The following is a 56,074-nucleotide window of genomic DNA, read 5'->3' on the forward strand; positions in this document are numbered from 1 at the left end:
CGGAGTCTTCCACCTCGAAGGCGGGCACGTCCGTGTGGCCGCCGGTATTGGCGTGCAGCGTCTTGTCCTTCGCACCGAACGCATCGAAGAGGGCCAACGCCCGGTCGCGCGGGATCAGTTCGTCGTCCCACTGGACGAGGAACCCGATCGGGACGGTGATCCGCATCGCCGCCTCCATCAGACTCGTGTGCCCGGCGAGGCCGAACACAGCCGCGCCGATCCGCGGTTCGGCGGCGACGAGCGGGATGCCGATCGCGCTGCCCATGGACAGGCCCCAGTACCCGACCGGGCCGGCAGCGCCGACATGCTCCGAGTCCCGGAGGGCATCCAGGACGGCGCGCCACTCGGGTACCGCCCGGGCGGCCAACCCACCGCTGTACTCGGCCAGTTCGGAACCCAACGGGCGGCCGGTCGCGAGCCGCCGGCGCACGCCGGCGGCGAACTCCTCGTCCCGACGCGTCCTGGGCCGCTCGCCGTGCCCGGGGGCGTCGACGGCCGCCACCGCGAATCCGTGGGCGGTCGCGAACCGGCGGGCCCGCGCGGCCAGGCCCGGGGTTCGCGCATGCATGCCGCCGCCGTGACCGAGCAGTACCAGTGGACATGTGTCGGGAGCCTCGGCGGGCGTCCACAGCACACCCGGGATGTCGCCGAGGCCGAAGGCTCGTTCCGAGACGCCGGCCGAGGTCGTCTCCGACGTGAAACGCATGCGCATGGTGTTCCGCCTTTCGCGGCGGCACCGCGTCGCGGGCCCGCCCTCGCGCGTCCGCCGCCGGTCAGGAGGCCGCGGTCTGTCGAACGATCGCCGGAACGATGGTGTCCCACGTCGCCTCGGGCGGCATTTGGTGGCCCATGCCCGGTACCGGGATCAGCGTACTGCCGGGGATCTCGCGGGCCAGGGCCTCCGCGTGGCCGTACGGGAACAGCGGATCGGCGGTGCCGTGCAGGACGAGCGTGGGCGCGGTGATCTCGCCGAGGCGGGCGCGGATCGGCTCGCCGCCGTCGATCGTCCAGTGGTTGGCCGCAGCGGCGGGGACCGGGCTGCGGTCGAACGCACGCCCCGCGGTCAGCCGCACGCGCTCCTCGTCGACGGGGATGGTTCCGGCGAACGCGTGTTCGGCGGCCAGGAAGTACGCGATGACCGCGTCGCGGTCCGCCCAGTCGGGGGCGGGCGCGGGTTCGGCGAACACCTTTTGCAGGGACTCGCTCATCGGCGGCAGCTCCGGACCGTCGTTGTCGCCGGGGCCGCCCGGGCTGGTGGAGAGCAGGGTGAGCGTCAGGACCCGCTCGGGGGCCCGGAGGGCCAGGCGCTGGGCGAGTCCGCCGCCCATGGAGATGGCGACGATGTGCGCGGCGGCCAGTTCGTACGCGTCCAGCACGGCCAGGGCGTCGGTCAACAGGTCTTCCTGCGTGTACGTCGGCGCGCCGAGCGGGAAGGTGGTCGACTGCCCCGTGTCCCGGGTGTCGTAGCGGATGACGTACCGGCCGGATTCGGCGAGCCGGGCGACGAAGTCGTCGTCCCACCAGTCCCGGGACGCCTCCGCGCCGCCGATGAGCAGGATCGCGGGCGCCGCGGGGTCGCCGAATGCCTGCGCCGCGAGGTCGGCACCACCGGCGTGGACGACGCGCTCGGTCGAGGTGGGGTGGGCGGCGCACATGGATGCCTCCGGTGGAGTGGATGGGGCGATGCGAGAACTGTACTACGACTTTCGAAGCTTGCGCTACGATATTCGTAGCGAGATGCTCTCGTGGCGACACTTTCGAAGGAGGCGGGGATGCCGGCAGCAACTCCCGGCGGCGCGCACGACGGTCGACGCACCTACGGCCAGGCGTGCCCGATCGCGCACGCGCTCGACCTGATCGGCGAGCGCTGGGCCCTGCTCGTGGTGCGCGAACTGCGGCTCGGGCCGAGGCGATACGCCGACATCCAGGCGGCCCTGCCGGGTCTCGGCCCGAGCGTGCTGGCCCAACGGCTGCGCGAGCTGGAGGCCGTGGGCGTGTTGCGGCGGCGCGTGCTGCCGCCTCCGGCCTCCGCCAAGGTGTACGAACTGACCGAGTGGGGCGCCGAGTTGGAGCCGGTCTTCGCGGCGCTGCGGGTGTGGGGCATGCGCTCGCCGGTGGTGCCGCTCCGGGGGGACGTCGGCAGCGACACGGTGTTGCTCGGCCTGCGGGCGTACTTCGTGGCCCGACCGCAGGCCCCGTGGACGGCGGCGTACCGGATCGACCTGAGCCGCGAGACCTACCGCGTCGTGGTCGTCGACGGCGAACTCGTCACGGTCGCCCGCGGCGAGGATCCGGCCGCGCCCGCGCCGGACGTACACGTCGTCGCCGAGGCCGCGACCCTGCAGTCGGTCCTGACCGGGAAGGTCTCCCTGGCATCCGCCCTCGCCGACGCCGATCTGACCGTCACGGGCGACGTGGCGGCCCTCGAACGCCTGGTCGACGCACTGCCGGCGCGCTGAGCCCGTACGGGCGCGGATGCGGGGCGCGCGCGACCGCCGGCTGTCGGACCCCTCTGGGAGCCTGGCGCGCATGGCCCAACCGCTCAAGGACATGATCAACGCGACCTCCGTCGCCACCCTGGCCGACGCCGTCGCCGCCGCCCGCGACGGCTTCCCGCGCGACCGCTTCGTCGCCGCCGCGCTGACCGGGCTGGACGACCTGGAACTCAAGGCCCGCGTCGGCCACGTCGCCCGGGCCCTGCACACGACCCTCGACCTGCCCTTCCCGGCAGCCGCCGAGGTCCTGCGCGCGGCGACCGGACACACCGTCCTGGACATGTGGAGCGGCTGGCCGGCCACCGACTACGTCGCGGTGCACGGCATCGACCACCTCGACGAGGCCATGGCCACGCTCGCCGTGATCACCCCCTTCGCCACGGCCGAGTTCGCGGTGCGGCCCTATCTCGACCGCCACGAGGACGCCGCGCTGAAGGTCATGCGCGGCTGGGCCGAGTCCGCCGACGAGCACCTGCGCCGGCTCGCGTCCGAGGGCACCCGGCCCCGGCTGCCCTGGGGCACGCGGGTGCGCCGGCTGATGTCCCCCGGTCCGACGCTGCCCATCCTGGAGCGGCTGCGCGACGACCCCAGCGAGTACGTCCGGCGCTCGGTCGCCAACCACGTCAACGACATCGCCAAGGACCACCCCGACACGGCACTGGCCATCCTCGGCCGCTGGCACGCCGAGGGCGGCGTACACACCGACCGCGTGGTCCGGCACGCCGCCCGGGGCCTGTTGCGGGCCGGTCATCCCGAAGCGCTCGGCCTGATCGGCGCGGCACACGGCAGCGGCACGGTGGAATCGCTCGTCGTCGCGGACACCGTCACGACCGGCGACCGCATCCCGTTCACCCTCACCGTCCGCGCCGACGCCCCCGGGCCCCTCGTCCTCAAGTACGCGATCGCCCGCGACGGTTCCCACCGCGTCTTCCACTTGGCCGAGCGGGTGGCCAAGGCCGCCGGCGACACCTTCACCCTCGCCAGATCCCACTCGTTCCGCCCGGTAACGACCCGCACCGAACCCCCGGGCTCCCGCACCCTCCACATCATCGTCAACGGCAAACCCCAAGCCACCGCCCCCTTTACCCTGCTCCCCTGACCCCCGCCCCCGCCGGCGCCCCGAGCGGCCGGCACGCGTGGGGCGCGGGAGCGGCGCGCGGGGGCGGCTCTGCGGTGGAAGGTCGGCGGGCGCCTCGTCGCATCCCTCGAACCGGCCGCCACGCGTGCCTGTCGCGTCGGCGACGACTCCCGCCCCGGGATCGTGACGCTCGATCTTCGGCTGCGGGACGTCACCAAGGTCCGGTTCGATTCCGGCGACGCCCTGGGCGTGGTGCTTCGAGCGGAGGCGGGTGGGGTGTCGGTCGGCAGCGGCGAGTGTGGGCTGCTCCGGGCGGCGGCGGCCGAGGTTCGCGTGGACGACCGCTACCGGGATCCGTCCCCCGCCGCTGAAGGCCGGGCAGTTCGGTTCGACGAAGCTCCGCGGCAGGGCCGGCTGGGCGTGCATGCGCGGGTCGCCGCGGACCTGCTGCGCCGGGCCATGCTGGAGATGCGGCTGGTTGCGTCCGCCGAGTACGCGTCCCGGGTCCCCTTACGGGATTTCCACCGGGCGTTCGCCGGTGCGGGCGCGGCCGTCGTCGGGGCCGGCGCGCATCGTCTGCCGTATCGCCGCGAAGCCGCCTTTCGCCGGCTGGTCGGGACCTGGATCCGCCGAGGTGGTCCGGCGCTCGCCGAGTGGTTCGCGACGACGCTGCGGGACACCGGCCACGGGGCCGTCGCCTCCCTCCCCCGGTCCCCGAGCCCCGACCGTGGAGCACGCCGACCCGGGCCGATCTCCGCTTGGCCCGGTACACCCCGGCCCGGGCATCCCGCGAAGCCTCCGCGCTCGTGCGTCCGGCCGTGCCGCCCGACCCCGAAACCGCCGAGAACCCCCCTGGCGCCTGGTCGCCGTACAACGCACCGATCCCGCCGGCTTCCGGCTCCGCGCCGAGGCGTTTCACGGCACCGGCACGGTCGACACCGACGCGGCCGGGTCCTTCGCCCTCCACGGCGGGGCGCTCGCCGTTTCGGCTCGGGGAGAGTGCGGCCGGACCGCGTCGTGAGGGCCGTGCGCTCGGCCCGGTCATGATCGAATCGCAGGTTGGCGCCCCCGGTCGCCTTGCATTTCGGGTGTGCGCATCGCCTACATGAATCAATTCATTCAGGCCGTTGACGTTGGTTTAAATGCATGCAAGATTCTGCGCACCACAACGCCACGTACGTACGCAGATCGACGGGGAGACGCCCATGACCCTCGAGCAACCGTCCGAATCCCGGCTCGCGGTGGAGCACCGCACCATCGAGGTGATCCCCGACGCGGAGCGGCACGGCACGCCGCGGAGTCAGTTCACCCTGTGGTTCGGGGCGAACATGCAGATCACCGCGATCGTCGACGGCGCCCTCGCGGTGGTCTTCGGCGCCGACGCGTTGTGGGCGATCCCGGCCCTGCTGATCGGCAACATCCTCGGCGGCATCGTCATGGCGTTGCACTCGGCCCAGGGGCCCCGGTTGGGTGTGCCGCAGATGATCTCCAGCCGCGCGCAGTTCGGCGTCTTCGGCGCGGTGCTGCCGCTGGTCATGGTGATCCTGATGTATCTCGGCTTCGCCGCGACCGGCAGTGTGCTGGCCGGGCAGGCGGTCTGCGAGATCCTGCACATCGACAACACCAAGGTCGGCATCCTGATCTTCGGCGCGCTGACCGCCGTGGTCGCGGTGACCGGATACCGCCTCATCCACCTCGCGGGCCGGATCGCGACGGTCGCCGGCATCGTGGGTCTGGGCTACCTGGTGATCGCCCTGTTCGCCAAGTACGACGTCGGCGCGCACGTCGGCAACAAGTCGTTCGACCTCACGACCTTCCTGCTCGCGATCTCCCTGGGCGCGGGCTGGCAGTTGACCTTCGGTCCCTACGTGGCCGACTATTCCCGGTACCTGCCGCGCGAGACCAGCGAACGCGCCACGTTCTGGTCGACCTTCGCCGGCAGCGTCATCGGTTCGCAGTGGTCGATGACGCTGGGCGCGCTGATCGCCGCCGTCGCGGGTGACGCCTTCCTGCCCGACCAGGTGGGATTCGTCGGCGATCTGGCCGGACCGGCATTCGTCGCGTTCCTGATCTACCTGGTCATCCTGGTGGGCAAGCTGACGGTCAACTGTCTCAACGCGTACGGCGGCTTCATGTCGATCCTGACCACCGTGACCGCCTTCGACGGCCGGTCCCGGATCTCGCCCGTCGTGCGCGCGGCGTACATCGTCGCCTTCACCGCGACATCGGTCGTGATCGCGATCGCGGCAAGTGCGGACTTCCTCGGCAACTTCAAGAACTTCGTCCTGCTCCTGCTGATGGTCTTCACCCCGTGGAGCGCCATCAACCTGACGGACTACTACCTGATCTCGCGCGAACGCGTCGACATCCCCGCCCTGTACGACCCGAACGGCCGCTACGGGCGCTGGAACATCCCGGCGCTGACCTGCTACGTGGTCGGCGTCGTCGCGCAGATCCCGTTCCTGGCCCAGAAGTTGTACACCGGTCCGTTGACCGAACGCCTCGGCGGCGCGGACATCTCCTGGATCGTCGGCCTCGCGTTCACCGCGGTGATCTACTACGCGTGGGCCCGCAAGACCAACAACCCGCCCGCCGAGACCATTTACCCGGCGGCGGATCGCGGCGACGACGCCGCGAGGGTGCTCGTGTAGCTACTCGCCCCCGGCCATCGCCGCCCGCATCTTCGCGACGGTGACGGCCGGGTCGTAGTCGCCGTCCTGTTGATCGCGGTCACGCCCCGCGCGCACCCCGGCGGGCGCGGTAGGCGGCCACCGCGTTGCGGTTGCCGCAGGCGGTGCTGCAATAGCGGCGCGAGCGGTTGCGGGTGAGGTCCAGGACGATGCCGCCGCACCCCTCGTCCGCACACAGGAACAGCCGGGACATCTCGTCCATGCGGACCACGTCGGTCATCGCCATCGCGGTCTCCACGACCACCCGGCTCGCCAGTGGCGCGTCGCCGGACACCGCGTGCAGGTGCCAGTCCTGGTCGTCGTGTCGCACGAGCTGCGGAAGCGCGCCGGCGTCGGCCAGCATCGTGTTCGCCAAGCTCGCGGCGCGGTCGCGGTCGGCGGTCAGCAGATCGCGCAGCACCGGGCGCAGCGCGCGCAGGCTCGCGAGTTCGGCGGCGTCGCCGTCCCGGCGGCCGGTGTAGCGGTGCTCGGTGTACCACGCGTCCACGTCCCGCACCGTGGTGAGGGTGTCCGGCGCCTCCGCGCTGTTGATCAGCGCCACGACGGCCTGAAGCGACGACTCGGTGTCATGACCAAAAATCATTTTGACAGCTTACCGACCACACCTCTACCGTCATGATCTATGACCGATGTAGCCCATGACATACCGGGTGTGCGCAGCTTCTCCGGCCCCTCCACCCATGCGGGTCTCGGCGGCGGTCTCCTCCTCGCCCTCGTCTCAGCGACCTCCTTCGGCATGTCGGGGTCGTTGGCGCGGGGGCTGCTCTCGTCCGGCTGGAGTCCGGGGGCGATCGTGCTGGCCCGGATCGGTCTCGCCGCGCTGGTCGTGGCGCCGTTCGCGGTCGTGGCGCTGCGCGGGCGGTGGCGTCGACTGCGCGCGCAGGCCCGCACCGTGCTGGTGTACGGCGTACTGGGCCTGGCCGGCGCGCAGTTCTGCTTCTTCTCCGCCGTCACCACGATGGACGTCGCACCCGCGCTGCTCATCGAGTACACCGCCCCGGCGGCGGTCGTGGTCTGGCTCTGGGCGCGCCGCGGTCGGCGCCCGCGACCATTGACCCTGGCCGGCACCGGGCTGGCGGCCGTGGGCCTGGTCCTCGCCGTCGACCTGTTCTCCGGCGCCGATCTGGCCTGGTCGGGCGTGGCCTGGGCACTCGCGGCGATGGTGGGCCTGACCGCCTACTTCCTGATCGCGGCGGACACCGACACCGGTCTGCCGCCGGTGGCGCTGACCGGAGCCGGTCTGGTGGTCGGCACGGCCACCCTCGCCGTGCTCGCGGCGGTCGGCCTGCTGCCGATGCACGCCGGCCTCGACCCGGCCGACTACCGCACCGGCAGCACACCCTGGTGGGTGCCGGTGCTGCTGCTCGGCCTGGTCACCGCCGCCCTGGCCTACACCACGGGCACAGCGGCGGGCCGCCTGCTCGGCTCCCGCACCGCCTCGTTCGTCGCCCTCCTGGAGGTGGTCGCCAGTGTCGGCTTCGCGTGGTTGCTGATCGACGAGGCGCCGAACGCCGCCCAGACGGTCGGCGGCCTGCTGATCATCGGCGGCGTCGTCCTGGCCGGGCTCGACAACCGCTGACGCCCCGCCCCGCTCACGCCCGCCGAACCCGCCCGTCACCGGCGCCGACCGCGAGGCCGAGCAGGCCGGCGGCGTCCCCGACCGCCCGGATCCATTCCAGCGGCGGGGCATCGCAAAACGGGATGCACGCGATGTCGTCGCGGGCGTAATAGCGGGTGACCTGGGCGCCGACGATGAAGGCGCCCAGGCCCGCGCCGATCAGGGCCAACGCCTCCTGGAGCGTTTCGAAGCGGGGACCCGCCTCGATCAGCGCGCCCGACGGGGTCTTGGCGTCGGCGCAGGGCGACCTGCAGGTCGAGCCGGCGGGCCCGTTCGGCCGCTCCTGGTTCACCAACCGCATCCGGGAGATGAGCGCGGACGGCCTCCGGGAAACGGCGGCGGCGGTCGACCCCTGACCCGCGACGGGCGCTTCGCCCCGCCGCCGGTGCCGGGACGCAAGCCGACGGCGGAGCGGCGGGTGGGTACGCGGCCAACGGTAGCCCTGTCGCCACCCTCGCGAGCGAGCCCCGCCCGTACCCGAGATCGGCGTGTCGTGGGTCCGACGCACACACCCCACCGGACTCGCCCCACCACTGTGTCCGCCCCCCACCGGCCGGGTGGGGGGCGGCGCGGCCAAGGCCAACGTCCGTGAACGTGGCGCGAGTTCGGAAGCGCACCTCGCGGATCGGCCGGCGGCGCATACCGGAGGGGCGCTGCGCAGGGGCCACGAGCGCCCCCTCGCTCACGATCCGTCGTCGCTCGTTCCCACCACTTCGCGCAGCGCCGCCACCCAGGCCTGTGGTCCGTCGGTCACGCCGTCGACGACCACGCGGCGCGCCAGGCCGGCTAGGAGCGCGCCGATCGCGCCGGGGCGCAGGTCCCGGTCGGGGTCGACGCCCATGCGCGCGGCGGCGATGGCGACCGCGTCCTGGGCGAGCTCGTCGATCCGCAGGATCGCGAATTCGTGCACCGAGCGGATGTCGGCGCAGCGGCGGCGCAGTTCGCGGCGTCGCGCGGTCGTCCCGGCCGGCTCCTCCGGCGCTCCGCCGCCGTAGCGGTCGAAGGCGTGCATCAGGGCCGCCCACGGGTCCAGTTCGGCGGGCGCCGCGGCGAACTCCTCGACGAGGAGGCGGCCGAAGCCCCAGCCGAAGAGCAGGGCCTCCTTGCACTCGTAGTAGCGGAAGAACGTTCGGTGCGCGACGTCCGCCCGGGCGCAGATCCGGTCGACCGTGGTCGCCTCGAAGCCCTGCTCCTCGAACAGGTCGAGCGCCGCGGTGCGGATGGCGTCGCGTGTCCGCGCCTTCTTGCGTTCGCGCAGCCCCGGTCGGGGTGCCGCCTCGTCCGCCTGCTCGGTCATGCCACTCGTCCTCCCAGCCGGGTCGTCGCGTACGCCCGGAGTTCGGGTCCTGCGACGGTGCGTAGTCGGGTCGGGGTCCCGGGCGTTCGGGCCCGGGTCGGGATCCCGGATTGCAATCTTCCCCACCATAAAAGTTTGCACTACTGTCACCTGGCAGTTGTGCCACTTTCCTAGGTTAGTGCAGGTCCACCTCTGTGGGCTTGTATTCCGGATGGAGCGAGGCAGATGAACAATCGCAAACGGCCGGCGGCCGTCGCATTGGCGACGGCCGCGGTGCTCTGGGCGGCCGGCTGTTCGGCCTCCGACGACGCGGTGGCGAACAAACAGCCCGCCCCCGCGGGTGCCGCCGTCGACGGCGGCACGCTGCGCGTGGGCCTGGACCGCCCGTTCGGCAGGCTCGACCCCGCCGACTCCGCGCTCACCTCGCAGCCCATGCTCCTGCTCGCCAACTCCCTGTTCGACCCGTTGATGGTCAACGACAAGGACGGGCAGGTACGCCCCTACCTGGCCAAGTCCTTCACCCCGAACGCGGACGCGAGCAGTTGGACGCTCGACCTGCGCGACGGGGTGAAGTTCGCCAACGGACGTCCCCTGGACGCCCGGGCCGTGATCGATCACGTCCAGCGCCTGGCCAAACCGGAGAGCAAGTGCCCGTGCGCGGTCGACGCCGCCACGATCGCCGGCATGACCGCGTCGAGCCCCACCTCGGTGCGGATCGACCTGAAGAACCCGGACGCGGCACTGCCCAACCTCTTCACCCGGGCCCTCGGCTACATCGCCACGGCGCCCACCGACTCCTCGCCTCCGGTCGGCTCCGGCCCGTTCACCGTCGAGCAGTCCCAGCCCGGCGTCTCGGTCACCGTCACCCGCAACCCCGGCTACTGGGGCGACAAACCGCACGTCGACAAGGTCGTCTACCGCGTCCTGCCCGATGCCGACAGCCGCTACCAGAGCGTACGTTCGGGCGACGTCGACCTGATCTGGGCCGAGACGCCCAACCATCTGCGGCAGAGCGGTACCGACGGACTGCGCACCGCCACCGCCCTGGGCGCCACCTCCACGACGATCTTCAACACCAAGGTCGCCCCGTTCGACGACCCCCGGGTGCGTCGGGCGATGCAGTACACGATCGACCGCGCCACCCTCGCCAAGGTCGTCACCCTGGACCAGGGCAAACCCGCCGACGGGCCGCTGGTCTCCACCGCGCCCTACCGCTCCGCAACGCCCTATCCGGCCCCCGACCCGGCCAAGGCGCGCCAACTGCTGGCCGAGGTCGGCGCCCCGGTGAGATTCGACTACCTCGTCCCCACCCAGCCCGAGGCGCAGCAACGAGCCACGGTCCTGCAGCAGATGCTCGGCGATGTCGGCATCCACATGACCATCAAGCCGCTGGACGTCCCCACCTATCTGAGCACCCTGTACCAACGCCAGTTCCAGGTCGCGGACTTCACCACCAGCGCGTTCGGCGACCCGTCCACGGGGCTGAACATGTTCTTCGGCGCCGGGTCGCCCACCAACTTCGCCGGCTTCGCCGACCCGGCCCTGGACACCGCGCTTGCCACCGGGCGCGGCGCGCTGGACCCCGCCCGCCGCGGCGCCGCCTACGCCGACGCCGGGCGCGTACTCGTCGAGCAGGCGCCCGCGTTGTTCCTCACCGAGAACCGGGTCGGCTTCATCGCCGCCGCCAAGGTCGGCGGACTGCCCGACCTCGCCGGCCGCAGCGTCGTCAACGTCTCCCCGGCCGCGCTGTGGGTCACCCGATGACCCGGCACATCGTGCTCCGGCTGCTGCGCGCGGCGGCGGCGGTCGTCCTGGTCACCACCGCCGCCGCGGCGCTGCCGCACCTGATGCGCGGCTCGCCCGCGCTCGCCGCCCTGGGCCCCAACGCGACCCCCGAGCAGATCGCCGCCTTCGATGCCGACCTCGGCCTGGACGACAACGTCCTGGTCGCCGCCTGGCACTGGATCGCCGACGCCCTGCACGGCGACCTGGGCAGCTCGCTCGCCAACGGGGTGCCGGTGACCACCGAGCTGGGCGACCGGGTACCGGTCACCCTCGAACTGTTCGCCGCCTCCCAGCTCGTCGCGCTCGCCATCGCCCTGCCGGTCGCGTTGTGGTCCGCGTGGCGCCCCGGCGGGGTGTTCGACCGCCTCGCCACCGCGCTGGCGTTCGTCTGGCTCGCCATCCCCGCGTTCGTGCTCGGCTTGCTGCTGATCTACGTCGCCGCCGTGCAGTGGCGCGTCCTGCCCGCCACCGGCTGGACGCCGTTCACCGACGATCCGGCCGACAACCTGCGCCACCTGGTCCTGCCCGCGCTGACCATGGGCCTGACCGAGGCCGCCGTGTTCACCCGTACCCTGCGCGCCCAGCTCATGGACACCCTCGACCAGACCTACATCGACGCCGCCCGCGGGCGGGGCCTGGGCAGCGCACGCCTGCTGCTGCGTCGTGCGCTGCGCCCGTCCGCGCTGCCCCTGGTCACCCTGATCGGCATCGGCTTCGGCATGGCGCTGGGCGGATCGGTGCTGGTGGAAACCCTGTTCGCGGTCCCCGGCATGGGCAGCCTGGCGGCGACCGCCATCAACGGCCGCGACTTCCCGGTCATCCAGGCGATCGTCGTGGTCACCGCCGTCGGCGTCGTGGCGGCCACCCTCGCGGTCGACCTGCTCTACCGCCGGATCGACCCCAGGATCGCCCATGACCACCGCTGACCCCACCACCCCTGCCGCCCCGACCTCCCGCACGCGGTACCGCGATCCGCTGCGCGGCGTCCGCCTCGCCTCCCCCGGGGCGGTGCCGGCCGCGGGGTGGCTCGCCGTCGTGGTGCTCGCGGCGATCGTGGTGCCGATGTTGCCCGGCTGCGATCCGCTGCGCGCCGACTTCGCCCACCCCTCCGCGCCGCCCGGGCCGGGCCACTGGTTCGGCACCGACGACACCGGCCGCGACGTCCTGGTCCGTACCGCCGCCGGCGCCCGCGCGTCCTTCGGCGTCGCCGCGCTGACCGTCACCGTCGGCCTGGTCGTCGGCGGGGCGCTGGGCATCGCGTCCGGCTGGTTCGGCGGGTGGACCGACCGCGTCATCGGCTTCGCCACCGACCTCCTGATGGCGGTACCCGCGCTCATCCTCGTGATGATCGTGGTCACCCTGCGCGGCCCGAGCCTGCCGGTGATCGGCGGCCTGATCGGACTGTTCACCGTGCCGTCGTTCACCCGCGTCACCCGCGCCGGCGCCCTGTCGCTGAAGGAACGCGGATTCGTCCAGGCCGCCCGGATGATCGGCACGTCCCCCGGGCGCATCCTGCGGCGCGAGATCCTGCCGAACATCGCCCCGGCCGCGCTGTCGTTCGCGTTCACCGCGACGACCGCGGCCATCGTCGCCGAGGGCGCGCTCAGCTTCCTCGGCTTCGGCCTGCGTCCACCGGCACCCTCGTGGGGCGGCATCATCGCGCAGGGACGCATCACCCTGGGCAGCGCGCCGTGGATCTCGCTGATCCCCGCCGGCGTGTTGTGCCTGACCGTACTGGCGTTGAACCACCTGGGCGAGAGCGTGCGTTCCGGCTCCCCGAAGGGGTCCTCCCGATGACCACCGAGACCACCGAGACCGCCGAGACGGCCGAGACGGCCGAGACGGCCGAGACGGCCGAGACCACCGCCGCCGCGCCGGGCGCCGGGTCGCACGATCCGACCCCCGTGTTGCGCGTCGAAGCGCTCGACGTCGTCATCCACCCCGCCCACGGCCGCCCCCTGCACGTGCTGCACGACGTGCACCTGCACATCGACGCGGGGGAATGCCTGGGCGTGGTCGGCGAGAGCGGATCGGGCAAGTCGGTGCTGAGCCGCACCATCCTCGGCGTGCCCGGACGCGGCACCCGCGTCACCCGCACCGGCCGCGTGCTCCTGCACGACGAGGACATCCTCGACGTGGACGCGCGCCGCCGCGCCGGGCTCCTGGGCACCGAGATCGCCATGGTCCACCAGGACCCGATGACCTCGCTCAACCCCGTCGTGCGGATCGCCGACCAGGTCACCGAGGCGCTCACCGCGCGCCGCCGACTGCGCCGGCGCGAGCGCCGGCGCGCCGCGGCCGAACTGCTCGCCGCCGTCGACGTACCCGACCCGGATCGCCGGGCCCGCGCCTACCCGCACGAACTCTCCGGCGGCCTGCGCCAACGGGTGGGCATCGCCGCCGCGCTCGCCGGCGAACCCGCGCTTGTGCTCGCCGACGAACCCACCACCGCCCTCGACGTCACCGTCCAGCGCACCGTGCTCGACCTCCTGGACCGCCATCGGGCCGAACGCGGCCTGGCCACCCTGCTGATCACCCACGACATCGGGCTGCTGTACGGCCGCGCCCGCCGGATCGCGGTGATGTACGCCGGGCACATCGTCGAGACCGGCCGCACCGAGGACGTCACCGACCGGCCGGCGCACCCGTACACCGCCGCCCTCCTGCGCAGCGTCCCGCGCGTCACGGGCCCGCTGCGGCGCACCCTGCCGACCATCCCCGGCGCCCCGCCCGACCCGACCCGGCCGCGCACCGGCTGCCCGTTCGCGCCCCGCTGCGACCGCGCGACCGAGCAGTGCACGCGGGCGACGCCGCCCGTGCACCACGCCGGGGCCGGCCACACCGCGTCGTGCTTCCACCCGCTGTCGCACCCCGACACCGACCCGCGGGGCGCCTCCGCGGCCCCGAACCCCGCCCCGCGAAAGGCCACTTCGTGACCGCCGTCCTCCGGGCGAGCGACCTGAGCGTGGTGCACCGCACCCGTTCGGGGCCGCTGCACGCCGTCAGCGACGTCAGCCTGACCCTGCATCGGAGCCGCACCCTCGCCCTGGTCGGCGAGTCCGGCTCCGGAAAGAGCAGCATCGCCAAGGCGATCCTGCACCTGCCCGCGCCCACCCGGGGAACCGTCACCGTCGACGGCGTCGACCTCGCCGGGCTGACCCCGCGCGCGCTGCGGGCGTTCCGTCCGCGCATGCAGATGGTCTTCCAGGACCCGCTGTCCTCGCTCAACCCGCGCCGCCGGGTGCGCGACATCGTCGCCGAACCCCTCGACGCACACCCCGACACCGCCCGCACCGTCGACCGCGAGGCCCGGGTCCGCGAACTCCTGGACGCCGTCGGCCTGTCACCCGACACCTTCGCCGACCGCCTCCCCGCTCAGTTGTCCGGCGGGCAGGCGCAGCGGGTGGCCATCGCCCGGGCCCTGGCCGCCGAACCGCGCGTGTTGATCGCCGACGAGGCCGTGTCCGCGCTCGACGTGTCCGCCCAGGCCACCGTGCTCAACCTGCTGCGCGGGCTCACCGAAACCCTCGGCCTCGCCGGGTTGTTCATCTCACACGACCTGGGCGTGGTGCGCGCGGTGAGCGACGATGTCGCGGTGCTCTATCTGGGGCGGGTATGCGAACAGGGCCCGACGGAGGACCTGTTGGCCGCACCGGCGCATCCCTACACCGCCGCGCTGCTCGCCGCCATACCCGAGCCCGGGCGCGCGCTCGGCGACGGGCACCTGCTCGCGGTCGATCCGCCGTCCCCGTTGGACCCGCCGTCCGGCTGCCGGTTCCGCACCCGCTGCCCGTACGCAAGCGCCGTGTGCGCGGACCGGGAACCCGCGATGCGCGCCGTCGCCGAGCGGCGCGCCGTCGCCTGCCACCACCCGCTGCCGCCCTTCGCCGCCCCGCCCACCGACGACCCCACCCGGCACCGCCCCGACCACTCCACCCGGCACGAGGACTGATCCGCCATGCTCCGAACCCTTCGCCACCACGACGGCACCCCCTTCCGCGACCTCAACCACAACGGGACCATGGAGCCCTACGAGGACCCCCGGCTCCCGATCGAGGAGCGGGTCGCCGACCTGCTGGGCCGGATGACGCTGGAGGAGAAGGCCGGGCTGATGTGCTGCGGCCGGATGATCCCCGGCAACGGCGCCCGGGTCCCCACCGGGGCCGAACTGATCGGCGAACGCGGCATCAACACCTTCGGGTTGACCGCCATGCCCTCGCCGGTCGAGACGGCCCGGTGGAACAACCACGTGCAGGACCTGGCCGCCGCGACCCGCCTCGGCATCCCCGTCACGCTCGCCTCCGACCCGCGCCACGGCTTCACCGAGAACCCGGCCACCGCGTTCACCGGCGGCGCGTTCAGCCGAGGGCCCGAACCGATCGGCCTCGCGGCCACCGACGACCCCGCGCTCGTCGAGGAGTACGCCGCCGCGATCGCGGCCGAACTGCGCGCGGTGGGTGTGCGGGTTGCGATCCACCCGATGGCCGACCTCGCCACCGAGCCCCGCAAGCCGCGCACCAGCGGCACCTTCGGCGAGGACGCCGACCGGGCCGGACGCATCCTGGCCGGCTACATCCGGGGCATGCAGGGCGAGCGGTTGGGCCCGGACAGCGTGGCCTGCATGACCAAACACTTCCCCGGCGGCGGACCCCAGGAGGGCGGCGAGGACCCGCACTTCGCCTACGGCACCCGCGCCGTCTATCCGGGCGGCAACCTCGACTACCACCTGAAGCCCTTCGAGGCCGCCTTCGAGGTCGGCACCGCACAGGTGATGACGTGCTACTCGATCCCCGTGGGCACCGCGCTCGCCGAGGTCGGCTCCTCGTTCAACCGCGACGTGCTGACCGGGCTGCTGCGCGAGCGGTACGGCTTCGACGGCGTGGTGTGCAGCGACTTCAACGTGCTCACCGGCATGGAGATCCCCGGCCTCGTCGCGCTGCCGCCGCGCAACTGGGGCGTCGAACACCTCACCCTCGCCGAGCAGGCGGTGCTGATGCTGCACGCGGGCGTGGACCAGTTCGGCGGGGAGACCCGATCCGACCTGATCGTCGACGCGGTACGCTCCGGCGCCGTCGACGAGGCGCGGATCGACGCGTCGGCCCGGCGCATCCTGCGCGACAAGTTCCGCCTCGGCCTGTTCGACGACCCGTACGTCGACCCCGAGGCCGCCGAGCGGGTGGTCGGCCACCCCGCGCGCGTCGAACTCGGCCGTCGGGTGCAGCGACGTTCCCTGGTCCGGCTCACCGGAGAGCCGTTCGCGGACACGCCGGGGCGCCGGCTGTACGTGGAGAACATCGACCCCGAAGTCGCCGCCCGCTACGGCACGGTGGTCGAGCGCGTCGAGGACGCGGACCTGGCCGTGGTCCGGATCGACGCCCCGTACGAGGTCCGCGAGGGCCTGCTGGAACGCCACTTCCACGCCGGATCCCTCGACTTCCCCGCCGCCGAGGTCGACCGCCTGCGCACCCTGTGCGCGACCGTGCCGACCACCGTCGACGTCTTCCTGGACCGCGCCGCGATCCTCACGCCGCTCGCCGACTGCGCCACCGCGCTGCTCGCCGACTTCGGCGCCGACGACGACCTGGTCCTGGACGCGGCCTTCGGCCGCGCCCCGACGCCCGGCACGCTGCCGTTCGACCTGCCGTCGTCGATGGAGGCCGTGCTGGACTCCCGCGAGGACGTGCCCTTCGACACCCGCGACCCGCTGTTCCGCTGCGGGCACCCGCATACGACCCGGTGACGGCTGGGACACCGGCGGTCAGGAGGGGGTTCGGGACGCGCGACGGGGGACCTCGCGCGTCCCGGGCCCGGTGGAGGGCGGCGTGGCGGTGTGGGGGATGGCCGTCGCGGTGAGTGCCGCCGCGAGGGCCGCGGCGGCGGCGAGGGCGAAGACGATGCGGTACGCGTCGAGCGAGGCGTAGGTGCCGCCCGCCGCGTCCCCCGGGCCCGCCGGCACCGTCGTGGTGACCGTGGTCAGCACGACGGCGACCACGGTGCTGCACAGGGCCTGGCCGATGGTGCGCATCAGCACGTTCAGGCCGGTCGCCGCCGCCGTCTGCGCCGCCGGTACCGCCTGGATCACCAGGGTCGGCAAGGCCGAGTACACCAGCCCGGTCCCGACCGAACACGTCGTCGCTCCGGCCGTGATCGTCCACATATGCTCACTGGTGAACACCCGCACCACATAGGCCGCCGCGATCACCAGCGCCCCCGCCACCAGCGTCAGGCGCGCCCCGCGCGCGGCGGACAACCGGGCCGACACCGGCGACATCACCACCATCGTCACCCCGCCGGGCAGCAGGCACAGGCTCGCCACCAGCGCGGACGCCCCCAGGCCGTACCCGGTGCCCTCGGGCGCCTGGACCAGTTGCACGGTGGCGAGCCAGTTGGCGTAGAAGGCGAATCCGGTCACCAGCGCCGCCAGATGCGGCAGCAGCACGGTCCGGCGGGCCGCCAGGCGCAGATCCACGAGCGGTTCGCGCACCCGCAGCTGATGCCGGCCCCACAGCGGCAGGACGAGTACGCCGGTCGCGCCGACGCCGAGCACCGCCGGGCTCGTCCATCCCCAGTCGCCGCCCTTGGACACCGCGAGCAGTACGCCCACCAGGCCGGTGGTCAGCAGCAGCGCGCCGACCACGTCGAACCGACCCGGCGTGCGGACCGACGAGCGCGGCAGCACCCACCACGAAAGCGCCGCGCCGAGCGCGCCCAGGCCGGTGGTCACCCAGAACAACACGTGCCAGTCCGCGTGCTGCACCACGATCGACGCGAGCGGCAGCCCGGCCGCCGCCCCGATGCCCACGGTCGAACTCATCAGCGCGACCGCCGAGCCGACCCGGTGCGGCGGCAGTTCGTCGCGCAGGATGCCGGTCGCCAGCGGCACCACGGCGGCGGCGGTGCCCTGGAGCGCCCGCGCGGTGATCAGTACGCCGATGTCGGTGGTCAGCGCGCACAGCGCCGAGCCCACCGTCATCACCACGAGCGCGCCGACCAGGATGCGGCGTCTTCCGTACATGTCGCCGGCCCGCCCGAGGACCGGGTTGAGCACCGCGCCGGAGAGCAGCGTCGCGGTCAGCATCCAACTCACCGTGCCCGGCGAGGACCCGGTGTCGCCGGGCAGTGCGGGCAGCAGCGGCACGATCACCGTCTGCATGAGCGCCATCAGGACTCCGCCGAAGGCCAGGGTCGGCACCACCAGACGGGAACGAAGGCCGGACGAGGGTACTGCGGTCGGCACGCGGCGACTCCGGGATCCGGGGGCCGCCAGCTGATCTGACGACCCGTCAGATCAGTTCTGTCACGAACTCCTCCGGAACGCCGGCACACGTGACGGACGTCGCACCACGTGGCACCACGTCGCACCACCTCACACGCCGGAGCCGATGTCGAAATCGCGGACGAAAACCTCTTGCTCAATGGTCAAGAAACGTTGACCATTACTCACATGCCTACGGATGATCTTCGCGAGACGTTTCACGTCACCACCGACGAGCAGCTGCGCGCCGTCTCCAATCTCACGCGTCACCGGATCATGGCCGTGCTCCGCTTCGAGCCGGCGACGATCACCCAGATCGCCGAGCGGATCGGCCTCGCGAAAGGCAGTTCCAGCTATCACGTGCGGCTGCTGGAGCGGGCCGGCCTGGTGAAGGTGGTCCGGACCCGGAAGGTGCGGGGGGTCACCGAGCGCTACTACGCGATGGCCGCGCGGTCGATCGTGCTGCCGGACCCGGGCGAGGGCGGGCCGGATGTGCTGATGCGGCACGCGGTGGCGGACCTGGAGGAGTCGCCGGCGGGCGAGCGGCATGTGCGGATGGCGCATCTGCGGCTCACCGAGGAGCGGTTCGCGGAGTTGGGGGCGCGACTGAACGCCCTGGCGGACGAGTACCGGGAGTTGTCAGATCCGTCGCTGCCCGACGTGTCGCTCGTCTTCGCGCTGTTTCGCCCCGCGTCGCGCGAGCGGGCCGAGGGGGACGCCAAGTGACCTCGGAAGGAGGAAAGTTGCCGACCGGGTTCGGCCGGTTGTGGACCGCGCAGACGGTGTCCTCACTCGGTGACGGGGTGTCACATGCCGCCCTGCCGCTGCTCGCGTTGACATTGACCCGGGATCCGATGGCGCTGGCCGTCGTCACGGCCGCGGGCACACTGCCGTGGCTGCTCTTCGGGGTGCTCGGCGGCGCGCTGGTGGACCGCTGGGACCGCCGGCGCACGATGTGGGTCGCGGACACGGCGCGCGCGGTGTTGCTCGCGATACCCGCGGCGGCGGCCGTGCTCGGCGTGCTGAGCATTCCGCTGCTCGCGGTCGTCGCCTTCCTGCTCGGCCTCGGCGGACTGTTCTTCGACACGGCCGCCACGGCCTATCTGCCGGAGCTGCTCCGCCGCGACCCCGCGCTTTTGGAGCGCGCCAACTCCCGCCTGCGCGGCACCCAGACCGCCGCGTCCGGCTTCGCGGGGCCGCCCGCGGGCAGTGCGCTGCTCGCGCTCGGGCGAGCGGTGCCGCTGCTCACCGACGCGGTGTCGTTCCTGCTCTCCGCGCTGCTCGTACGGACGCTGCCCGCCATGCCCCGACCCGAGCCGGAGGTCCGCGAGTCGCTGCTGCGGCAGGCGCGCGCCGGGGCCTCGTACGTCTTCCGGGACCGACTGCTGCTCGGGCTCGCGCTGCGCCCGGCGATCGGGAACATCGCATTCGTCGCGGTGGAGACCGTACTCGCCCTGTTCGCGCACGACCGCCTCGGCATGGACACCTACGGCTTCGGCCTGCTCCTGACAGCGGAGGCCACCGGCGGACTGCTCGGCGCGGGCATCGCCTCGTCCCTCGGCCGACGACTCGGCACCGGCACCGCGCTGACCTGCACGGCCGCCGTCGAGGGGTTCGCCGTCCTGGGCCTGGCCGCCGCGCCGAATCCATACCTCGCCGGCCTGGCACTCGCCGTCTGCGGCGCGGGCATGGGCGCCACGATGGTGCTCGGCCCCTCCCTTCGGCAGGCGATCGTGCCCGCCCACCTCATGGGCCGGGTGGCCTCGACGTCCCGCATGCTGGGCATGTGTGCCGCCCCGTTCGGCGCCTTCCTCGGCGGGTGGCTGGCCGCCGGCTACGACGTCCGTGCCCCGCTCTACGCCGCCGCAGGCCTCCTCCTGACGATGACGGCCGTCACCGCGTCCATGACCGACAACCGCCGGGTCGAGGCGGCACTGCGCGCCGCCGTCCCCGTCGAGGTGTGATCCCGTCATCGAGTCGCGGCCGGGTGTGCCGTGGGGCCGCGCGCGGCGGGGCCGGCCGGTCAGGCCCCGCGCCCGCCCGCCGTCTCGTCCGCTTCCCGGGATCCGGCTTGGCTCAGGCGCAGCGCCAACGGGAGGACGAGCCACCAGCCGAGGAACCAGATCGCCGCCCCCGACGTGAGCACGGCCGCGGTGACGGGGCCGGTGGCCACCCGCAACAGCAGCAGCAACGAGCAGCCGATGGTGCAGGCCAACAGGCCCACCCCGAGCGGGACAAGGCGGTTGGCCACTTGGACCAGTCCGGGCTTGCGGCCCAAGCCGGCGACGGCGCGATGCACCGAGACCACGGACACCAGGACCCCCATCGAGGCCGCGCCCAGCACCACGGCGGCCACGTACAGGCCGTTGTCGAAGTCGCTCAGGGTGGCGAACTTGGGGGTGAACACGACGCTCAACAGGAAGCCGAACAACACCTGCGCCCCGGTCTGGACGACCCGAACCTCCTGGAGCAGTTCGTTCCACCGTCGGTCGGCCCGCTCGTCCGCGCTCTCGCTCCGGCCGTCCTGTTCGCGCATGCTGTCCCCTTCGTCGGTCTCGCGTTTGCGTGGGGGACGACTTCCCCGACCATCGCCAAGGCACACGGGTTCGACCGCCGGATCGTGCCGCGTGACCACGACTCCGATCCCTGCCCGGCGGGCAACTCCCGTATCAGGGGCGCGAATTCGTCGCCGGGATCGATCGCGCGCCGGCTCGGAGGGCCGGCCGGACCGGGGCGCGGCACAGCGCACGCGTCGAGTGCGACCGGCGGCGGAACGGGCCGTTCCGGCCTCGTGTCGAGAATCCCGGAGGTGGCCGGCCCGGGCGTCGGTGGTTCGCACAGGATCGGGGGGTGTTCTTCGTACACGGCGACGATCCCCCGGTTTCCGGCCACTGCCTACCGTGATCGTCCGCAGCGGCGCAGGCCGCACTCCGAGGAGGTTTCCCGTGACGGGACGATCCGAACTGCCGGGTACACCACCCGCAGAGAGCCGATGGACGCCGGCCACCGAGTCGGGTGCGATGCGCGCCACCGGGCACGCCGGCGCCGAGTCTTTCCCGATGACCGAGTGTTTCTCGGAAGGCGCGAGATGAGGCGCGTCTCGCGAGGGGTCGTGGGGACCCTCGTCCTGGGTCTGCTCGCCGCCGGTTGCGGCGGCAGTGGCGACGGGGGCGACGCCGGTGCCGGCGACACGATGACCGTCGGGGTCACTGCCGATCCGGGTGGCCTGAATCCGCTCACCGCGCTGAACGCGAGCGCGTTCATGCTGAACCGCTTCTCCTACGACGGGCTGGTCAACATCCAGCCCGACGGGCGCGTCGTCTCCGGTGTCGCCGAGACGTGGACGACCGACGCGACCACCGCGAGCTTCACCGTCAAGCGCGGCGTGACGTGCGACGACGGTACGCCGTTGACCCCGTCGGCGATCGCGGCGCAGTACGCGTACGTCGCCGAGCCGACCAACGCCTCGCCCATGCTCGGCATGATCGTGCCCACCGGCCTCACCGTCTCCGCCGACGACGCCGCCGGCACCCTGACCCTGAAGACCCCCGAGCCCACCCCGTTCCTGCTGCGCAACGCCGCGACGCTGCAACTGGTGTGCCCCTCCGGCCTGCGCGCGCAGGGCAAGCTCGACCATGCCTCGGACGGCACCGGTCCCTACCGGCTGACCGAGGCCGTACCGGGCGACCACTTCACCTTCACCAAGCGACCGGGTTACAGCTGGGGTCCGGACGGCGTGGACAACGCCCGCACCCCGGACCGGGTGGTCTTCAAGGTGATCGGCAACGAGTCCACCCGGACCAATCTGCTCCTGGGCGGCCAGTTGGACGTCACCACGGTGGTCGGCCCCGACCGGTCCCGACTGACGGCGGCCGGAATCAAGTCCACGGCCATGCAGGACCCGCTCGGCCAGTTGTTGTTCAACGAGGACCCGAACCGGGTCACGGCCGATCCGCGGGTGCGCCGGGCGCTGGTCACGGCGATCGACCTGCGGCAGCTGGGCGCGGTCGCCACCGGCGGCAAGGGGGTGCGGCCGACCCGGCTGGGCACCGCGATGTCCCCGCCCTGTCCGACCGACTCGGTCACCGCCAACCTCCCGACCCACGATGTGGACGGCGCCGCCGAGCTGTTGCGCACGGCGGGGTGGCGCAAGTCCGGTGGGTACTGGACCAAGGACGGCCGGCAACTGTCCATCGAAGTGCCCTATCCGGGCCTGTCGGGCACCCAGGTCGTCGCGGCGGCCGAGTTGGCGGTCAAGCAGTGGAAGTCGTTCGGCGTGAAGGTCGCCCCCCGACCGACCACGCCCGCGACGAAGGTGTCCACGCTGATGGCCGGCCAGTGGGACGTGGCGTGGGCGCCGCTGTCGCTGAGCACGCCCGACCAGATGCTCCCGTTCTTCTCCGGGACCAAACCGCCCGAGGGCCTCAACTTCGGGTCCGTGCAGAACCCGGAGTACCAGCGCCTGACGGCGCTCGCGATGGCCAAGTCGGACACCTCGGGCTGCGCCGAATGGACCGCGGCGGAGGAGGAGTTGATGAAGCGGGTCGACGTGATCACCTTCATGGACAGCAACGTCCCCTACTTCACCCGGGGTTACGCGTTCGAGGTCGACGGCGGCGGTTTCCTGCCCACGACGCTGCGGCGCGCCGACGCGCACTGACCGCTCGCGCCGGCGCGGCGGATTCGCGGTCACCGCCGCGCCGCCGCGCCGGTTCGGGTCAGGCGGTGGCGAGGGCGACCTCGGTCGACTTGAGCAGGGCGGTCACCGGCGTACCCGCCGTCAGGCCCAAGTCCCTCGCGGCCTCGACGGTGACGACGGCGGTCAGTTCGCCGTCCGCGACGGCGACCTTGACGCCGGCCATCGCACCGCCGAAGGCGACCTCGACGACCGTGCCGGGGATACGGTTGCGGATGCTCAGCCCGTCGACGCCGCCGGTGGCGAGCGAGACCTCGGTGGACTTGACCAGGGCCAGGACGGCGCTGCCTTCGGCCAGGCCGAGGTCGCGCACCGCGTCGACCGTGACGGCGGCGGTGAGTTCGCGACCGGAGCCGAGCCGGACCTTGACGGCGGCCATCACCTCACCGGTGGTCACCGAGACCGTGGTGCCCGGGAACCGGTTGCGGATGCTGAGCGACATGCGGACACACCTGGATCCCTGATCGCCGGAAGCCGATCTCCCGAACACGCGACCCTCAGCCTAAACGGGACAAAACACCGCCCCGGGGCAGACACGAGGGGCGCGCCCCGGATACCACCCCAAGGGCGGCGGTCCGGCCGGGCCTACGCCCGACGCGGCGCCGGCGCGGCCGGGCGAAAACACGGGTCGGAGGTAGTGTTTCGGTGCGGTCCGGTGCGGCGACGTCGCCGCGATTCCCACCGCGGGCCGGACCCGCGACGAGGAGGACTCATGTCGAAGCCGCCGCTGCCCGAACAGGCCATCACGATGCTGCAAAAGCCCAACCCGGCCGTGATGACCACGCTCCGGCCCGACGGCCAACCCGTCTCCACCGCGACCTGGTACCTGTGGGACGACGGCCGCATCCTGATCAACCTGGACGAGGGCCGAAAGCGGCTCGATCATCTCCGCAACGACCCCCGCGTCTCGCTCACCGTGCTCGACGAGGGCAACTGGTACACGCACCTGAGCATCGTCGGCACCGTCGTGGACATCCGCGACGACAAGGACCTGGCCGACATCGACCGGTTGTCCCGGCACTACGGCGGGCAGCCCTACCCGCAGCGGGAACGGGCCCGGGTCAGCGCCTGGATCCGGATCGACCGCTGGCACGGCTGGGGCACGCTCAAGGACAACGACCAGGCGGGCGGCAGCCGGAACGTGTCGGAGTAGCCGACCCGTTCCCGGGCCGGCACGCCCGGCGGCGGCCCCTGTCTCCCCATTCGGGACAGGGACCGCCGAGGTGCGGACGGGACCGGCCGAGCCCGAACAGCGGCATCCCGCCTTCCCGCACAAGCCACGCGCTCCGCCCACCGTGCGCGCTCCGGGAGAGCTAACTCCCTTGGGGAGCAGGCGGGTTGCCCGGTGGCGGCCAGCCGTGGGCGAGGATGTCGAAGACCGCATCGACGGTGGCCGCGGGATCCTGCCGGCCGCGCGCCAGGGTCGGGATCTCCAACACGAATCGGGCCAGCGCCAGACACGCGATGTCGTCGTGGTCCACGCCGAGTTCGTCGGCGATGGCCGCGCCGAGGGCGTCGGTGTGCCGGGTCCACATACGTTCCGCGTACGCGCGCAGCGCCGGCGTCGAGTCCACCAGGTGACTGAACCCGGCGGCCTGCGGATGCGTCGCGACGGCGAGGAAGTTCTCCCGGACGTGCCCCCGGAGGGCATCGAGGATGTCCCGGCCGGCAGGCCGCTCCCGTACCGCGGCGACCAGGTGCGCCTCCCGGTCCTCCTCCTGGTCGAACACCAGCGCCTCCTTGCCGCTGAAGTGCTTGAACACCGTGGTCGTGGACACATCGGCCGCGTCGGCGATGTCCCGGATGCTCACCCGGTCGTAGCCGTGCTCCAGGAACAGTTCCAGTGCGGCGTCGGCGATCGTTTGCCGAGTGGCCGCCTTCTTGCGTTCGCGGCGGCCGGCAGGGGGGACGGTCATGGGTTGAGTGTATCCGATGGTTGTATCGATTCCTAAGTTGACCCATTGCACTTTCGAACTTAGTTTGCTTTCGTGAGGGCAGCGGGTGAGTTCCCCGCCTCCGTGCCCGTTCGGCCGACAGCCCTCTCCGCCGGCGAAAGGAACCCCCATGAACTCCCCCGCACCCGCCCACGCCCGGATCAGCGTCATCGGCGCCGGACCCGGCGGGCTGACCTGCGCGCGCATCCTTCAGCGGCACGGCATCGCGGTCACCGTCCACGACCGCGACCCGGGCCCCGACGCGCGCAACCAGGGCGGCAGCCTGGATCTGCACGCCGACAACGGCCAGATCGCGCTGCGCGAGGCCGGCCTGCTCGACGAGTTCTTCGCCCTGGCCCGTCCGGAGGGCCAGGAGATGCGCAAGCTGGACCCGAGCGGGCGGATCATCTCCCATCACATCCCGGCCGCCGACGAACTCTTCAAGCCGGAGATCGACCGCGGCCACCTGCGCGCACTGCTCCTGGAGTCCCTGCACCCGGGCACCGTGCGCTGGGGCCACGCGCTCGACACGATCGACGGACCCGCCGACGGGCCCCGGCTGTTGCGCTTCGCGGACGGGACGACCGTCGAGGCCGATCTGGTCATCGGCGCCGACGGCGCCTTCTCCCGGGTGCGCCCGGCGGTCTCCCCCGCCGTGCCCGCCTACATCGGGATGGGTTTCCTGGAGGCCCACTTCTCCGACGTCGAGCGGCGGCACCCCGAGCTCGCCGCACTGGTCGGCCGGGGCAGCGCCGCGGCGGCCGACGGCGAGCGCGCCATGTTCGCCCAACGCAACAGTGGCGACCACATCCGCGTCTACCTCATCCGCCGGGTCCCGGTCGACTGGATCGCCGCGAGTGGGCGCACCGTCGAGGACACCGAGGGCATCCGCGCGCTGCTCCTCGACGAGTATGCCGACTGGTCGCCCGGCCTGCGGCGCATGCTCACCGACAACGACGGACGCTACGTGGACCGGCCGCTGTTCGCGCTCCCGGTCCCGCACACCTGGGCGCACCACCCAACGGTGACCCTGCTCGGCGACGCCGCCCACCTGATGCCCCCGCTGGGCGTCGGCGTCAACCTCGCCATGCTCGACGCCGCCGAACTCGCCCTCGCGCTCGCGAGTGCCGCCTGCGTCGCCGACGCGATCCGGGTGTACGAGAAGACCATGCTCCCCCGGTCCACCGCGATGGCCGAGGCCCTCGACGGCGCCGCAGCGGGCCTGCTGTCCGCCGAGGACTTTGACGACGACCGGCCCTGAGCGGGCGACCCGATCTCCCGGGTAGCCGAACCGGACCTGCGCGGAGCCGTCGGGCGCCTCAGCGTCGGCGGGGGCGGTGGATGGCGGCGACGAGGGCCGCGGAGGCGACCACGAGCAGGGCCACGAATACGGGATGGATGTCCTTGGACAGGCTCTGGGCGCCGTCGGGGCGCACCAGCCAGACCGTGAGCGGGACGGCGAAGGCCACCGCCACGAGCGCGGCCGCCGCGCGCACCGACCGGTCGGCGACCCGGGTGAGCGCGCCGATCAGGGCGATGGCGACCGGAACGACGGCGATCAGGGCGAATTGGGCCAAGACCATGACGGGGACCAGCCAGGCGGAGATGGTGACCGCCCGCGGGATGCGCCGGTCGGTGGTGGCGGGCGAGACGGAGGTGGCTGACATGACGTTCCCCTCGTTGACTTAGCAGGCTTGCCTTTCGTTATAGGTTATAACGCTCGCGAGAGCATAGAGTCAAGAATATTCGTGACACCCTCTACCTTCGGAGACCACCCATCAGGCGCGGGGCTCGGCTGTGCCGGGCGGGATTCGGCCGGCATCGTCGGAGGGCCACGGGTGTTCCGTGCTTGGTCGAGGAGAGGAATTGCTTCGTGTCACAGCAGCAATGGAGCGCCGTGGACGGATACTTCACCGATCTGCTCGGCGCCGACGACGAGGTGTTGCGGGCCGCGCAGCGGGAGAGCGACGCGGCGGGTCTGCCGCCGATCGCGGTCACCGCGCACCAGGGCCGGCTCCTGCATCTCCTGGCCCGGATCCGGGGGGCTCGGCGCATCCTGGAGATCGGCACGCTCGGCGGGTACAGCACCATCCATCTCGCGCGGGCGCTGCCCGAGGACGGCCGGCTGGTCACGCTCGAATACGCGCCACACCACGCCGAGGTGGCCCGGGCGAACATCGCGCGGGCGGGCCTGGCCGATCGGGTGGAGGTCCGGGTCGGGCCGGCCCTGGAGACGCTGCCGATCCTGGATGCCGAGGGCGGCGAGCCGTTCGACCTGGTGTTCATCGACGCCGACAAGGACAACTACCCGCACTACCTCGAGTGGTCCCTGCGGCTGGCCCGGGTCGGCGCGGTGATCGTCCTGGACAACGTCGTCCTGGGCGGCGCCGTCCTCGACCCGGCGGCGGGCGGCGTGCGCGCCCAGGGTGTGCGTACGACCCTCGAACTGCTCGCCAAGGATCCCCGGCTCGACGCCACCGCCGTGCAGACGGTCGGCGACAAGGGGTGGGACGGATTCGCGCTCGCCGTGGTCACGGGCTGAGCACGGCTTCGGCGCGGTGGGCCCCGTCGTGGCCGCCCACCGCGCCGACGCGCGTTACACCAGCGCGTGTGCCTCGTACCGGACGGTGTTCGCGCTGCGCATCGCCGCCGCGACGGCGATGGTGCGATTGAGCCCGGCGTACCGGGCGTCGCCCGTCTCGAAGCGGCAGACGAGCCGGAAGTAGTAGCTGCGCGGATCCACGTCCTCGCCCCGCCGCAGTCGGGCCATAACCTCGGGCGGGCCGTACCGGAGCCCGGTGGTGGTCAGGTGGATCAGCGCCTCGTCGTCGGTGCGCAGGGTGTAGCGGGTGTCGATCTCGGCGGCGCCGTCGGGGTGCACGATCTGCCAGTCGCCGCCGCCCGGGAGGATGTCCCCGCGCAACCGTGGGCCCTCGAAGGAGCCGCCGATGATCGGGATGATCCGGCGCTCGCCCCAGGGGGTGGCGCCGAGGTCGAGCATGGCGTCCAGGTCCACCCGAAAGCGGGCGAGGAAGCCGAGCTTCGGGGAGGGCGGGGGGTAGGGCGCCGCGTTCGGGTCCGGCTCGACCCCGGAGGGGTCCACGTTCACGGCCGGCTCCCCGTGTCGACGGTGTACGACGCGCGTTCGTTGAGGAGCGTCGGGTCGAAGCCGGCGACGCGTTTGTAGCCGGCCGCCGCGTCCTCGCGTTCGGCCGGGGTGAGCACGTCGTCGATGTCCGTGAAGCCCTGCGGCGCCCGTTCGTGGACCAGGCGCATCACGATCTCCGGCCCCAGGTCCCGGTTGGCCAGCTGGATGGCGGTCGTCGCCGGTCGGCGGTCGGCCTCGTAGCCGGCAAGCGCGTCGTCGATCGGGTGCGTGGCGAGCCGCCACGCCAGCACCCGCGCGTCGAGGATCGCCTGCGAGGCGCCGTTGGACCCGATGGGATACATCGCGTGCGCGGCGTCGCCGAGCAGGGTGACCCGGCCATGGGTCCAGCGCGGCAGCGGATCGCGGTCCACCATCGGATACTCGTAGACCGCGTCGGCGGCGGCGATCACCGAGGATATGTCCAGCCATGGGAACCGCCACTCGCCGAAGTGCCGCAATACGTCGGCGGGTTCGGCCCTGCGGTTCCAGTCGCCGGGGGCGGGCGGCGGAGTGTCGAGCGGGCGTTCGGCGATCCAGTTCAGCAGGAGATTGCCGTCGGCGTCCGGCTCGGGCGTGAGCGGGTAGGCGACGAACTTCTCCGTCCCGTCGCCGGCCATGATCATGGACCGCCCGGAACGGAACGCGGGCGCGCGGGTGGTGCCGCGCCACAACACGAGGCCGTTCCACGGCGGCGCGCCCTCCTCGGGGAAGAGCTGCCGGCGGATCGCCGAGCGGATCCCGTCGGCGGCGATCAGCACATCGGCGTCGAGCGACCCGGCGGCGGTGTGCACGCGCACGCCCTGCGGCAGGTCCTCGTACGAGGTGACCGGCCGGCCCGTGCGCACCGCGTCGGCGCCCAGGCGTTCGCGCACCGCGTCCAGGAGCATCATCTGGAGGCCGCCGCGATGCACCGAGTACTGCGGCCAGCGATACCCGGCGCCGAGCCCGCGCGGCTCGGACCAGATGGCCTGGCCGAATCGGTTGAAGTAGGCCAGCTCGCCGGTCGGCACGCCCAGTGCGGCCAGCCGGTCGGCCAGGCCGAGTTCGGTCAACTCGCGTACGGCGTGCGGCAATACGTTGATGCCCACACCCAGCGGGCGGATCTCGGCCGCTGCCTCCAGGACGGTGACGTCCGTGATTCCCGCCGCGTGCAGCGACAGCGCGGCGGTCAGACCGCCGATTCCTCCCCCGGCGACGATGACGCGCACGAAGGCCTCCCGGAGCAATAGATTGTTTCAGCCATAACAACTTTGCTCATCCTGGGGGCATGGACCGGATTGCGCAAGGACCCTTGGCAGGATGTGTGCCACGTGCAGGATGGGCACGACACACCCGCACCACCCCACCCACCGAGCGAGACGGAACGTATGACGCCGCGCGCGACACCCCCCGCCGAGCCGACCCGACTGCCGGACGTCCGGTACGCCGACCAGGCGCGCGAACGCATCGTCGAACTGGCGCCGGACACCGACCCCGGCGCGTTCGACCTGGGCTACCACCTGCTGCACGTGGCGTATCTGCTGGTCGCCGACCTCGAGGCCACCGTGCATCGGCCGCGCGGGTGGACCCTGCCGGGCTTTCGCATCATGTTCAAGCTGTGGATACTCGGCCCCACCCAGCCGGCCCGGCTCGCCGAATTGTCGGTGTTGTCGCGCTCGGCGCTCACCAACGCGATCAACACCCTGGAACGCGACGGCCTGGTCGAGCGCCGGCGCGTCGCCGAGGACAAGCGCGCGGTCCTGGTCGCCCTGACCGAGCAGGGCCGCGCGTCGATCGCCGAGGCGTTCGCCGCCCACTCCCGCCGCGAACTGGCCTGGTTCGCCACCCTGTCCGAGCCGGATCGCGACCTGCTCACCACGCTGCTGCGCCGCCTGGTCACGGGCCGTCCCACCGCCCCCGCACTCGACTGAACGGCTCCGCGCGGCGGCGCGAGAGCGTCCCCGCCCGTCCCTCGTCCCGCGAGGGTACGAAGGACGGGCGCGCGCACCCTCAGGCGGGGACGTCGGTGAGGCGGCGCAGTGTGAACGGCTCGGCCAGGATCGCGTCGAGGACGGCCGCGACGTGCTCGAAGTGGGGCAGCGTGAAGTGGTGTTCCAGGGCGGCCGCGTCGACCCACTCCTCGACGATGACCATCCGGTCGGCGCGGGTGGGGTGGGTGTACGGCTGGTAGGCGATGCATCCCTCCTCGGCCAGGGACGGGGCGATCATCGCCTGGAGTTCGTCGCGCAACCGCTGCTCGTGGCCGGGCTTGGCGGTGAACGTGGCGATGAGGGTGAGGGTGTTCGACATGGGGTGACTCCCGCTTCCGTGGTCTCGATGCCTGGTGGTGCTTCGATGCGGCGTGGTCTCCGCCGGTGGACGATGCCCATCCTGCGGGTTCCGCGAGGGGGCGCCCAGAGCCCTGTTCGACCCGGGTCGGCCCTGCCTGGGTCTGCCGGAACCAGGCTGCGGCGGGTCGCCCGGCGGCGCCCGACGGCCGTATCGGAGACTGGTGATCATGGATCGTGCACGGCAGCTCAGCGAGTTCCTCAAGACCCGGCGGGCCCGGCTGAGTCCGGACGACACGGGGGCGAGCCGGTTCGGCGGCCGGCGCCGCGTCCCGGGGCTGCGCCGCGAGGAGTTGGCCCAACTGGCCGGGGTGAGCGTCGACTACTACACCCGTCTGGAACAGGGTCGGGCCCGCAACGTCTCCCCCGAGATTCTGGACGCGGTGGCCGACGCGCTCCGGCTCGACGTCGACGAGCGGGCGCACCTTCACAATCTGGCCAGGCCCGCCGACGCCCGCACGTCGTCGGATCGGCCGCAACAGGTGGGGCCCGAGCTGCGCCAGGCCCTGGAGGCGCTCACACTCGCCCCCGCATACCTGATCGGGCACCGGCTGGACGTCCTGGCCTGGAACGAACCGGCCCGGGCCCTGATCGCCGACTTCCCCACGATCCCGGTCGCCGAGCGGAACATGGCCCGCCTGGTGTTCCTCGACCACGCGGCCAGGACGCTGTACCCCGACTGGGAGACCAAGGCCCGGGACACCGTCGCCAATCTGCGCCTCGACGCGGGTCGCCGGCCCGGCGACCCGCGACTTGCCGCCCTGGTCGACGAACTCACCGACGCCAGTAGGGACTTCCGCCGGCTGTGGGCGGACCACCACGTCCGGGCCAAGACCCGGGGGCGCAAACGGTTCGTGCATCCGCGACTGGGCGAACTCGCGCTCGACTACGTGGCCATGCGCGCTCCGGACGACCCCGACCTGACCCTGATGATCTACAGCGCTCCCGCCGGCTCCGAGACCGCGCTCGCGCTCCGCCAGTTGGCCGAGCCCGCCGTCGTCACGCACCGTTCGCACGCGGGCGCCGAGCGTATTTTGGCGGAAGACCCCAAACGGCGTGGCGAAATTCGGACCCCACGACGGAGATCGACGACCGGGAGCCGGTGAGAATCGCGGTTGTTGTTCCCCCGAGAAAGGCCGGATCGACCGTGAACGAGGCAGAGCGAGACCCGGTGCGCGCGCTGCGGTTCCGGGACGCGGGGCACCGGGTCGGGCGGTTCGCGACGGGTGTGCACAATACGATCACCGACGTGTCGGGCGTGCTGGTGGGGCATACGACGCTGGTGGACGAGGCCGAGGGGGTGCGCTCGGGGGTGACCGCGATCGTGCCGACGGCGATGCGGGAGGCCCGGTCGTTGGCGGCGGGGATGTACCTCGGCAGCGGCCACGGGAGGTCGGTCGGGGTTACCCAGATGGTGGAGCGGGCCGAGTTGGCGACGCCGATCCTGCTCACCTCTACGCCGAGCCGGGTTTCGGATCGCCCGGACGGGCCGGTGGTCGGCGAAATCGACGACGCGTGGCCGGCGCCGGTGGTTCGGCGGCCGCTCACCCGGGAGCACGTCTCGGCCGCGTTGACGGGCGCGCACGACGGTCCGGTCGAGCTGGGCAGCGTCGGCGGCGGCGCGGGGGCGTGTGCCCTCGGCTTCAAAGCCGGCATCGGGTCGGCGTCGCGCCGAGTCTCGCTCGGCACCCGGTCGGCGACCGTGGGCGCACTCGTCCAGGCCGACATGGACGGGGAGTTGCGCCTTCTCGGGCGATCGGTGACGCCGGTCGGCCTGGGCCTGGCAAGTGCCGGTCCGGCCGCCGCGGACAGCTCCTGCGTGGTCGTACTGGCCGTCGATGTCCCCTGCACGGCAAGGCAGTTGTCCCGCATCGCGGCCCGCGGCGTATTCGCCCTCCGCCGCGTCGGCGCCGCGCTCGGCCGCGGCAACGGCGACTACGGCCTGGCCTTCTCCACCGCCTCCCAGGTCTCCCCGGCGGACCTCGAACAGGCCCACCTGGAAACCCTGTTCACCGCCGCCATGGACTGCGTCGAGGAAGCCGTGATCGACGCCCTGCTCGCCGCCCGCACCATCACCACCCCCACGGGCCGCAAGGCCCACGCCCTCCCCCGCCACCTCATCCGGACCTGATCCCACCTGATCCCACCGGATAGACCCCACGAGCCCCGTGAACGACCGAAGACGAACGGAATCTTCTTCGGCGGACCCGTCACACTCCCGGGCCGCGAAACGTCATACCCTCCGAGAGCCGGATCCGGATCGTATTCCGGTTCTCGCGGTCGCCGAAGGTCGATGTCGGGTAGGGCCCGACCTTTGGCTCCCGGGGAGCGGGCAGTTGGGGGCCCGCTCCCCGGATCTTGGGGATCCGGCAGCCGATCGGGCTCAGGGGGTGATCGCGTCGACGTAGCCGCCGTCGACGCGCAGAGCGCCGCCCGTGGTCGCCGAGGCGAAGGGGGAGCTCAAGTAGACCACCATGTTGGCGATTTCCTCGGGTTCGATCAGCCGCTGGATCAGCGACTGCGGGCGGTGCAGGCGCATGAACTCGCGTTGCGCCCGGTCCCACGGCAGGGCGGGATCCACCAACTCGTAGACGAAGTCCTCGACGCCGCCGGTGTGCGTGGGGCCGGCGATCACCGAGTTGACCGTGACACCGCTCCCCGCCGCCTCCTTGGCGAAGCCGCGCGAGACCGCCAACAACGCCGTCTTGGACATGCCGTACTGGATCATCTCCACCGGCGTGGCGATCGCCGAGTCGCTCGCGATGTTCTGGATCCGCCCCCAGCCGCGAGTCTGCATCCCGGGCAGATACGCGCGGATCATCCGGACGGCGGTGAGCACGTTGACCTCGAAGTAGCGCCGCCATTCGGCGTCGTCGATCTCCAACGCCGGCCGGGTCCCGAAGATGCCGAGGTTGTTGATCAGGATGTCCACCGACGGGACGGCGGACAACACCCTCGCCGCTCCCTCATCCTCGGCGATGTCCCCGGGCGCGGCCCGGAATCGACCCTCCGGTACGTCCTTGCGCAGCCGCTCCAAGGCCGCCGCGACCGATTCCGGCGTACGTCCGTTGACGGCGACCTCCGCTCCCGCTCCGGCAAGGCCCTTCGCGATCGCGGCCCCGATGCCCTGCGTGGAACCGGTGACCAGAGCGGTCTTCCCGGTGAGATCGATCAACACGACGCGAACCCTTCGTCCGAACAACTCGTCTGCCGGGCCCAGTAGATCATCCCGTCGGGCATGTGGACACGCGCCGCGTCCGGTCCGACCAGGGTGTCGAGCGACCTTCTCGCCTACGCCGCGTCGGTGATCCGGTGCCGGAGGTGGTCGTAGGCCCAGGCGGCGAGGGTGGTCGTGGTGGTGGTCTCGACGGTGCGGGGCTGTTCCGGCACAAAATCCTCCCGAAGCCCGGTCGACATCCCGAGCACCGCCTCGACCAGTGCGTCCTTCATCCCGGCCCCGAGGAGCCGCTCGCGCATGGCGTCGTCGGTGATGCGCTCGACGCCGATCCGCCGACCCGTGGCGGCGGTGAGGATGTCGCCGACCTGCCGCCAGGTGAGGTCGGCCGGCCCGTGTACGGCGCGTACGTGGTGCCCGGACCAGTCGGGGGACAGCAGCCGGGTGACCGCGACCTCGGCGATGTCGCGGGGCGCCACCCAGGCCATGGGTTGGTCGAGCGGCAGGATCACCTCGAGGGTGCCCGCACGCAGGGCGTCCAGTTGTAGTTCGAGGTTGGTGAAGAAGTAGCCGCAGCGCAGATGGGTGACGTCGACGTCGAGCTTGTCCAGGGCGGTTTCGGTGTGCGCGAGGCCGTCGATCTCACCGGCGCCGTGCCGTTTCTCGGCGCCCACGCTGCTCTGGAAGACGACCCGGCCGATCCGGTTGTCGGTGACGGCGTGGACCACGCTGTCCGTGGCACGGGCGTAGTCGGCCAGGGGGTCCTCGCCGCCGGTGGTCGGATCCACCCAGAACAGCGCGTCGACGCCCTCGGTGGCGGCCACCACCGTGTCGGCATCGAATTGGTCGACCTGTACCGCATCGACGTGGTCGCGCAGCTCGAGCGCCAGTCGCCCGGGATCGCGCAGCAGCACGCGCGGCCGGAGTCCGGCGCGGACCAGCATGGCGACGACGTGCCGGCCGACGTTCCCGGTCGGGGTGGTGACAGCGATCCGCATGATGTCCTCTCAGCCGGTGATACGCCATGAATCCGGCGGGTCCGGAAACGGCCCGAACCTCTCCTCTGCCCGGCCCGACGGGTCGGACACCTCCGGCGACACGGCGGGGGGTGCGAGAATCGTGGAGTGTTCGACTCGTCCGACTTCGACCTTGCGCCGTATACCGACGTCGACATGGACGGCGTCGTGCGGCGCACCTTCTGTAGCTGGCAGGACGCCGGCTGGCGCTCCCTGCTGGTCCAGAGCTTCACGCACGCGCGGGAGGCGGAGGATTTTCCGCTGCCGGGAGTCGCCGACCTGCATCTCGTGCTCTACACGAGCGGTGAAGCGGACATGCGGATCCGCGCCGGCGGAAAACCCACCCGCCGTCGCTGGGTGCCGGGCCGCCTGGAGCTGATGCTCCCGGGTCAGACGACCGTGCGCAGCTACCGCGCGACGCCGCCGATGCGAACCGTCCAGGTACACGTCCCGCGCGCGACCGTGCTTCGGGTGGCCGCCGAACTGGGCGGACCCGAGCCGGACTTCGAGGCCATGGCCGGCGGCCTGGCCGCCGGCGACACCCTCGTCGAACAGGTCGTACGCGCCCTGCCGACCGTCGCGGGCGCGACCGACGTCTACGCGGAATCGGCCGCGACGGTCCTGGTGACCCACCTGCTGGCCCGGGGCCGGGATCAGCGGGTCCCCGGTCCCGAACCCTCGACCGTCCGGCGGGCCGTCGCGATCATGCGCGAACGCCTGGCCCATCCCCTCACGGTGGCCGATCTCGCCGCCGAAGTGCACCTGAGCGTCTACCACTTCATCCGGGTCTTCCGCCGAACCACGGGCGAGACTCCACACGCGTTCCTCACCCGGCTGCGGATCGAACACGCCCGGCGACTGCTCGACGGCACCGACCTCACCATCACGCGGATCGCCGAGCGCTGCGGCTTCGCCGGGCCCGGCAGCCTGTCCTCGGCCTTCCTGGCACATGTCGGGGTGCGCCCGTCGCAGTACCGCAAGATTTCCGCGACGCGTGGGCAATCCGGCGCATGGCCCGAGCCGCAGGCGCCGTCCTAGCGTGACGACGTGCCTTACTCCTACAGCGTGACCTCCCATTCCCCCGCGAGCCCCGACGCGGTCTTCGCGGTCCTCCTCCGGGCCGCCACCTGGCCAAAGTGGTCGCAGATCGATTCCGCCGACGTCGAGGGCGACGGCGATCCCGAGGCCCCGCAGCAGGTCGGCGACGTCCGGGTCTTCCGGACCGGCCGGGGGGCCGCCCGGGAACGCATCGTCGAGCTGGTCGCCGACCGGCACTTCCGCTACACGAACGAGGGCGGCCCGTTCCGGTCCTTTCGCGGCACCGTCGACCTCACCCCGGCGCCCTCGGGCGGCACCGACATCACCTGGTCGGCGATCTTCGAACCGAAGTTGCCGCTCTCGGGCCCGTTCTGGCGGTGGTATCTGACCCGCTTCATGCAACGGATGGCCGACGGCCTGGCCGGCTACGCCGCCGGCGCCGAGGACCGGCCCGGCAGGGGTTCCTGAAACCGCACACGGCCGGGTGGGGACGGCGTCGAACCGTCCCCACCCGGCCGTGGTCGGGGCGTGCCATGCCCTCGGGCCCTGTCCGACCGTGCGCTCAGCCGGCCAACAGCGCCTCGACCGCCTCCGCCGTCGCCGGATACCGGCCGAGCAGGGCCGCGCCCGCCGGCCCGTCGCCCGCGCCCGTTTCCCACGTGCCCTCGCACCCCAGCAATCGCGCCACCGCGTCACACGTGTGCGGATGCGCGGCGAGGAGGACCGGGCCACGTGCCCCACCCGAGGCCCGGGACACCGACAACGCCGGCGGGGCCGGTTGGGCCCGCCACGGCGGCACCCACTCGTCCAGCGCGGCGAGTCGACCCGGGAAGATCCGTCCGGCCTCACGAATCAGCAGCGGCGCGAACTCGGCGCCGCCGGCGCGCAACGTGCCGATCAGGGTCGGCAACCACGGCAACAACACCGAGTCCGGCAGGCGGGCGAAGGCGTTGGACACCGCCTCCACGACGAAGTCGGTCAGCGCCGGCACCGGCTCCAACGCGTACACCAACCCGCTCAGGTAGCGCGGGTAGGCCGGCAGCACCAGCGGATTGCCGAGCAACTCGTCACACCGCGAACGCAGTTCCGCCCTGGACAGCCCGCCGATGTGCACCTGCCCCGCCCACAGCAGCGCCACCTTCGACGGCTCCTCCGGGTGGGACTGGGCGACCGCCAGCTCCAGCTGGGTCCGGTCGCAGCCCAGGGACAGCGCCAGGCTCTCCATCCCGAACAAGAAGCCCAGCGTCGCGGCGACCTGCCGCACCGTCGCGTCCTCGTCGGCGAACGCCGTCGGCAACAGCGTGCAGTAGTGCGCGTATCCGGTCTTGACGAACGACTCGATCCACGACGGCAGCACCGATTCGCTGGTCCGGTAGTACGCCAGCAACCGGCGCACCCGGCGCAGCACCTCCGGCGCGCCGTCGACGCTGCGCTCGGTGGCCAGCACCTCCAGTGCCCGCGTGCCCAGTTCGTCGGCGAGTCGGCGGCTGCGCAGGTACAGCGTGGCGTCCTCGACCGCCCCCAATACGTTCGCGGTCGTCGCGTTCGGTCCGTACGCCGCGCGCCGCAGCCGTTGCTCCAGGACCTGTTCGATGCTGACGCCCTCGTAGCCGAGTTCGATCAGCGCCCGCTGGTGGGTGCCCAGTGCCAGGTCCCACGACTCCTGGATGGAGCGTTCGCCGAGCCGCCGCTCGCCCATGATCGGACGGGCCGCGCCCTGCGGCATCAGGTAGCGCAACATCCACAACACATCGGAGCAGCGCTCCAGTTCGGGTTGCCCGGCGATGTCGAGCAACGCCCTCCGCACCCCGCGCTGTTCCAGTCTCAGGCCCAGGGGCGCGAGCCGGTCGTGCACGTCGCGGGCCAGCGGCGGCAGCGCGTCGTAGCCGACCCGGCCGATCCGGTCGCCGCCCATCATGATCTCGACGAGCCGGCGCACGTCGCGCCGGCCGGGCACCCGGTCCTTCTCGATACAGGTGACCGCCGCGTCCTGGAAGTCGTACGGCGTGGGCTTGGCCCGGTCGCGCAGCCCAGCCAGCAGGATCGACGTCTCGAACACGGCGATCGCGTCGGCGGTCGAGGCCAGGTAGCCGTTGCGGCGCGCGGCGCGCACGATGTCCACGGACCAGCCGAGCAGTTCCTCCTCGTCCAGCCGGTCCAGGACCGGCGCACGACGCAGGAACCCGGACAGCTTGTCGGCCGACAGGGCGGACGAGTCGGGCGACGCGGACGAGCCCCGCGCGCCGCCGACCACGGCGACCGCCGCCGCCGCGCGTTTCGCGGGCTTCGTGCTCTTCTTCTTCGCCCCCGCCTGCCCGGTGAGCCGGAAGGGTTTCACCCCGCTGCGGGTGAGGTTCTTCGCCCACACCGAGGCGGCGATCGTCACCGAGCCGGCCGCGAGGCCGAACTGCGCCTCGATCGCGGCGTGACTGGAGGGGATCAGCCCGTGCTGCCAGGTGGTGGCGGTACGCGGGGTGATCTCGAAGGTGTCGGCGCCGTGCACGCCGAACTCCTCGACCCGGGAGGCCGCGTGGAACGCGCCGCAGACGTAGAGGCAGTCGGCGGGGTCGGTGCCGCTCCCGGCCAGGTGCTCGCGCATCCGGGTCCACATGTAGCGCTCGCGGTCCTCGTCCACCCGTACCCGGCGCTCGTCGCCCGGGGCCAGCCGGCGGAACAGACTGCCGATCAACAGCATGACCTGCCGGTAGGTGTCGTGGTCGCAGTCGCCGAGCGGCAGTTCGACGTACTGGTGCCACCACTCCGACCAGTGCCGGACCCGGCCCTGGCGCAGCAGGTGTTCCTCCAGTTCGGCGAAGCGCGGGCGCAGGTCGCCGATCTCCAGGCCGACGGAGTCGCCGTGCAGCGCGCTCTCCTCCTCGGCCGGCGGCGCGTCCGGGTCGGCGGGCACGGCGGGCGCGGTCCCTTCGCCGCCGCGCGGCTCCCACTGGAACACGTGGTCCGAGGAGCGGTCGACCAGGACCAGTTCGGTACCGGGGGTGTCCAACGTGTAGGCGATCGCCTGGTATTCGGCCGACGCCTCGGTGATCGGCGCGACCACGGACAGCGGCGCCCAGTCGAGCGGGAACCCGTCGATCTCGCTGGCGAAGGCCTGGACGGCCACCGGCAGCGTGCAGTTGCGCAGTTCGGTGAGCAACGGCGCCATGTCCTCGCACAGTTCCAGGTAGACCACCTTCGGCTGCTTCTCCCGCAGCCGACGGGCCATGGCGGTGGCGGAGGCGGGCGAGTGGTGGCAGACGGGGAAGATCTCCAGGGGTTCGCGCACGGCCCGGTCGACGTCGTCGACGATGCCGAGCAGGATCTCGCCGAGGGAGTCGGGTCCGTCGGCGAACGTGGCCGCGGCTTCCCGGAGTTGGCTGCGCAGGGCGTCGAAGGCGCCCTCGGGCGGGCCGCTCACGACAGGCCCGCGATCGCCGAGCGACCGCCCTCCAGGAACTCCGGCCACGCGCCGCCCTCCTCCTTGCCGCGCGGCTCGACCACGCCGTGCAGGTACTTGTTGATGATGGCCAGGTCCTCCGGCTCGCGGCGGGCCAGCGAGCCGACCAGCGAGGCGGCGAGGGTGTGTGCGGTGAGCGCCCGTTCGCCGAAGAAGTTGCTGTGCAGGATGGCGTCTTCGAGCACGCCGATCTGCTCGGCGGTGGACAGCGACGACTCCAGTTTCTCGTCGTCGCTGCGGGCTGCGGCAGCGGCGGCGCGCAGGTCGGCGAAGCTCTGCAGGAGCACGTCCAGCAGGTTCGGCGGCACCTCCAGTTCGATCTCGTGCCGGCGCAGCAGTTCCTCGGTGCGGAAGCGGACGATCTCCGCTTCGCTCTTCTTGTTCGTCACCACCGGTATGCGGACGAAGTTGAAGCGGCGCTTGAGCGCGGAGGACAGGTCGTTGACACCCCGGTCGCGGCTGTTGGCGGTGGCGATGATCGAAAAGCCCGGCTTGGCGAAGACGATGGCGTCGTCGTCGAGTTCGGGCACCGAGACGTACTTCTCGGACAGGATGGAAATGAGCGCGTCCTGGACGTCGCTGGTGGAGCGGGTCAGTTCCTCGAAGCGGCCGATGGCGCCGGCCTCCATCGCGGTCATGATCGGCGAGGGGATCATCGATTCGCGGGACTGGCCCTTGGCGATCACCATGGACACGTTCCACGAATATTTGATGTGGTCCTCGGTGGTGCCGGCGGTGCCCTGGACGACCAGGGTGGAGTCGCGGCAAATCGCGGCGGCGAGGAGTTCGGCCAGCCAGCTCTTGCCGGTGCCGGGGTCGCCGATCAGCAGCAGGCCGCGGTCCGAGGCGAGGGTGACGATGGCGCGCTCGACGATGCTGCGGTCGCCGAACCACTTCTGCGCGATCTCGCGGTCGAGGCCGTCGGAGCGCTCGGAGCCGAGCACGAACAGGCGGATCATCTTCGGGGACAGCCGCCAGGTGAAGGGCTTGGGGCCGGTGTCGATCGACTCCAGCCAGTCCAGTTCCTCGGCGTACTTGAGTTCGGCGGGGGCGCGCAACAGGTCGGACATGAGAGGCCTTTCTAACCGAGGAACGTCTTGAGTTCGTGCACGAGCCCACGGATGTGGCCGGAGAGCACCGGCGTACCGAGGTCCTTGAACCGCTCCCGGAACCAGGGGTTGACACTGGCCCGGCCGGAGCTGGTCACCGAGCCCACGGGAATGAACTTGGCCCCAGAACGATGAATGGCGGCCATGCTCTCGAAGAGGGGGTCGGTGTGCCATTCGTAGAAGTCGGAGATCCACACCACGACGGTGTTGCGCGGTTCGGCGATCTTGGGTTGGGCCAGCGCCATCGCGACCGTGCCGTCGGTGCCGCCGCCGAGGTTGGTGCGCAGCAGCGTCTCGAAGGGGTCGTGCACCCACGGGGTGAGGTCGAGCGCCTGGGTGTCGTAGGCGATCAGGTGCACGTCCACCTTCGGCAGTCCGGCGAAGATGGAGGCGAGGATGGTGCAGTTCACCATCGAGTCGACCATCGAGCCGGATTGGTCGACGACCACGATCAGCCGCGAGGGTGTGGTCTTGCGGACGGTGTGGCGGTAGAAGAGGCGGTCGACGTAGAGCCGTTCCTCCTCCGGGCTCCAGTTGGTGAGGTTCTTCCAGATGGTGCGGTCGAGGTCCAGGTTGCGGTACACCCGCTTGGGCGGGATCGACCGGTCCAGGGTGCCGACGGATGCCTTGGCCACCTGGGTGCGCAGGACTTCGGCGACCTCGTCGACGAAACGGCGGATCAACGCCTTGGCGTTGGCCAGCGCGACGCCGGAGAGGTTGTCCTTGTCCCGGAGCAGTTGCTCGATCAGCGACATGCTGGGGGTCAGCCGGGCGGCGAGCGCCGGGTCGGCGAGCACTTCGCGCAACTGCATACGCTTGACCAGATCGGCCTCGATGGCGGCGAGTTCGGGGCCGATCTCGGGGATCAGGGTGCCGAGGTCGGGCGTGCCGGCGCCGCCGGTGCCGGTCGGGGAGACGCCCGTGCCGGCGCCTCCGCCGCCGCGTCCGCCCCGCAACTGGCCCGGCTTGCAGCCCAGGGCCCGCTCCAGCCAGCCGGCGTCGGACTGCCAGCCGGCCAACTGCCCGGCGCTGACCGTGCCGGAGCCGGTGGCGAGTACGTTGAGCAGCACCTTGGACACCATCGCCGCGCGGCGCACCTCGGCGGCCCGATCGCGGCCGTCCTCGTCCGCCTCGGGCACCATCAGGCCGTCGAACTCGGCGGCCAGGTCCGGGTGTCGCTGCACGATGGAGTCGACCGAGGCGCGCGGGTCGAGCAGTTCGGCGGGCAGACCGATGTCCTCGACGACGGCCATGGATGCCGATTCCAGCGCGGCCTGCTCCTCGGGGTCGAAGAGTCGGGCGAGCAGTCGCCAATACAGCACTTGGCGGCGGTTCTCGTTCGGGTCGTCGGCCGACGACCCGGTGATCTCGGCCGGTTCGGTGCCTTCGGTGGTGGGTTCGGTGTCGTCGGCTGTGGGATCGGTCATTTCCGCAGCAGCTTTCCGGCCCGCTCGCGCAGTGCGGCGACGGCTTCGGTGGCGGCCTTCTCGGCCTTGACGCCGAGCTTGTCGGTGGTGCCGCCGGCCCAGGCGCCGGCGTGCAGCGCGACGGTCTTCTTCTTGACGGTGGTCTCGACGGCGAGCGGCTGGATCCGGAACGCCCCAGCGTCCCAGCGCAGCAGGCCGATGCACGCGGTGGAGGTCGCGACCGCCTCGGGCGTGAGCGGGCTGGCGGCCGGTATCCGGTCCACGTCGAGGGGGATGGGGTGTCCGGCGAGGACCAACGCCGGTGCTCCCTCCTCGGCGACGGCGTACCCCTCCAGGAACACCGGGATCGAGATCCGCGTCGGGTGCCGGTCGAGCGGCGCGGTCGGTGCCGCGACGGCGGTGGGCAGCGCGACCCGGGCGGTGGCGAAGGCGTCGGCCGGTTCGCCGGTGCGCGCGTGTGCGTCGTCCCAGATCAGGTCGCCCTCGGTGGTGATCGGCATGTCGGTCAGGTCCATCGCCCGGCCCTCGCCGGCGGCGGTGAGCAACGACAGGTGGGGGCGCAGGAGTTGCCAGACGCCGACGCCGACGACCGTGTCCGGCTTGGGCACCGACACGCTCGCCCGGACCAGGCGCGACGGGCCCCCGTCGGCGGGCTCGAAGACGGCGTGTACCTGGGCCTGTGCGGCGGTCGGGTGCTCCTGGACGTCGACGCCCAGCGGCAACAGGCGCCCGGTGGCCGTGCCGATCGCCGGTCCGGCATCGACCGGCGCCTGGGTCGACAGCAGGGCGCGCGACCACAGGTCGGCCCAGCGGCGCAGCGGAATGCGCTCCAGGGTCGCCCCCGGGCAGGACGCGGCCAGTTCGGCGGAGAACCCGTCCAGCAGCGTGGCCAGGCGACGCAGCGTCGGGTCGGGCAACATCGCGAAGACGACCGGCGCGCAGTCGGCGATCAGGTCGTGGTCGATGCCCTGCCAGCCGGCGCGGGCCAGGTCGGCGAGCCAGGTGCGGGCGGCGACGAGCAGGTTCGGCACCGGCTCCCCCTCCCCCACAGGGACCGCTTGCGCGTCCTCGCCGAGGCCGCGCCCGGTCGCCTCCTCGGCACGGGCCGCGAGCGCGTCGTGGGCGGCGCCCAGGAGTGCGGTGCGGGCGGCGGCGAGCGCGACGAGGTGGTCCTCGCTCGCGGTGCCGGCCGCCGCCTTCTCGGCCGCCTCCGCGACGCGGCCGGCCAGGGGTGTGCCGGCGACGGCGGCGGCCAGTTCGGAAAGGGCACCGGCCTGGGTGGGGTGGGGGCGCAGCAGGCCGCCGACGAGGGTGCGGTCGAAGGCGTCCACCACGGCCAGGACTTCGTCGAGCCCGGCGACGGGTTCGACGAGCAGGTCGGCGCGCATCAGGCCACCGCCCTCGTCGGGGGGAACCACTGCATCTCCGGCAGCGGCGCGGTGGTGGGGACGAGTTCGAGGTAGCCCAGGTGGCGCAGGAACCTGCTGAACACGGGTGCGGCGGCCGTCTTGTCCCCCTGCGGCGGGCGGGTCGCGGCCATGGTCCGGGTGATGTGCCACGCGTCGGATTGCCCGTTCGCGAGTTCGACCCGCAGGTAGCGGGCGACACGCTCGGCGCCGTATTGCAACACGGCCTCGCCGATCAGGGCTTCGATGTGCTTGCAGAACGACCCGTGCGCGCCGCCGCAGGGGCGGTTGTTGTTGGTACTGCACGTGAACGCGAAGTCCCCGGCGGCGACCGAGGACACATAGACCCGCCCGATGTCCGAACCGCTGGAGACCACACCCTGCAGGCGCCCGTCGGCCAGTTCGACGAACGGCACCTTGGCGAGTTTGCGCGGCCGAGCGGGTGGCAGCACCCGCGCCACGCTCGACTCCTCCCATGCCGACAACACACCATCTCCTTTGCACCGAGGGGGATTCCACGCCGAGTCGGAAACGATCGGCGGCTACGGATACGAACCTACTGACGGTCACCGACACGCACGCGGGCGGTCCGGATCCCGATCGGCGAGAGGGGGTGAGAGGGGACGGGAGGGGATGAGGGGATGAGCGGCGGGTCATCGGGTCAGGCGCGCAGTGTGGCGGCGGCTTTGTAGGTACGCAGGACCGGTGCGGTCTCGATCCGGGTGATGGCGTCCAGGGCGAGCCGGTGGATCAGGTATCGGTGCAGGTCCTCCGCGTCGTGACACAGGGCGTGTGCGACCAGGTTGGTGGGGCCGGTGGTGGCGGCCACGACGGCGAGTTCGTGGTGGCCCGCCAACGTGTGGGCGACCTCGTCGAGGCGGCTGGGGGCGACCTGCATCCACAACAGCGCGGACACGGTGGCGCCGAGTACGGCCGGTTCGAGGTCGATGTCGAAGAACACCGCGCCGCGGGCCCGTAGTTCGGTCAGCCGACGGGTGACGGTGGCGGGTGTGGAGCCGGTCGCGGCGGCCAGTTCCGCGTAGCCGGCCCGGCCGTCCTCGCGCAATGCGGCCAGCAGGCGCAGGTCGGCGTCGGTGAGCGGGTACGGCTCGCCGTGCGTCGGGTCGGCCGGGATGTCGCGGCCGCGCAGCCGGGCCTCCTGCTCGGGGGTGAGCGCGCCGAGCCGGCCGCGCCACGGGGTGGGCCCGCCCAGGTAGGTGTGCAGCAGGTAGTGCGCCGAGACGGCGGTGATGCCGGCGGTGCGCGGAATGTCGCGCAACAGGAGGGAATGGGCGTCGGGACCGCCGGGCGGGGTGTGGATGATCGCGACGATCTCGGTACCGCCGGAGGTCAGCCGCACCCACGAGGTGTCGGCACGGCGGGCCAGCGCGACCGCGATGTCGTGGGCGGTGCGGGTGGCTGCGGTCAACCGTACGAACCACTGGTGCGCGCGGGTGCTGCGTGGGCTCGGCAGGGCGACCACGCGCAGGCCGGCCTCGGCGTGCAGGCGACGGTAGCGGCGGGCCACGGTCTGCGTCGACGTGCCCAGGACGTCGGCGATAAGGGTGAACGGCGCGCGTGCGTCCGTGTGGAGGGCGTGGATCAGACCACGATCGAGGTCGTCCGGTTCGAGCATAATCCTCAAAGTAGCCGATCAACATGGATGAAATCATCGTTTCGCTGCCCAGTAATGGAACCCCAGGCCGGAGCCGAGCGAGGGTGGTGTTCGCATCGAGCACCGGACGACGACGATCCGGCGGCCCGCGCATCCCGACATCACACCACCCACGGGGAACCCATGTCCGAGCACCCGACCGCCCCCGGCGGCGACCCCTCCATCGCGACCGCCCCGGCCGCGCCCGACCGGCCGACCCTCGGCGCCTATCCGTGGCGTTGGACCGCCCTGATCGCGCTGCTCGTCGCCGAGGCGATGAACCTCCTCGACGCCACGATCGTCCAGGTCGCGGGCCCCGTCATCCACGCCGACCTCGGCGGGCCCGCCGCCGCGATCCCCTGGTACAGCGCGGCCTATACGCTCACCTTCGCCCTGGGCCTGCTCACCGCCGCCCGCCTCGGCGACATCGCCGGCCGGCGTCGCGTCTTCCGCGTCGGCGTCACCGCGTTCGCCGCCACCTCCCTCGCCTGCGCGCTCGCCCCGAACGTGGGCGTGCTCATCGGCATGCGCGCGGCGCAGGGCGTGGCCGCCGCGCTGATCGTCCCGCAGACGTTCGGGCTGATCCGCGCCATGTTCGAGGGCGACGAACTCCCCCGGGCGCTGGCCACGATCGGCCCGGTGATGGGTCTTTCCGCGGTACTCGGGCCGGTGGCGGGCGGCCTGCTCACCCACGCCGACCTGTTCGGCACCTCGTGGCGTGCGGTGTTCGTGGTCAACCTGCCGCTCGCGGCGGCCGTACTGCTGATCGCCCCGCGCCTGCGCGAGGACCGCGCGCCCGTGCGCCCCCGCCTCGACCCGATCGGCACCGCACTGGCCACGGCCGGCACCGCGCTGCTGGTCTGCCCACTCGCCGGCGGCACCGGTGCGCCGAGTGCCGGCGCCTGGGCCGCCGCCGCGCTCGGCGCGTTCGTGCTGGCCGGGTTCGTCGTCCACCAGCGCCGCACGGCCGCCGCCGGTCGTACCCCGCTCGTCGAACCGTCGCTGCTGCGCGGCCGTGCGTTCCCCGCCGCGCTGGCCACGTCCACGCTGTTCTTCGCGGTCGTGAACGGGGTGATGATCACCGTGGTGCTGCACCTGGAACTGGGCCTGGACCGCGGTCCGCTCACCGCCGGCCTCACCCTCCTGCCGTGGTCCGCCGGCCTGGCCGTCGCCTCCTGGGCGGCCGGCGGCATCCTGGTCCCCCGCTACGGCATCCGCGTCCTGCACGCCGGCATCGCCACCCTTGCCGTCGGCCTGGTCGCCGCGGTCCTCGCCTATCGGGCGGCGCCCGCCGGCGACTATCCGCGCGGCCTGCCGTTCGCCCTGGCTGTGGCCGGGCTCGGCGTGGGCCTGTTCACCCCGCCGTTCTTCACCGCCGCCCTGCGCCGGCTCGCCCCGCAGGAGACCGGCTCGGCGGCCGGCCTCCTCAACGCCGTGCAACAACTCGGCGGCACCCTCGGCGTGGCGATCGTGGGCGGCGTGTACCTGACCGGCGACGCGTCCGGACAGTCCGCGTCCGTCGGCGCCCGACACGCGCTGACCGCGGCCGGCGTCCTGCTCGTCGCGGCGGTGCCGGCCGCGTGGGCGATGACGGCGCGCGGCCGGCGGGACCGAGCCGGCCACTGAAGCGCCGCGCCCGCCCCGAGGCGCGTCCCCGCCCCGAACCGCCCCGCCCTCCGCAACCGGTCCACCGAACCACTCGCCAACCGGTCCAGTACACCGGACCGGTCCGCTCCTAGCCTGACGCCATGACGGAAACCAACCGGCCCGAAGCCCGGCAGCCCAGCCGCTCGTCCCTGACCATGCTCCTGCCGCACGTCACCCCGACCCTGCCGGATGCGGTCGAGGTGATGACCGCCCTGATCGAACTCCCACCCGGTGATCCGGGCACCCCAGCCCACCGCCACTCGGGCCCGGTGTTCGGATACATGGTCGAAGGCGAGATGATCTTCGAGCTCGAAGGCGAACCGGAGCGAATCATCCGAGCGGGTGAGGCCTTCTGGGAACCCGGCGGCGACGTGATCCACTACCAGGCCGGCAACAACCTCCCCGATGCCTGGAGTCGCTTCGTCGTCGTGATGACCGGCGCGGCCGGCACCTCGATGCTCACGCCGGTCGACGAGGCGGAACTGGCGGCCCGCCGACACCTGCGCGTAGGCGGGGCCGGCGCGGAGGACCGACGCGGCACGGGGAAACGACGGACAACGCCGCGGACATGAAAACGACGAGGAGAACCCTCTCCTCGCCATAACCAACATATAGCGCGTCGGGGGCCTTGCGGCAAGGCCCCCGTCGTGCCGCAGAATCATCGACCTGAGCCGAAGCCCCGGCCGGGATCTGCGGAAATGGGTGAGTCGAGAAGTGTGTGTGTTGTTGTCGGCGTTCGGGTCGCGCGGGGACGTCGAGCCGATGCTGGGACTCGCCGTCCGGTTGCGGGAACTCGGCGCTGAGGTGCTGGGCATCCGCTACGTCTACGCGACGTACCAGCCGATCACGCTGCCGTCGCCGGACCGGCCGCCGCTGTCCCGGCCGGGTCGGCCGTTCCCGCCGGAGGTGACCGACAATCGGGCGCTGTGGGACATCGACGCCCGGGAGATCGCCGAGTTGTTCGGCCCGGCGCTCCCCGCCAACCGGCAAGCGTTGGGCCTGCCTCCGGTGCAGCACGTCCGGGACCACATCTACACCGACACGCCGTGGCCGGCCGCGGACCCGATCCTGAGCCCGTGGGATACGACCGACCTCGACGTCGTACAGACCCGGGCGTGGGTCACGCCGGACGAGCGTGCGTTGCCGGCCGACCTGGAGGCGTTCCTGGCCGCCGGCGCGCCGCCGGTCTACGTGGGCTTCGGCAGCATGCCGATGCGTACCGCCCGGGATGTCGCGCGGGTGGCCATCGAGTCGGTGCGCGCGCACGGCCGGCGTGTGCTGTTGGGACACGGTTGGGCCGAGCCGGCCCGGGTCGACGATCGGGACGACTGCTTCGGCATCGGCGAGGTCAACCAGCAGGCGCTGTTCGGCCGGGTGGCCGCGGTCGTGCACCACGGTGGCGCGGGCACCACGACCACCGCCGCCCGGGCGGGCGCGCCGCAGGTGATCGTGCCGCAGGGGGTGGATCAGCCGTACTGGGCGGGCCGGATCGCCGATCCGGGCATCGGCGCGACGCACGACGGCCCGATCCCGACCGTCGAGTCCCTGACCGCCGCGCTCGCGACCGCGCTCGCCCCCGAGACCGGCGGGCGGGCCGGCGCCGTGGCCGCCGCGATCCGCGCCGACGGCACGACCGTGGCCGCGAATCTCCTGCTCGACGCACCCGGCCGGGATCGCTCGTCGGTATCCGCGTGAACCTCGCGCAACCGTCGAGCCACAACCCGCCACGCACCACGGTCGCCCCGCGACCCCGGATCGGAGCCGATGCCGTGAACCCCATCACCACCAGCGCGTTCGACCTCCCCGACCGCCTCGCCGCCAAGGCCGACCCGGCGCTGATCGCCGACGACGAGCGGCACTTCGCGGCCATCGCGAGCTGCCTGGACGAGCAGATCGCCGAGTTGTCCGACCGCCTGGACACCGAGCGCAGGTCGCCGGGCGGTCAGGGGCGGGCGGCGATGGACCGCGACATCGAGATCCACCGACTGACCACGCGCCTGCGCGCGCTGCGCCGCTTCGGCCTGGACCTGTGCCTGGGACGCATGGTCGACGCGGCCGGCGAGACCGTGTACGTCGGACGGCTGGGCCTGACCGACAGCGCGGGCCGCCGACTGCTGATCGACTGGCGCACCCCCGCCGCCGAACCCTTCTTCGGCGCCACCCACGCCAACCCGATGGGGCTGGCCAGCCGCCGCCGCTACCGCTGGACGCGGGGCCGGATCGGCGACTACTGGGACGAGGTGTTCACCACCGACGGCATCGTCGGCCACGCCGCGCTGGACGACCAGTCCGCCTTCATCGCAAGCCTGGGCGGCAATCGTTCGCCCCGGATGCGCGACGTCCTGGGTACCATCCAGGCCGACCAGGACGCGATCATCCGCGCGGGTTCCGCCGGCGCCCTCGTCGTCGACGGCGGCCCGGGGACCGGCAAGACCGTCGTCGCCCTGCACCGCTCCGCCTACCTGCTCTACGCCGACCCGCGCCTGGGCCACCGCCGGGGCAACGTGCTGTTCGTCGGGCCGCACCAGCCCTACCTGAACTACGTCGCCGACGTCCTGCCCAGTCTCGGCGAGGAGGGCGTACAGACCTGCACCCTGCGGGACCTGCTCCCCGAGGGGGCCGGCGCGGCCGTCGAGGCGGATCCCGAGGTGGCCGCGCTCAAGGCGTCGGCGCGGCTCGTGCAGGCGATCGAGAAGGCCGTGGCGTTCTACGAGGAGCCGCCCACCAAGGGCATGACGGTCACTACGCACTGGTCCGACATCCGGCTGACCGTCGCCGACTGGGCCGAGGCGTTCGAGGCCGCCGAACCCGGGATCTCGCACAACGACGCCCGGGACCGGATCTGGGAGGAACTGCTCACGATCCTGGTCGACAAGCACGACGACGACGAGGCCTCGCCGGAGTTGCTGCGCCGGTCCCTGCAACGGAACCGGGAACTGCTCGCCGCCTTCAACCGCGCCTGGCCGCTGCTCGAGGCGACCGACGTGGTCGGCGACCTGTGGACGGTACCGGCGTATCTGCGCATGTGCGCCCCGTGGCTCGACGCGGACGAGGTACGGAGGTTGCAGCGCAAGGAGGCCGATGCCTGGACGGTGTCGGACCTGCCGCTCCTGGACGCGGCGCGGCTGCGGCTCGGCGACCCCGAGGCGTCCCGGCGCATGCGTCGGCAGCGGGCCGCCCTCGCGGCCCAACGCGAGAACATGTCCCAGGTCGTCGACGCCCTGGTGGCGGCCGACGACGACGGCGAGGGGGTGGTGACGATGTTGCGCGGCGAGGACCTGCGCACCTCCCTGGTCGACGAGTCCGGCGGGCCCCGCTTCGAACCCGACCTGCTCGCCGGTCCGTTCGCGCACATCGTCGTGGACGAGGCGCAGGAGTTGACCGACGCGGAGTGGCAGATGTTGCTGCTGCGCTGCCCGTCCCGCAGCTTCACCATCGTCGGCGACCGTGCCCAGGCCAGGCACGGCTTCACCGAGTCGTGGCGGGAGCGGCTGGAGCGGGTCGGTCTGGACCGGATCACCATGGCGTCGCTGAGCATCAACTACCGCACGCCACAGGAGATCATGACGGAGGCCGAGCCGGTCATCCGGACCGTGCTCCCCGACGCCAACGTGCCCACATCCATCCGTGGCAGCGGGATCCCGGTCGGGTACGGCTCCACGTCGGAGTTGACCACGATCCTCGACGACTGGCTCGCCGCGCACGACGAGGGAATCGCCTGCGTGATCGGCGATCCCACGTTCCGCTCGACGCCCCGCGTGCACTCGCTGACCCCGGAGTTGTCGAAGGGCCTCGAATTCGACCTGGTCGTCCTGATCGACCCGGAAACCTTCGGCAGCGGCATCGAGGGCGCGGTCGACCGCTACGTCGCCATGACGAGGGCGACCCGCCGCCTCGTCATCCTCACCGGCGACTGAGACCCATCGTGGGCGGGCCCGGCCGGGTCCGCCCACGCCCGCCCGGGCGCCGAACTACAGCCGCCACCACCAGGCTTCGAGATCCTCGTCGTCGGCGTATTCGACGGGCGCCGCGTACGGGGATCGTCGGGCGATCGGCAGAGCGCCGGTGTGGCGGACCACGGCGCGCAGGTCTTGGACGGCGGGCATCTCGGCGAGTTCGTCGACGTCGAACGGGCAACCCGCGGGACCGCCGACGAGGGTGGCGCAGCCGAACGCGTACCACATACCGACGAGTTCGGCATCCTGCTCCCGCTCGGCGGCGACGGCGACCTCGCGGACCACGTCGATCAATCGAACGCGGCGCGGCGGCACGGCGTCGGGGCCGCGCAGCTCGCCGGCGTCGACCATGCGCCGCCACAGCGTGGTGCCGATGTCGCAGTAGAGGAACGGCGGTTCGACGTAGCCGTCTTCGAGCCACGACTCGTAGCCGTCGAAGTCGGGGGCGTCCTCGTCGAAGGTACGCAGTGCGGTGAACTCGGTGAACTCGGTGAGCGCGTCGAGGCGTTCCGGTCGCTCGGCGTGATCCGGATGCCGGTCGAGCGGGAATCGGTACGTGTATCCGCGTCGCAGCAGGGTGTCCAGCACGCGGAAGTGCGTGAACGAGCAGTCGTATCCGTTCTGGAATTCGTACAGCGCCGCGAACCAGTCCCGAACGCGCGGGTCGTCGGGCGCGGTGTGCGTGTCGAGGACCCGAATCGAGTCCGCGACCAGGTCCTCGATCTCGTGCTCGGACACCCGCGTCTCCGTCCCAAGTCGTCTCGTGTCGATCGCGACGCCCGACTGTACCGACCCGGGGTGTCACTCAGGGTTGTGGGATGGCGCGCATGACGGCGTGCCAGGGGCCGGCGTCGAAGATGAGGTGGATGTCGGTGATGCGGCCGTCGGACAGGCGGAAGTGTTCGGCGGTGTGTTGGACGCCGACCGTCGGGATGGTGGTGTGCACGTCGTAGACCAGGGTGGCCCGGTCCTCCGCGTACAACTCGCTGATCAGGTCCACCCGTTCGACGATGGACACGAACATGTCCAGTCCCGCGAGGTGTCCGTCGGCGTCGTCGGAGGTCGTCAGCGGGCTGCGGAATCGGAAGGTTTCCGCGAGGGTGCGGGCGGCGGCGGGCGCGTCGCCTCGGAAGCGGGCGTGGTGGTAGGCGCGCACGGTGTCGCGGGTCGCGTCGGTGGGCGTGGTCATCCTGAGGTTTCCTTCCCGGCGCCGGCCTCGAGGTGGGCGGCGATGCGTTGTTGGTTTTCCACGACGCGAAGGCACAGGTGGCGCAGTTGGCTCAGTTCGGTGTCGGTGAAGCCGTGGAACACGGCGGACATGGCGCGTTGGGTCGGCACGCGGAAGTCGTCCAGCCAGGCGCGGCCGGCCGGGGTGATGCGGCCCACCACCGCGCGTCGATCGTGCGGGTCCGGTACCCGTTCGGCGAGCCCGTCGTGTTCGAGCGTGTCGAGCAGACCGGTGACGTTGCGCGGGCTGACCCCGGCGGCGCGCGCGAGTTCGCCGGGCTTGACGCCGGCCTCTCCCGCGCCGCCCAACCTCGCGAGCACGTCCAGCGCTCCCGCACTGAGCCCGCGCCCTTCCGAGCCGTGCGCCCGCAACCGCTCGACCGCGTTGTGCGCGGACCGCGCGGCGGCCGCCGCCTCCAACCGCAGGGTGTCCCCGTCCACGGCGAACTCCGCCATCGCGGACCGTACTTGCGGATCGAAGAGCAGCCCGTCGACGTCCGTCGACAACCGCCCGATTTTATTTACGTCCTTCATAATGAAGTTCTATTCCATCCGCCCGACCCGCGTCAACGACGCCCGGCGCCCGCGTGGTCGACGGCCGACTGATCGACGAGGTGGAACACGCCGCGTCCACCACACCCCACCCGCCCCGGAGGCGGTCCCGCCCGCGGGTTGCGCCTGCGGCGCACACTGATCAGCGCGCGCCGGACTACATCAGGTGCGCCCGGCAGGCCAGTTGCACCGCCAGGCGCTGTTGTGGGTCCTCCAGGTCCGCGCCGATCAGTTCGCTCACCTTGCGGACCCGGTTGGTGACCGCGTTGCGGTGCAGGTGCAGTTCGTCGGCGGCGCGGGCCGGGGAGCCCTGGTGGTCGAGGTATGCCTGGAGGGTGCGCAGCAGCGGGACCGCGCGTTGCGGGCCCAACGCCAGAACCGGGGCCGCGGGGACCAACTCCGCGACGGTCTGGTCCCGGCCACGCTGACCCTGGCCGAGGACTTGGGCCGCGCGGTTCGCGAGGCCCGCGCCGAACACCGTGACCCGGTCGCCGCCGCCCTGGAACTCCTGGGCGGGGTACGCCTGTCGACCGGGAAGGTGGTCGACGTCGAACGCCGCACCGAGGGCGGGTTCGCCCGCGGCCGGGCCCGTCTGGAGGGCGAGGGCACGGTGCTCGAACTGGACTTCCGGAACGAGCACCTGCTCACCCGCAGGGACGGCCGGGTGGTCGCCACCACCCCCGACCTGATCTGCGTCCTGGACACCGAGACGGGCGAGCCGGTCACCACCGAGGCGTTGCGCTATGGCCTGCGCGTCACCGTCCTGGCCGCCCCGTGCGACCCCCGCTGGCTGAGCCCGGCCGGTCTGGCGCTTACCGGGCCGCGCTACTTCGGGTACGACCTGGAGCATCACCCCCTGACCGGCTGACGGTCGCGGTATCCCGGGCGTCTCGGGCGCCTCGCCGGCGAAGAACCGGCGAGGCGCCCGCAGTCGTATCCGGCATGCGACCGTGCTCGGCTCCCGTGCCGAAACTTTGGGTCCCGGCCGGGCCTTCACCCCAAAGAGGGGGATTCGGTCGAAGTGTTGTGGAGGGCAGGCTGACGATGCGTGAACATCCTCACAACAGATTGTCGGCCTCGGTTCGGGGATGGCCCTCCGTGTGCGTCGCGCGAGCGGATCGTGACGGATCGCCGGCGGCGGCGCGTCCGGGATTCGAGGGGCGCAATGGCCGGCATGCCCCGAATGACCCATGCATTCCGGCCAATTTCTGCGCCCCTCCGGCCCGATCCGGGAATTCGTGTCCCGAACCTTCGGCGCGTCGTATTCGGCTGCCATTCATCGACATGACGGACATATGGCTCCATCCCGGGAATGGTCGCCCGCATGCAGTCGCGGTGAAAGAAGAAGTGTCGTCGGCGCCCGGAACGGGGAAGTCTGCGCCACTACACTCGCTACGCCCCATCGACGAGAGAGCAACGGCGACAGTGAAATGTGCAGCGGGCGGGTCGCACTTATCGCGATGCGCGGGACGCAGACCCGGTGACGTGCCTCGGGCACCCGGTCGACCCCGGATTCCACTCGCTGCGTGCGCCGTTGCCCGCCTGATAGCGCGACGAGGACCGTGGGAATGAATTTTGTACAGGACCCCGCACTCTGGTACGGGGTGGCCGGCACCTGTGCCGCGGCCGTTTACGTGGCCCGCAGCCGAATAACCGTCAGGGACCTGAGGGAGAGGAATCGCCTGCTGGCCGAGGACGTGCGCATGCGTGACGAGGAGATCGACAACGTCGTCCGCGTGCTGCTGCCGGCCCTGGTCGAGACCGGGGACCGGATCCAAGGATCGCTCCTGCGCCACGAGCAGTTGCGCGGAACCCCTTACGCGCAGGGGATCGAGACGGTCGTGGGGATGTTCACCACCGCCGTCGAGGACGCCCGCGACCGCGCCGACCACTCGGCCAAGAACGCGCTCAAGGCCGCCATGCGCACGCTCCAGGCGCTGGCCGGCGAGCAGCAGGTCGCGATCTCCGACATGCAGAACAACTACGTCGACGCGCAACTGCTCCAGGATCTCCTGGCGATCGACCACATGAACTCGCAATTCGGCCGCCGCGCCCAGGTCATCGCCGCGCTCTGTGGCGGCTGGACCGGACGCCAGCGCGCCGCCGCCCCGCTGTACGACGTCATGCGCGGCGCCAAGGGCCGCATCCGCGACTACCTGCGGGTGGAGATCCGGATGCAGTCCAACGTCGCGGTGATCGGCCGCGCGGTCGAGCCGGTCGCCCTCGCGGTGGCCGAACTCCTGGACAACGCCGCCAGTTACTCCCCGCCGCACACCACCGTCGAGATCAACTTCCAGACCGTGCCCAACGGGGTCTGTGTCATGGTCGACGACGCGGGTGTGGGTATGCACGAGGAGGCCCGGCAGAGCGCCGCGCGCTTCCTCGGCGCGACCGAACCCGTCGGCATCACGCGGCTGGGACACCCGCCGCAGTTCGGCTTCCCCGTCATCGGCATGCTCGCCGCCCAGTACGGCTTCACCGTCTCGGTGGACACCCGATCGCCCTACGGCGGCATGCGCGCGGTGGTGATGTTGCCCTCCGAGCTGCTCACCACCGCCGTCGACGCCGACCCCTCCCCGGCCGCCGCGCCCCGGCGCGTGGCCCGTGGGTCACGTGCCGAGGTCGCCGCGGCCGAGCCGGCCGCGGCCCTGCCCGCCCCCGCGTCCGCCCCCACCGCAGGAGCCGCCGCCTTGGACGGGGAACTGCCCCAGCGCCGCCGCCGCGCCCCACGACCGGTCGAGCACACCCAGGCGGTGGCGCCGACCGAGACCCCCGACCGTTCGGACGCGGAGACCGCGGGGCTGATGGGCGCGTTCCTGCGCGGAACCCGCTCCGGCCGCGTCCCCGAGACAGACGACAAAGGGCAAGAAAGCCGATGACCAACGACCTGGCCTGGATTCTCAACGACGCCCTCAAGGTCCCGGAGGCCCGGCACGCCATCCTGTTGTCCGCGGACGGAATATTGCGCGCACATTCCGACGGGATTTCCCGGGACGAGGCGGACCGCCAGGCCGCGGCGCTGTCCGGGCTGCAATCGATCAGCCGGAGCACGGCGGAGTTCATCGGCGATTCCGAGTCGCCCTGGCGGCAGACGCTCGTGGAGTTCGGCAACGGATTCATTTTCCTGGTGGCGGCGGGTCCCGGCGCCTATCTGGCCGTATCTGCCACGCAGAACGTGGACATGGAGATCATCACGTTCCGCATGCAGCAGCTCGTGCGCCAACTAGGAAAGGAAATGACCAGCCCGCCCCGACGGAATGCGGACCATTCGGTATGACCAACGACCCCGCGGCGAAATCCGACGCCGCCGACTTAGTACGCCCCTACGTCATCACCCGCGGCCGCGGCCACCCGACCCGCGAGGGTCTGGACCTGGTCAGCCTGGTGATCGCGCTGCCCGGCGACGAGTCGCCGCACATCCTCGACCCCGAGAGCACCCGCCTGCTCGCCCTGTGCCGCGGCGGGATCCTGTCGGTCGCCGAGGTCGCCGGACACCTGGCCCTGCCCATCGGCGTGGTCAAGGTGCTGCTGTCCGACCTCATGGACACCGGCCTGGTCGCCACCCGTCGGCCCATCCCCACCGCCGAACTCCCCAAGACCCAACTCCTGCAGGAGGTGCTGGATGGCCTTGCCCGTCTCTGACGGCGCCGCCGCGGACGTGTACCTCGCCGACTCCGTCAAGATCGCGGCGAAGATCCTGATCGTGGGGCACTTCGCCGTCGGCAAGACCACCTTCGTCGGCACCATGTCCGAGATCCGTCCCCTCAGCACCGAGGAGACCATGACGCAGGCCGGCGCGCACGTCGACGATCTGACGGGCGCGGGACGCAAGACCACCACCACGGTCGCCCTCGACTTCGGCCGCCTCACCCTCAGCGACCGACTCGTGCTCTACCTGTTCGGCACCCCCGGGCAACAGCGCTTCGCCCAGGTGTGGAAGGACATGACCGTCGGCGCACTGGGCGCGCTCGTCCTGATCGACCCTCAGCGCTTCGACCAATCCTTCGACGTCATCGGCCTGTTGGAGGAGTACGACGTGCCCTACGCCGTCGCCGTCAACCGGTTCGACGGCTCCGTCGAACATCCCCTG

At 72.1% G+C, this 56,074-nt stretch carries 55 protein-coding genes (2 of these 55 only partly in view); 30 read left to right on the forward strand and 25 right to left on the reverse strand.

Translation table 11 applies throughout. The features are described 5' to 3' along the window. Positions 1-706 carry the 5' portion of an alpha/beta hydrolase gene (locus tag ACH4XV_RS21870; RefSeq protein WP_395792928.1) on the reverse strand. Its footprint begins 83 nt before the window's first position, so only the first 706 of its 789 coding nucleotides appear in the window; its start codon is at positions 704-706; its stop codon lies beyond the left edge, outside the window. Between the two features lie 67 nt (positions 707-773). Further along, entirely contained in the window at positions 774-1,655 is an 882-nt protein-coding gene (locus tag ACH4XV_RS21875; protein ID WP_395792221.1) for an alpha/beta fold hydrolase, read from the reverse strand. Positions 1,656-1,772: 117 nt separating this feature from the next. On the opposite strand from ACH4XV_RS21875, the gene ACH4XV_RS21880 reads away from it, so the two are divergent. From ACH4XV_RS21880 to ACH4XV_RS21890, 3 genes are all read left to right on the forward strand, one after another. Continuing rightward, positions 1,773-2,459, forward strand: coding sequence for a winged helix-turn-helix transcriptional regulator (locus ACH4XV_RS21880; protein ID WP_395792223.1), 687 nt, complete (start codon positions 1,773-1,775; stop codon positions 2,457-2,459). Between the two features lie 70 nt (positions 2,460-2,529). Next, positions 2,530-3,594: a DNA alkylation repair protein gene (locus ACH4XV_RS21885; protein WP_395792225.1), complete on the forward strand. Its 1,065-nt coding sequence runs from the start codon at positions 2,530-2,532 to the stop codon at positions 3,592-3,594. 1,184 nt (positions 3,595-4,778) lie between these two features. Beyond that, positions 4,779-6,224, forward strand: a complete 1,446-nt coding sequence (locus ACH4XV_RS21890; RefSeq protein WP_395792227.1) for a purine-cytosine permease family protein — start codon at positions 4,779-4,781, stop codon at positions 6,222-6,224. 79 nt (positions 6,225-6,303) lie between these two features. Here ACH4XV_RS21890 and ACH4XV_RS21895 read toward each other — a convergent pair whose 3' ends face one another. After that, positions 6,304-6,846: a CGNR zinc finger domain-containing protein gene (locus tag ACH4XV_RS21895; RefSeq protein ID WP_395792229.1), complete on the reverse strand. Its 543-nt coding sequence runs from the start codon at positions 6,844-6,846 to the stop codon at positions 6,304-6,306. A 39-nt stretch (positions 6,847-6,885) separates the two neighbouring features. Between ACH4XV_RS21895 and ACH4XV_RS21900 the strand changes: the two genes are divergently transcribed. Then, positions 6,886-7,842 (forward strand): EamA family transporter, encoded by a 957-nt coding sequence (locus ACH4XV_RS21900; RefSeq protein ID WP_395792231.1) that lies wholly within the window; start codon positions 6,886-6,888, stop codon positions 7,840-7,842. A gap of 13 nt (positions 7,843-7,855) precedes the next feature. On the opposite strand, the gene ACH4XV_RS21905 is transcribed toward ACH4XV_RS21900, so the two are convergent. Both ACH4XV_RS21905 and ACH4XV_RS21910 read right to left on the reverse strand, forming a co-directional pair. Continuing rightward, positions 7,856-8,182 carry a hypothetical protein gene (locus ACH4XV_RS21905; RefSeq protein ID WP_395792233.1) on the reverse strand — a complete coding sequence of 109 codons (327 nt, stop codon included), beginning with the start codon at positions 8,180-8,182 and terminating at the stop codon, positions 7,856-7,858. A gap of 381 nt (positions 8,183-8,563) precedes the next feature. Next, on the reverse strand, positions 8,564-9,178 hold the full coding sequence (locus ACH4XV_RS21910) for a TetR family transcriptional regulator (RefSeq protein WP_395792235.1): 615 nt from the start codon (positions 9,176-9,178) through the stop codon (positions 8,564-8,566). A gap of 225 nt (positions 9,179-9,403) precedes the next feature. Here ACH4XV_RS21910 and ACH4XV_RS21915 point away from each other — a divergent pair, with 225 nt between their 5' ends. Genes ACH4XV_RS21915 through ACH4XV_RS21940 form a run of 6 tightly spaced genes read left to right on the forward strand, consistent with a single transcriptional unit; the run spans position 9,404 to position 16,703 of the window. Continuing rightward, positions 9,404-10,942: an ABC transporter substrate-binding protein gene (locus tag ACH4XV_RS21915; RefSeq protein ID WP_395792237.1), complete on the forward strand. Its 1,539-nt coding sequence runs from the start codon at positions 9,404-9,406 to the stop codon at positions 10,940-10,942. Further along, positions 10,939-11,889, forward strand: a complete 951-nt coding sequence (locus ACH4XV_RS21920) for an ABC transporter permease (protein ID WP_395792239.1) — start codon at positions 10,939-10,941, stop codon at positions 11,887-11,889. The genes ACH4XV_RS21915 and ACH4XV_RS21920 overlap by 4 nt, the downstream gene beginning before the upstream one ends. Further along, positions 11,876-12,760, forward strand: coding sequence for an ABC transporter permease (locus tag ACH4XV_RS21925; protein ID WP_395792241.1), 885 nt, complete (start codon positions 11,876-11,878; stop codon positions 12,758-12,760). The genes ACH4XV_RS21920 and ACH4XV_RS21925 overlap by 14 nt, the downstream gene beginning before the upstream one ends. Continuing rightward, positions 12,757-13,899: an ABC transporter ATP-binding protein gene (locus tag ACH4XV_RS21930; protein ID WP_395792243.1), complete on the forward strand. Its 1,143-nt coding sequence runs from the start codon at positions 12,757-12,759 to the stop codon at positions 13,897-13,899. The genes ACH4XV_RS21925 and ACH4XV_RS21930 overlap by 4 nt, the downstream gene beginning before the upstream one ends. Then, positions 13,896-14,915, forward strand: a complete 1,020-nt coding sequence (locus tag ACH4XV_RS21935; protein WP_395792245.1) for an ABC transporter ATP-binding protein — start codon at positions 13,896-13,898, stop codon at positions 14,913-14,915. The genes ACH4XV_RS21930 and ACH4XV_RS21935 overlap by 4 nt, the downstream gene beginning before the upstream one ends. A 6-nt stretch (positions 14,916-14,921) precedes the next feature. Continuing rightward, positions 14,922-16,703: a glycoside hydrolase family 3 protein gene (locus ACH4XV_RS21940; protein ID WP_395792247.1), complete on the forward strand. Its 1,782-nt coding sequence runs from the start codon at positions 14,922-14,924 to the stop codon at positions 16,701-16,703. 18 nt (positions 16,704-16,721) lie between these two features. Here ACH4XV_RS21940 and ACH4XV_RS21945 read toward each other — a convergent pair whose 3' ends face one another. Continuing rightward, positions 16,722-18,200: an MDR family MFS transporter gene (locus tag ACH4XV_RS21945; protein ID WP_395792249.1), complete on the reverse strand. Its 1,479-nt coding sequence runs from the start codon at positions 18,198-18,200 to the stop codon at positions 16,722-16,724. Positions 18,201-18,407: 207 nt separating this feature from the next. Between ACH4XV_RS21945 and ACH4XV_RS21950 the strand changes: the two genes are divergently transcribed. Further along, the gene (locus tag ACH4XV_RS21950) at positions 18,408-18,944 is read left to right on the forward strand and encodes an ArsR/SmtB family transcription factor (RefSeq protein WP_395792251.1); all 537 of its coding nucleotides are present in this window, start codon (positions 18,408-18,410) and stop codon (positions 18,942-18,944) included. Positions 18,945-18,961: 17 nt separating this feature from the next. Next, positions 18,962-20,182, forward strand: a complete 1,221-nt coding sequence (locus tag ACH4XV_RS21955; RefSeq protein ID WP_395792253.1) for an MFS transporter — start codon at positions 18,962-18,964, stop codon at positions 20,180-20,182. 59 nt (positions 20,183-20,241) lie between these two features. Here ACH4XV_RS21955 and ACH4XV_RS21960 read toward each other — a convergent pair whose 3' ends face one another. Then, entirely contained in the window at positions 20,242-20,754 is a 513-nt protein-coding gene (locus ACH4XV_RS21960; RefSeq protein ID WP_395792255.1) for a DUF6328 family protein, read from the reverse strand. A gap of 576 nt (positions 20,755-21,330) precedes the next feature. On the opposite strand from ACH4XV_RS21960, the gene ACH4XV_RS21965 reads away from it, so the two are divergent. Beyond that, positions 21,331-22,878 (forward strand): ABC transporter substrate-binding protein, encoded by a 1,548-nt coding sequence (locus tag ACH4XV_RS21965; protein ID WP_395792257.1) that lies wholly within the window; start codon positions 21,331-21,333, stop codon positions 22,876-22,878. A 58-nt stretch (positions 22,879-22,936) separates the two neighbouring features. Here the strand turns inward: ACH4XV_RS21965 and ACH4XV_RS21970 are convergent, their stop codons facing one another. After that, on the reverse strand, positions 22,937-23,356 hold the full coding sequence (locus tag ACH4XV_RS21970; RefSeq protein ID WP_395792259.1) for a molybdopterin-binding protein: 420 nt from the start codon (positions 23,354-23,356) through the stop codon (positions 22,937-22,939). Between the two features lie 270 nt (positions 23,357-23,626). On the opposite strand from ACH4XV_RS21970, the gene ACH4XV_RS21975 reads away from it, so the two are divergent. Further along, a complete protein-coding gene (locus ACH4XV_RS21975) occupies positions 23,627-24,067 on the forward strand; it encodes a PPOX class F420-dependent oxidoreductase (RefSeq protein ID WP_395792261.1) in 441 nt (146 codons plus the stop codon). Between the two features lie 160 nt (positions 24,068-24,227). Here ACH4XV_RS21975 and ACH4XV_RS21980 read toward each other — a convergent pair whose 3' ends face one another. Further along, positions 24,228-24,830: a TetR/AcrR family transcriptional regulator gene (locus ACH4XV_RS21980; RefSeq protein WP_395792263.1), complete on the reverse strand. Its 603-nt coding sequence runs from the start codon at positions 24,828-24,830 to the stop codon at positions 24,228-24,230. 148 nt (positions 24,831-24,978) lie between these two features. Here ACH4XV_RS21980 and ACH4XV_RS21985 point away from each other — a divergent pair, with 148 nt between their 5' ends. Next, entirely contained in the window at positions 24,979-26,109 is a 1,131-nt protein-coding gene (locus tag ACH4XV_RS21985) for an FAD-dependent oxidoreductase (RefSeq protein WP_395792265.1), read from the forward strand. A gap of 58 nt (positions 26,110-26,167) precedes the next feature. On the opposite strand, the gene ACH4XV_RS21990 is transcribed toward ACH4XV_RS21985, so the two are convergent. Then, positions 26,168-26,515 carry a hypothetical protein gene (locus tag ACH4XV_RS21990; protein WP_395792267.1) on the reverse strand — a complete coding sequence of 116 codons (348 nt, stop codon included), beginning with the start codon at positions 26,513-26,515 and terminating at the stop codon, positions 26,168-26,170. 206 nt (positions 26,516-26,721) lie between these two features. Here ACH4XV_RS21990 and ACH4XV_RS21995 point away from each other — a divergent pair, with 206 nt between their 5' ends. Next, positions 26,722-27,390: an O-methyltransferase gene (locus tag ACH4XV_RS21995; protein WP_395792269.1), complete on the forward strand. Its 669-nt coding sequence runs from the start codon at positions 26,722-26,724 to the stop codon at positions 27,388-27,390. 54 nt (positions 27,391-27,444) lie between these two features. On the opposite strand, the gene ACH4XV_RS22000 is transcribed toward ACH4XV_RS21995, so the two are convergent. Beyond that, on the reverse strand, positions 27,445-27,957 hold the full coding sequence (locus tag ACH4XV_RS22000) for a DUF3237 domain-containing protein (RefSeq protein ID WP_395792271.1): 513 nt from the start codon (positions 27,955-27,957) through the stop codon (positions 27,445-27,447). Beyond that, a complete protein-coding gene (locus tag ACH4XV_RS22005; protein ID WP_395792273.1) occupies positions 27,954-29,204 on the reverse strand; it encodes a flavin-dependent oxidoreductase in 1,251 nt (416 codons plus the stop codon). The genes ACH4XV_RS22000 and ACH4XV_RS22005 overlap by 4 nt, the downstream gene beginning before the upstream one ends. Positions 29,205-29,363: 159 nt before the next feature. On the opposite strand from ACH4XV_RS22005, the gene ACH4XV_RS22010 reads away from it, so the two are divergent. Continuing rightward, positions 29,364-29,906, forward strand: coding sequence for a MarR family winged helix-turn-helix transcriptional regulator (locus tag ACH4XV_RS22010; protein ID WP_395792275.1), 543 nt, complete (start codon positions 29,364-29,366; stop codon positions 29,904-29,906). 79 nt (positions 29,907-29,985) lie between these two features. Here the strand turns inward: ACH4XV_RS22010 and ACH4XV_RS22015 are convergent, their stop codons facing one another. Next, positions 29,986-30,285: a putative quinol monooxygenase gene (locus ACH4XV_RS22015; protein ID WP_395792277.1), complete on the reverse strand. Its 300-nt coding sequence runs from the start codon at positions 30,283-30,285 to the stop codon at positions 29,986-29,988. 208 nt (positions 30,286-30,493) lie between these two features. Between ACH4XV_RS22015 and ACH4XV_RS22020 the strand changes: the two genes are divergently transcribed. Next, positions 30,494-31,429 carry a helix-turn-helix domain-containing protein gene (locus tag ACH4XV_RS22020; protein WP_395792279.1) on the forward strand — a complete coding sequence of 312 codons (936 nt, stop codon included), beginning with the start codon at positions 30,494-30,496 and terminating at the stop codon, positions 31,427-31,429. A 41-nt stretch (positions 31,430-31,470) separates the two neighbouring features. Beyond that, positions 31,471-32,454: a P1 family peptidase gene (locus ACH4XV_RS22025; RefSeq protein WP_395792281.1), complete on the forward strand. Its 984-nt coding sequence runs from the start codon at positions 31,471-31,473 to the stop codon at positions 32,452-32,454. Between the two features lie 252 nt (positions 32,455-32,706). Here ACH4XV_RS22025 and ACH4XV_RS22030 read toward each other — a convergent pair whose 3' ends face one another. Together ACH4XV_RS22030 and ACH4XV_RS22035 are read right to left on the reverse strand one after the other, a co-directional pair. Further along, the gene (locus ACH4XV_RS22030) at positions 32,707-33,501 is read right to left on the reverse strand and encodes an SDR family NAD(P)-dependent oxidoreductase (RefSeq protein WP_395792283.1); all 795 of its coding nucleotides are present in this window, start codon (positions 33,499-33,501) and stop codon (positions 32,707-32,709) included. 113 nt (positions 33,502-33,614) lie between these two features. Then, positions 33,615-34,496, reverse strand: coding sequence for an NAD(P)H-binding protein (locus tag ACH4XV_RS22035; RefSeq protein WP_395792285.1), 882 nt, complete (start codon positions 34,494-34,496; stop codon positions 33,615-33,617). Positions 34,497-34,622: 126 nt separating this feature from the next. Between ACH4XV_RS22035 and ACH4XV_RS22040 the strand changes: the two genes are divergently transcribed. Next, positions 34,623-35,552 carry a helix-turn-helix domain-containing protein gene (locus tag ACH4XV_RS22040; protein WP_395792287.1) on the forward strand — a complete coding sequence of 310 codons (930 nt, stop codon included), beginning with the start codon at positions 34,623-34,625 and terminating at the stop codon, positions 35,550-35,552. A gap of 9 nt (positions 35,553-35,561) precedes the next feature. Next, complete coding sequence (locus ACH4XV_RS22045; RefSeq protein ID WP_395792289.1) at positions 35,562-36,020, forward strand: SRPBCC family protein; 459 nt, start codon at positions 35,562-35,564, stop codon at positions 36,018-36,020. 94 nt (positions 36,021-36,114) lie between these two features. On the opposite strand, the gene ACH4XV_RS22050 is transcribed toward ACH4XV_RS22045, so the two are convergent. The 6 genes from ACH4XV_RS22050 to ACH4XV_RS22075 all read right to left on the reverse strand — a co-directional run bounded on the left by ACH4XV_RS22050 (position 36,115) and on the right by ACH4XV_RS22075 (position 44,584). Continuing rightward, a complete protein-coding gene (locus ACH4XV_RS22050; RefSeq protein WP_395792291.1) occupies positions 36,115-38,967 on the reverse strand; it encodes a DUF5682 family protein in 2,853 nt (950 codons plus the stop codon). Continuing rightward, a complete protein-coding gene (locus tag ACH4XV_RS22055; protein ID WP_126637679.1) occupies positions 38,964-40,076 on the reverse strand; it encodes an AAA family ATPase in 1,113 nt (370 codons plus the stop codon). Before ACH4XV_RS22055 ends, ACH4XV_RS22050 begins: the two co-directional genes overlap by 4 nt. A gap of 11 nt (positions 40,077-40,087) precedes the next feature. Next, positions 40,088-41,542, reverse strand: coding sequence for a VWA domain-containing protein (locus ACH4XV_RS22060; protein WP_395792293.1), 1,455 nt, complete (start codon positions 41,540-41,542; stop codon positions 40,088-40,090). Beyond that, positions 41,539-42,960, reverse strand: coding sequence for a hypothetical protein (locus ACH4XV_RS22065; protein ID WP_395792295.1), 1,422 nt, complete (start codon positions 42,958-42,960; stop codon positions 41,539-41,541). The genes ACH4XV_RS22060 and ACH4XV_RS22065 overlap by 4 nt, the downstream gene beginning before the upstream one ends. After that, positions 42,930-43,433 carry a hypothetical protein gene (locus tag ACH4XV_RS22070; protein WP_395792930.1) on the reverse strand — a complete coding sequence of 168 codons (504 nt, stop codon included), beginning with the start codon at positions 43,431-43,433 and terminating at the stop codon, positions 42,930-42,932. The genes ACH4XV_RS22065 and ACH4XV_RS22070 overlap by 31 nt, the downstream gene beginning before the upstream one ends. Positions 43,434-43,609: 176 nt before the next feature. Further along, positions 43,610-44,584 carry an Lrp/AsnC family transcriptional regulator gene (locus tag ACH4XV_RS22075; RefSeq protein ID WP_395792297.1) on the reverse strand — a complete coding sequence of 325 codons (975 nt, stop codon included), beginning with the start codon at positions 44,582-44,584 and terminating at the stop codon, positions 43,610-43,612. Positions 44,585-44,746: 162 nt separating this feature from the next. Between ACH4XV_RS22075 and ACH4XV_RS22080 the strand changes: the two genes are divergently transcribed. The 4 genes from ACH4XV_RS22080 (at position 44,747) to helR (ending at position 50,166) form a co-directional block, all read left to right on the forward strand. Continuing rightward, entirely contained in the window at positions 44,747-46,228 is a 1,482-nt protein-coding gene (locus ACH4XV_RS22080) for an MFS transporter (protein ID WP_395792299.1), read from the forward strand. A gap of 122 nt (positions 46,229-46,350) precedes the next feature. Continuing rightward, entirely contained in the window at positions 46,351-46,821 is a 471-nt protein-coding gene (locus ACH4XV_RS22085) for a cupin domain-containing protein (RefSeq protein ID WP_395792301.1), read from the forward strand. A 190-nt stretch (positions 46,822-47,011) separates the two neighbouring features. After that, a complete protein-coding gene (locus ACH4XV_RS22090) occupies positions 47,012-47,944 on the forward strand; it encodes a glycosyltransferase (protein ID WP_395792932.1) in 933 nt (310 codons plus the stop codon). Between the two features lie 74 nt (positions 47,945-48,018). Next, positions 48,019-50,166 (forward strand): RNA polymerase recycling motor ATPase HelR, encoded by a 2,148-nt coding sequence (gene helR / locus ACH4XV_RS22095; RefSeq protein ID WP_395792303.1) that lies wholly within the window; start codon positions 48,019-48,021, stop codon positions 50,164-50,166. A 54-nt stretch (positions 50,167-50,220) separates the two neighbouring features. On the opposite strand, the gene ACH4XV_RS22100 is transcribed toward helR, so the two are convergent. The 4 genes from ACH4XV_RS22100 to ACH4XV_RS22115 all read right to left on the reverse strand — a co-directional run bounded on the left by ACH4XV_RS22100 (position 50,221) and on the right by ACH4XV_RS22115 (position 52,354). Further along, positions 50,221-50,943, reverse strand: coding sequence for a hypothetical protein (locus ACH4XV_RS22100; protein WP_395792305.1), 723 nt, complete (start codon positions 50,941-50,943; stop codon positions 50,221-50,223). A 67-nt stretch (positions 50,944-51,010) separates the two neighbouring features. After that, entirely contained in the window at positions 51,011-51,394 is a 384-nt protein-coding gene (locus ACH4XV_RS22105) for a nuclear transport factor 2 family protein (RefSeq protein WP_395792307.1), read from the reverse strand. Then, positions 51,391-51,939 carry a MarR family winged helix-turn-helix transcriptional regulator gene (locus tag ACH4XV_RS22110; RefSeq protein ID WP_395792309.1) on the reverse strand — a complete coding sequence of 183 codons (549 nt, stop codon included), beginning with the start codon at positions 51,937-51,939 and terminating at the stop codon, positions 51,391-51,393. Before ACH4XV_RS22110 ends, ACH4XV_RS22105 begins: the two co-directional genes overlap by 4 nt. A 202-nt stretch (positions 51,940-52,141) precedes the next feature. Then, positions 52,142-52,354: a helix-turn-helix domain-containing protein gene (locus tag ACH4XV_RS22115; RefSeq protein ID WP_395792311.1), complete on the reverse strand. Its 213-nt coding sequence runs from the start codon at positions 52,352-52,354 to the stop codon at positions 52,142-52,144. Between ACH4XV_RS22115 and ACH4XV_RS22120 the strand changes: the two genes are divergently transcribed. The 5 genes from ACH4XV_RS22120 to ACH4XV_RS22140 form a co-directional block, all read left to right on the forward strand. Beyond that, complete coding sequence (locus ACH4XV_RS22120) at positions 52,343-52,852, forward strand: DUF917 domain-containing protein (protein ID WP_395792313.1); 510 nt, start codon at positions 52,343-52,345, stop codon at positions 52,850-52,852. The two genes, ACH4XV_RS22115 and ACH4XV_RS22120, sit on opposite strands and share 12 nt — an antisense overlap. 700 nt (positions 52,853-53,552) lie before the next feature. Further along, on the forward strand, positions 53,553-54,863 hold the full coding sequence (locus ACH4XV_RS22125) for an ATP-binding protein (RefSeq protein ID WP_395792315.1): 1,311 nt from the start codon (positions 53,553-53,555) through the stop codon (positions 54,861-54,863). Next, positions 54,860-55,261, forward strand: coding sequence for a roadblock/LC7 domain-containing protein (locus ACH4XV_RS22130; protein WP_380002450.1), 402 nt, complete (start codon positions 54,860-54,862; stop codon positions 55,259-55,261). Before ACH4XV_RS22125 ends, ACH4XV_RS22130 begins: the two co-directional genes overlap by 4 nt. Next, positions 55,258-55,626, forward strand: a complete 369-nt coding sequence (locus ACH4XV_RS22135; protein ID WP_395792317.1) for a DUF742 domain-containing protein — start codon at positions 55,258-55,260, stop codon at positions 55,624-55,626. The genes ACH4XV_RS22130 and ACH4XV_RS22135 overlap by 4 nt, the downstream gene beginning before the upstream one ends. Next, positions 55,607-56,074, forward strand: the 5' portion of a protein-coding gene (locus ACH4XV_RS22140; protein ID WP_126637668.1) for an ATP/GTP-binding protein. It continues 141 nt past the right edge of the window; only the first 468 of its 609 coding nucleotides appear in the window; the start codon lies at positions 55,607-55,609; its stop codon lies beyond the right edge, outside the window. The genes ACH4XV_RS22135 and ACH4XV_RS22140 overlap by 20 nt, the downstream gene beginning before the upstream one ends.

Origin of the sequence: Embleya sp. NPDC020630 (assembly GCF_044334985.1) — a bacterium.
Lineage (GTDB): Bacteria > Actinomycetota > Actinomycetes > Streptomycetales > Streptomycetaceae > Embleya.

Excerpts from the sequence above, each read along its gene's own strand:
- ACH4XV_RS21875 (WP_395792221.1), bottom strand. The coding sequence starts at position 1,655 with ATGTGCGCCGCCCACCCCACCTCGACCGAGCGCGTCGTCCACGCCGGT.
- ACH4XV_RS21880 (WP_395792223.1), top strand. The coding sequence starts at position 1,773 with ATGCCGGCAGCAACTCCCGGCGGCGCGCACGACGGTCGACGCACCTAC.
- ACH4XV_RS21885 (WP_395792225.1), top strand. The coding sequence starts at position 2,530 with ATGGCCCAACCGCTCAAGGACATGATCAACGCGACCTCCGTCGCCACC.
- ACH4XV_RS21890 (WP_395792227.1), top strand. The coding sequence starts at position 4,779 with ATGACCCTCGAGCAACCGTCCGAATCCCGGCTCGCGGTGGAGCACCGC.
- ACH4XV_RS21895 (WP_395792229.1), bottom strand. The coding sequence starts at position 6,846 with ATGATTTTTGGTCATGACACCGAGTCGTCGCTTCAGGCCGTCGTGGCG.
- ACH4XV_RS21900 (WP_395792231.1), top strand. The coding sequence starts at position 6,886 with ATGACCGATGTAGCCCATGACATACCGGGTGTGCGCAGCTTCTCCGGC.
- ACH4XV_RS21905 (WP_395792233.1), bottom strand. The coding sequence starts at position 8,182 with ATGCGGTTGGTGAACCAGGAGCGGCCGAACGGGCCCGCCGGCTCGACC.
- ACH4XV_RS21910 (WP_395792235.1), bottom strand. The coding sequence starts at position 9,178 with ATGACCGAGCAGGCGGACGAGGCGGCACCCCGACCGGGGCTGCGCGAA.
- ACH4XV_RS21915 (WP_395792237.1), top strand. The coding sequence starts at position 9,404 with ATGAACAATCGCAAACGGCCGGCGGCCGTCGCATTGGCGACGGCCGCG.
- ACH4XV_RS21920 (WP_395792239.1), top strand. The coding sequence starts at position 10,939 with ATGACCCGGCACATCGTGCTCCGGCTGCTGCGCGCGGCGGCGGCGGTC.
- ACH4XV_RS21925 (WP_395792241.1), top strand. The coding sequence starts at position 11,876 with ATGACCACCGCTGACCCCACCACCCCTGCCGCCCCGACCTCCCGCACG.
- ACH4XV_RS21930 (WP_395792243.1), top strand. The coding sequence starts at position 12,757 with ATGACCACCGAGACCACCGAGACCGCCGAGACGGCCGAGACGGCCGAG.
- ACH4XV_RS21940 (WP_395792247.1), top strand. The coding sequence starts at position 14,922 with ATGCTCCGAACCCTTCGCCACCACGACGGCACCCCCTTCCGCGACCTC.
- ACH4XV_RS21950 (WP_395792251.1), top strand. The coding sequence starts at position 18,408 with ATGCCTACGGATGATCTTCGCGAGACGTTTCACGTCACCACCGACGAG.
- ACH4XV_RS21960 (WP_395792255.1), bottom strand. The coding sequence starts at position 20,754 with ATGCGCGAACAGGACGGCCGGAGCGAGAGCGCGGACGAGCGGGCCGAC.
- ACH4XV_RS21970 (WP_395792259.1), bottom strand. The coding sequence starts at position 23,356 with ATGTCGCTCAGCATCCGCAACCGGTTCCCGGGCACCACGGTCTCGGTG.
- ACH4XV_RS21975 (WP_395792261.1), top strand. The coding sequence starts at position 23,627 with ATGTCGAAGCCGCCGCTGCCCGAACAGGCCATCACGATGCTGCAAAAG.
- ACH4XV_RS21980 (WP_395792263.1), bottom strand. The coding sequence starts at position 24,830 with ATGACCGTCCCCCCTGCCGGCCGCCGCGAACGCAAGAAGGCGGCCACT.
- ACH4XV_RS21985 (WP_395792265.1), top strand. The coding sequence starts at position 24,979 with ATGAACTCCCCCGCACCCGCCCACGCCCGGATCAGCGTCATCGGCGCC.
- ACH4XV_RS21990 (WP_395792267.1), bottom strand. The coding sequence starts at position 26,515 with ATGTCAGCCACCTCCGTCTCGCCCGCCACCACCGACCGGCGCATCCCG.
- ACH4XV_RS22010 (WP_395792275.1), top strand. The coding sequence starts at position 29,364 with ATGACGCCGCGCGCGACACCCCCCGCCGAGCCGACCCGACTGCCGGAC.
- ACH4XV_RS22015 (WP_395792277.1), bottom strand. The coding sequence starts at position 30,285 with ATGTCGAACACCCTCACCCTCATCGCCACGTTCACCGCCAAGCCCGGC.
- ACH4XV_RS22020 (WP_395792279.1), top strand. The coding sequence starts at position 30,494 with ATGGATCGTGCACGGCAGCTCAGCGAGTTCCTCAAGACCCGGCGGGCC.
- ACH4XV_RS22035 (WP_395792285.1), bottom strand. The coding sequence starts at position 34,496 with ATGCGGATCGCTGTCACCACCCCGACCGGGAACGTCGGCCGGCACGTC.
- ACH4XV_RS22055 (WP_126637679.1), bottom strand. The coding sequence starts at position 40,076 with ATGTCCGACCTGTTGCGCGCCCCCGCCGAACTCAAGTACGCCGAGGAA.
- ACH4XV_RS22060 (WP_395792293.1), bottom strand. The coding sequence starts at position 41,542 with ATGACCGATCCCACAGCCGACGACACCGAACCCACCACCGAAGGCACC.
- ACH4XV_RS22075 (WP_395792297.1), bottom strand. The coding sequence starts at position 44,584 with ATGCTCGAACCGGACGACCTCGATCGTGGTCTGATCCACGCCCTCCAC.
- ACH4XV_RS22080 (WP_395792299.1), top strand. The coding sequence starts at position 44,747 with ATGTCCGAGCACCCGACCGCCCCCGGCGGCGACCCCTCCATCGCGACC.
- ACH4XV_RS22085 (WP_395792301.1), top strand. The coding sequence starts at position 46,351 with ATGACGGAAACCAACCGGCCCGAAGCCCGGCAGCCCAGCCGCTCGTCC.
- ACH4XV_RS22090 (WP_395792932.1), top strand. The coding sequence starts at position 47,012 with ATGCTGGGACTCGCCGTCCGGTTGCGGGAACTCGGCGCTGAGGTGCTG.
- ACH4XV_RS22105 (WP_395792307.1), bottom strand. The coding sequence starts at position 51,394 with ATGACCACGCCCACCGACGCGACCCGCGACACCGTGCGCGCCTACCAC.
- ACH4XV_RS22125 (WP_395792315.1), top strand. The coding sequence starts at position 53,553 with ATGAATTTTGTACAGGACCCCGCACTCTGGTACGGGGTGGCCGGCACC.
- ACH4XV_RS22130 (WP_380002450.1), top strand. The coding sequence starts at position 54,860 with ATGACCAACGACCTGGCCTGGATTCTCAACGACGCCCTCAAGGTCCCG.
- ACH4XV_RS22135 (WP_395792317.1), top strand. The coding sequence starts at position 55,258 with ATGACCAACGACCCCGCGGCGAAATCCGACGCCGCCGACTTAGTACGC.